The 55,631-nt window shown below is 63.3% G+C and carries 48 protein-coding genes (1 of these 48 running past the window's edge); 22 read left to right on the top strand and 26 right to left on the bottom strand.

Annotated elements, in window-relative coordinates:
• Positions 1-137, bottom strand: a 137-nt coding sequence (locus HMPREF3173_RS24840) for a biotin/lipoyl-containing protein (RefSeq protein ID WP_256544141.1), incomplete at its 3' end; no start/stop codon positions are given.
• 13 nt (positions 138-150) lie between these two features.
• Positions 151-2,796, bottom strand: coding sequence for a pyruvate dehydrogenase (acetyl-transferring), homodimeric type (gene aceE / locus HMPREF3173_RS06540; RefSeq protein ID WP_070571978.1), 2,646 nt, complete (start codon positions 2,794-2,796; stop codon positions 151-153).
• Between the two features lie 384 nt (positions 2,797-3,180).
• On the opposite strand from aceE, the gene glnE reads away from it, so the two are divergent.
• From glnE to HMPREF3173_RS06500, 8 genes are all read left to right on the top strand, one after another.
• Positions 3,181-6,114 (top strand): bifunctional [glutamate--ammonia ligase]-adenylyl-L-tyrosine phosphorylase/[glutamate--ammonia-ligase] adenylyltransferase, encoded by a 2,934-nt coding sequence (gene glnE / locus HMPREF3173_RS06535; protein WP_070571977.1) that lies wholly within the window; start codon positions 3,181-3,183, stop codon positions 6,112-6,114.
• Between the two features lie 133 nt (positions 6,115-6,247).
• Entirely contained in the window at positions 6,248-7,297 is a 1,050-nt protein-coding gene (gene waaF / locus HMPREF3173_RS06530) for a lipopolysaccharide heptosyltransferase II (protein WP_070571976.1), read from the top strand.
• Positions 7,298-8,356 carry a lipopolysaccharide heptosyltransferase I gene (gene waaC, locus HMPREF3173_RS06525; RefSeq protein WP_070090716.1) on the top strand — a complete coding sequence of 353 codons (1,059 nt, stop codon included), beginning with the start codon at positions 7,298-7,300 and terminating at the stop codon, positions 8,354-8,356. It abuts the gene before it with no gap.
• On the top strand, positions 8,356-9,480 hold the full coding sequence (locus HMPREF3173_RS06520) for a glycosyltransferase family 4 protein (RefSeq protein WP_043212619.1): 1,125 nt from the start codon (positions 8,356-8,358) through the stop codon (positions 9,478-9,480). The genes waaC and HMPREF3173_RS06520 overlap by 1 nt, the downstream gene beginning before the upstream one ends.
• Positions 9,477-10,283, top strand: a complete 807-nt coding sequence (rfaP, locus tag HMPREF3173_RS06515) for a lipopolysaccharide core heptose(I) kinase RfaP (protein ID WP_043212621.1) — start codon at positions 9,477-9,479, stop codon at positions 10,281-10,283. The genes HMPREF3173_RS06520 and rfaP overlap by 4 nt, the downstream gene beginning before the upstream one ends.
• Positions 10,283-11,026, top strand: a complete 744-nt coding sequence (locus HMPREF3173_RS06510; protein ID WP_070571975.1) for a lipopolysaccharide kinase InaA family protein — start codon at positions 10,283-10,285, stop codon at positions 11,024-11,026. Before rfaP ends, HMPREF3173_RS06510 begins: the two co-directional genes overlap by 1 nt.
• Positions 11,023-11,775 carry a lipopolysaccharide kinase InaA family protein gene (locus HMPREF3173_RS06505; RefSeq protein WP_070571974.1) on the top strand — a complete coding sequence of 251 codons (753 nt, stop codon included), beginning with the start codon at positions 11,023-11,025 and terminating at the stop codon, positions 11,773-11,775. The genes HMPREF3173_RS06510 and HMPREF3173_RS06505 overlap by 4 nt, the downstream gene beginning before the upstream one ends.
• Complete coding sequence (locus tag HMPREF3173_RS06500; RefSeq protein ID WP_070571973.1) at positions 11,775-13,217, top strand: lipopolysaccharide kinase InaA family protein; 1,443 nt, start codon at positions 11,775-11,777, stop codon at positions 13,215-13,217. The genes HMPREF3173_RS06505 and HMPREF3173_RS06500 overlap by 1 nt, the downstream gene beginning before the upstream one ends.
• Before the next feature lie 90 nt (positions 13,218-13,307).
• Here the strand turns inward: HMPREF3173_RS06500 and HMPREF3173_RS06495 are convergent, their stop codons facing one another.
• From HMPREF3173_RS06495 to HMPREF3173_RS06465, 7 genes are all read right to left on the bottom strand, one after another.
• The gene (locus tag HMPREF3173_RS06495; protein WP_043212628.1) at positions 13,308-13,487 is read right to left on the bottom strand and encodes a hypothetical protein; all 180 of its coding nucleotides are present in this window, start codon (positions 13,485-13,487) and stop codon (positions 13,308-13,310) included.
• Positions 13,484-14,596: a PepSY-associated TM helix domain-containing protein gene (locus tag HMPREF3173_RS06490; protein ID WP_070571972.1), complete on the bottom strand. Its 1,113-nt coding sequence runs from the start codon at positions 14,594-14,596 to the stop codon at positions 13,484-13,486. Before HMPREF3173_RS06490 ends, HMPREF3173_RS06495 begins: the two co-directional genes overlap by 4 nt.
• A gap of 83 nt (positions 14,597-14,679) precedes the next feature.
• Entirely contained in the window at positions 14,680-17,112 is a 2,433-nt protein-coding gene (locus tag HMPREF3173_RS06485; RefSeq protein ID WP_070571971.1) for a TonB-dependent siderophore receptor, read from the bottom strand.
• A 161-nt stretch (positions 17,113-17,273) separates the two neighbouring features.
• Positions 17,274-18,230: a FecR domain-containing protein gene (locus tag HMPREF3173_RS06480; protein ID WP_070571970.1), complete on the bottom strand. Its 957-nt coding sequence runs from the start codon at positions 18,228-18,230 to the stop codon at positions 17,274-17,276.
• Positions 18,227-18,745, bottom strand: a complete 519-nt coding sequence (locus HMPREF3173_RS06475) for an RNA polymerase sigma factor (protein WP_070571969.1) — start codon at positions 18,743-18,745, stop codon at positions 18,227-18,229. The genes HMPREF3173_RS06480 and HMPREF3173_RS06475 overlap by 4 nt, the downstream gene beginning before the upstream one ends.
• A 198-nt stretch (positions 18,746-18,943) precedes the next feature.
• Entirely contained in the window at positions 18,944-19,657 is a 714-nt protein-coding gene (locus HMPREF3173_RS06470; RefSeq protein ID WP_043212639.1) for a 3'-5' exonuclease, read from the bottom strand.
• Positions 19,654-21,591 (bottom strand): DUF294 nucleotidyltransferase-like domain-containing protein, encoded by a 1,938-nt coding sequence (locus tag HMPREF3173_RS06465; protein ID WP_070571968.1) that lies wholly within the window; start codon positions 21,589-21,591, stop codon positions 19,654-19,656. Before HMPREF3173_RS06465 ends, HMPREF3173_RS06470 begins: the two co-directional genes overlap by 4 nt.
• Before the next feature lie 214 nt (positions 21,592-21,805).
• On the opposite strand from HMPREF3173_RS06465, the gene HMPREF3173_RS06460 reads away from it, so the two are divergent.
• On the top strand, positions 21,806-22,255 hold the full coding sequence (locus tag HMPREF3173_RS06460; protein ID WP_232095199.1) for a response regulator: 450 nt from the start codon (positions 21,806-21,808) through the stop codon (positions 22,253-22,255).
• A 33-nt stretch (positions 22,256-22,288) separates the two neighbouring features.
• Here HMPREF3173_RS06460 and HMPREF3173_RS06455 read toward each other — a convergent pair whose 3' ends face one another.
• Positions 22,289-24,466 (bottom strand): malate synthase G, encoded by a 2,178-nt coding sequence (locus tag HMPREF3173_RS06455; RefSeq protein ID WP_070571967.1) that lies wholly within the window; start codon positions 24,464-24,466, stop codon positions 22,289-22,291.
• Positions 24,467-24,926: 460 nt separating this feature from the next.
• Between HMPREF3173_RS06455 and HMPREF3173_RS06450 the strand changes: the two genes are divergently transcribed.
• Entirely contained in the window at positions 24,927-25,445 is a 519-nt protein-coding gene (locus HMPREF3173_RS06450) for a glycine cleavage system transcriptional repressor (protein WP_043212645.1), read from the top strand.
• A 238-nt stretch (positions 25,446-25,683) separates the two neighbouring features.
• Here HMPREF3173_RS06450 and rarD read toward each other — a convergent pair whose 3' ends face one another.
• The 4 genes from rarD to HMPREF3173_RS06430 form a co-directional block, all read right to left on the bottom strand.
• Complete coding sequence (gene rarD, locus HMPREF3173_RS06445; RefSeq protein WP_070571966.1) at positions 25,684-26,571, bottom strand: EamA family transporter RarD; 888 nt, start codon at positions 26,569-26,571, stop codon at positions 25,684-25,686.
• A gap of 63 nt (positions 26,572-26,634) precedes the next feature.
• Positions 26,635-27,609, bottom strand: coding sequence for a serine/threonine protein kinase (locus HMPREF3173_RS06440; protein WP_070571965.1), 975 nt, complete (start codon positions 27,607-27,609; stop codon positions 26,635-26,637).
• Between the two features lie 72 nt (positions 27,610-27,681).
• Entirely contained in the window at positions 27,682-28,446 is a 765-nt protein-coding gene (locus HMPREF3173_RS06435) for a TOBE domain-containing protein (RefSeq protein WP_070571964.1), read from the bottom strand.
• 96 nt (positions 28,447-28,542) lie between these two features.
• Positions 28,543-29,280 carry a ComF family protein gene (locus HMPREF3173_RS06430; protein WP_070571963.1) on the bottom strand — a complete coding sequence of 246 codons (738 nt, stop codon included), beginning with the start codon at positions 29,278-29,280 and terminating at the stop codon, positions 28,543-28,545.
• An 89-nt stretch (positions 29,281-29,369) separates the two neighbouring features.
• Here HMPREF3173_RS06430 and bioB point away from each other — a divergent pair, with 89 nt between their 5' ends.
• From bioB to HMPREF3173_RS06385, 9 genes are all read left to right on the top strand, one after another.
• Complete coding sequence (gene bioB, locus HMPREF3173_RS06425; protein WP_070571962.1) at positions 29,370-30,428, top strand: biotin synthase BioB; 1,059 nt, start codon at positions 29,370-29,372, stop codon at positions 30,426-30,428.
• Position 30,429: 1 nt separating this feature from the next.
• Positions 30,430-31,602, top strand: a complete 1,173-nt coding sequence (gene bioF / locus HMPREF3173_RS06420; RefSeq protein WP_070571961.1) for an 8-amino-7-oxononanoate synthase — start codon at positions 30,430-30,432, stop codon at positions 31,600-31,602.
• The gene (locus HMPREF3173_RS06415; RefSeq protein WP_070571960.1) at positions 31,595-32,326 is read left to right on the top strand and encodes an alpha/beta fold hydrolase; all 732 of its coding nucleotides are present in this window, start codon (positions 31,595-31,597) and stop codon (positions 32,324-32,326) included. The genes bioF and HMPREF3173_RS06415 overlap by 8 nt, the downstream gene beginning before the upstream one ends.
• The gene (gene bioC / locus HMPREF3173_RS06410; protein ID WP_070571959.1) at positions 32,319-33,143 is read left to right on the top strand and encodes a malonyl-ACP O-methyltransferase BioC; all 825 of its coding nucleotides are present in this window, start codon (positions 32,319-32,321) and stop codon (positions 33,141-33,143) included. The genes HMPREF3173_RS06415 and bioC overlap by 8 nt, the downstream gene beginning before the upstream one ends.
• A 1-nt stretch (position 33,144) precedes the next feature.
• Entirely contained in the window at positions 33,145-33,825 is a 681-nt protein-coding gene (gene bioD / locus HMPREF3173_RS06405) for a dethiobiotin synthase (RefSeq protein WP_070571958.1), read from the top strand.
• Between the two features lie 117 nt (positions 33,826-33,942).
• Positions 33,943-34,239 (top strand): pyrroloquinoline quinone biosynthesis protein PqqE, encoded by a 297-nt coding sequence (locus tag HMPREF3173_RS06400; RefSeq protein ID WP_070571957.1) that lies wholly within the window; start codon positions 33,943-33,945, stop codon positions 34,237-34,239.
• Between the two features lie 314 nt (positions 34,240-34,553).
• On the top strand, positions 34,554-36,359 hold the full coding sequence (locus tag HMPREF3173_RS06395; protein WP_043215854.1) for a phenylacyl-CoA dehydrogenase: 1,806 nt from the start codon (positions 34,554-34,556) through the stop codon (positions 36,357-36,359).
• A gap of 180 nt (positions 36,360-36,539) precedes the next feature.
• Positions 36,540-37,826, top strand: coding sequence for a GGDEF domain-containing protein (locus HMPREF3173_RS06390; protein WP_070571956.1), 1,287 nt, complete (start codon positions 36,540-36,542; stop codon positions 37,824-37,826).
• A gap of 131 nt (positions 37,827-37,957) precedes the next feature.
• Positions 37,958-39,736 carry an acyl-CoA dehydrogenase C-terminal domain-containing protein gene (locus HMPREF3173_RS06385; RefSeq protein WP_070571955.1) on the top strand — a complete coding sequence of 593 codons (1,779 nt, stop codon included), beginning with the start codon at positions 37,958-37,960 and terminating at the stop codon, positions 39,734-39,736.
• Between the two features lie 318 nt (positions 39,737-40,054).
• Here the strand turns inward: HMPREF3173_RS06385 and HMPREF3173_RS06380 are convergent, their stop codons facing one another.
• Positions 40,055-40,978 carry a LysR family transcriptional regulator gene (locus tag HMPREF3173_RS06380; RefSeq protein ID WP_043210345.1) on the bottom strand — a complete coding sequence of 308 codons (924 nt, stop codon included), beginning with the start codon at positions 40,976-40,978 and terminating at the stop codon, positions 40,055-40,057.
• A 187-nt stretch (positions 40,979-41,165) separates the two neighbouring features.
• Between HMPREF3173_RS06380 and HMPREF3173_RS06375 the strand changes: the two genes are divergently transcribed.
• Positions 41,166-42,443, top strand: a complete 1,278-nt coding sequence (locus tag HMPREF3173_RS06375) for an aspartate aminotransferase family protein (protein WP_070571954.1) — start codon at positions 41,166-41,168, stop codon at positions 42,441-42,443.
• 166 nt (positions 42,444-42,609) lie between these two features.
• Positions 42,610-42,768, top strand: coding sequence for a YqaE/Pmp3 family membrane protein (locus tag HMPREF3173_RS06370; protein WP_009681539.1), 159 nt, complete (start codon positions 42,610-42,612; stop codon positions 42,766-42,768).
• A gap of 81 nt (positions 42,769-42,849) precedes the next feature.
• Here the strand turns inward: HMPREF3173_RS06370 and HMPREF3173_RS06365 are convergent, their stop codons facing one another.
• The 11 genes from HMPREF3173_RS06365 to HMPREF3173_RS06320 all read right to left on the bottom strand — a co-directional run bounded on the left by HMPREF3173_RS06365 (position 42,850) and on the right by HMPREF3173_RS06320 (position 54,512).
• A complete protein-coding gene (locus HMPREF3173_RS06365) occupies positions 42,850-44,682 on the bottom strand; it encodes a S9 family peptidase (RefSeq protein ID WP_070571953.1) in 1,833 nt (610 codons plus the stop codon).
• Entirely contained in the window at positions 44,648-45,808 is a 1,161-nt protein-coding gene (gene pqqE, locus HMPREF3173_RS06360) for a pyrroloquinoline quinone biosynthesis protein PqqE (protein ID WP_070571952.1), read from the bottom strand. The genes HMPREF3173_RS06365 and pqqE overlap by 35 nt, the downstream gene beginning before the upstream one ends.
• Entirely contained in the window at positions 45,780-46,055 is a 276-nt protein-coding gene (gene pqqD, locus HMPREF3173_RS06355) for a pyrroloquinoline quinone biosynthesis peptide chaperone PqqD (protein WP_070571951.1), read from the bottom strand. Before pqqD ends, pqqE begins: the two co-directional genes overlap by 29 nt.
• Complete coding sequence (gene pqqC, locus HMPREF3173_RS06350) at positions 46,052-46,807, bottom strand: pyrroloquinoline-quinone synthase PqqC (RefSeq protein ID WP_070571950.1); 756 nt, start codon at positions 46,805-46,807, stop codon at positions 46,052-46,054. The genes pqqD and pqqC overlap by 4 nt, the downstream gene beginning before the upstream one ends.
• An 88-nt stretch (positions 46,808-46,895) precedes the next feature.
• Positions 46,896-47,807 (bottom strand): pyrroloquinoline quinone biosynthesis protein PqqB, encoded by a 912-nt coding sequence (gene pqqB / locus HMPREF3173_RS06345; protein ID WP_043210355.1) that lies wholly within the window; start codon positions 47,805-47,807, stop codon positions 46,896-46,898.
• A 78-nt stretch (positions 47,808-47,885) separates the two neighbouring features.
• Positions 47,886-47,957: a pyrroloquinoline quinone precursor peptide PqqA gene (gene pqqA, locus HMPREF3173_RS23835; protein ID WP_003243383.1), complete on the bottom strand. Its 72-nt coding sequence runs from the start codon at positions 47,955-47,957 to the stop codon at positions 47,886-47,888.
• 168 nt (positions 47,958-48,125) lie between these two features.
• On the bottom strand, positions 48,126-50,444 hold the full coding sequence (gene pqqF, locus HMPREF3173_RS06340) for a pyrroloquinoline quinone biosynthesis protein PqqF (protein WP_070571949.1): 2,319 nt from the start codon (positions 50,442-50,444) through the stop codon (positions 48,126-48,128).
• A gap of 84 nt (positions 50,445-50,528) precedes the next feature.
• Positions 50,529-51,323 carry a carbon-nitrogen hydrolase family protein gene (locus HMPREF3173_RS06335; protein WP_070571948.1) on the bottom strand — a complete coding sequence of 265 codons (795 nt, stop codon included), beginning with the start codon at positions 51,321-51,323 and terminating at the stop codon, positions 50,529-50,531.
• 14 nt (positions 51,324-51,337) lie between these two features.
• The gene (locus HMPREF3173_RS06330) at positions 51,338-53,020 is read right to left on the bottom strand and encodes a flavin monoamine oxidase family protein (RefSeq protein ID WP_043210361.1); all 1,683 of its coding nucleotides are present in this window, start codon (positions 53,018-53,020) and stop codon (positions 51,338-51,340) included.
• A gap of 208 nt (positions 53,021-53,228) precedes the next feature.
• Complete coding sequence (locus HMPREF3173_RS06325; protein WP_070571947.1) at positions 53,229-53,690, bottom strand: Lrp/AsnC family transcriptional regulator; 462 nt, start codon at positions 53,688-53,690, stop codon at positions 53,229-53,231.
• 9 nt (positions 53,691-53,699) lie between these two features.
• On the bottom strand, positions 53,700-54,512 hold the full coding sequence (locus HMPREF3173_RS06320) for a hypothetical protein (RefSeq protein WP_070572265.1): 813 nt from the start codon (positions 54,510-54,512) through the stop codon (positions 53,700-53,702).
• Between the two features lie 211 nt (positions 54,513-54,723).
• Between HMPREF3173_RS06320 and HMPREF3173_RS06315 the strand changes: the two genes are divergently transcribed.
• A protein-coding gene (locus HMPREF3173_RS06315) for a WaaS/CpsH family glycosyltransferase (RefSeq protein WP_139146823.1) crosses the window boundary here: on the top strand, positions 54,724-55,631 show its 5' portion. The gene runs 7 nt beyond the window's last position; 908 of the gene's 915 nt are visible here — the first part of the coding sequence; the start codon lies at positions 54,724-54,726; its stop codon lies beyond the right edge, outside the window.

The following is a 55,631-nucleotide window of genomic DNA, read 5'->3' as shown; positions in this document are numbered from 1 at the left end:
ATCTCCATGGAGGCCTTGTCGGACTCCAGGGTCAGCAGGCTCTGGTCAGCCTCGATACGGTCACCGACCTTGACGAACAGCTCGATGATTTCACCTTCACCGCTGCCGATGTCAGGTACGCGAATGAGTTCGCTCACTTAAAAATACTCCTCAGCAGTCCAGTGGGTTGCGCTTGTCCGGATCGATGCCGAACTTGACGATGGCGTCGGCCACCACCTTCGGTTCGATCTCGCCACGGTCAGCAAGGGCTTCCAGGGCAGCCAGCACGACGAAGTGACGGTCGACTTCGAAGAAGTGACGCAGCTTCTTGCGGCTGTCGCTGCGACCGAAGCCATCGGTACCCAGGACCTTGTACTCCTTGCTCGGGACCCACTGACGGATCTGTTCGGCGAAGAGCTTCATGTAGTCGGTGGACGCTACAACCGGGCCTTTGCGGCCGGCCAGGCACTGCTCGACGTAGGTCTGCTGTGGCTTCTGGCCAGGCTTGAGGCGGTTGGCGCGTTCCACGGCCAGGCCGTCACGGCGCAGTTCGTTGAAGCTGGTGACGCTCCAGACGTCGGCACCGACGTTGTATTCCTCGCGCAGGATCTTGGCCGCTTCGCGGACTTCGCGCAGGATAGTGCCCGAACCCAGCAGCTGCACGTGGTGCGCGGCCTCGCGGGTGTCTTCCTCGAGCAGGTACATGCCCTTGATGATGCCTTCCTCGGCGCCGGCCGGGATGGCTGGCTGGGTGTAGGCTTCGTTCATCACGGTGATGTAGTAGAAGACGTCCTGTTGCTCTTCGGTCATCTTCTTCATGCCGTCCTGGATGATCACCGCCAGCTCGTAGCCGTAGGTCGGATCATAGGTGCGGCAGTTCGGGATGGTGGCAGCCATCAGGTGGCTGTGACCGTCTTCGTGCTGCAGGCCTTCACCGTTGAGGGTGGTACGGCCGGCGGTACCGCCGATCAGGAAGCCACGGGTGCGGCTGTCGCCAGCGGCCCATGCCAGGTCACCGATACGCTGGAAGCCGAACATCGAATAGAAGATGTAGAACGGCAGCATCGGCTGGTTGTGGTTGCTGTACGAGGTACCGGCGGCGATGAACGACGACATGGCGCCGGCTTCGTTGATGCCTTCCTCGAGGATCTGGCCTTTCTTGTCCTCGCGGTAGAACATCACCTGGTCCTTGTCGACCGGCTCGTAGAGCTGACCCACGGACGAGTAGATGCCCAGCTGGCGGAACATGCCTTCCATACCGAAGGTACGGGCTTCGTCCGGGATGATCGGAACGATGCGCTGGCCGATCTCCTTGTCCTTGACCAGCTGCGCCAGGATGCGCACGAAGGCCATGGTGGTGGAGATTTCGCGGTCGCCCGAACCGTCCAGGATCGCCTTCAGGGTTTCCAGCGGCGGAGTCGGGATGCTGAAGCTCTTTGCACGGCGCTGCGGTACGAAGCCACCCAGGGCTGCGCGGCGCTCGGCCAGGTACTTGGCTTCGGCGCTGCCTTCTTCCGGACGGAAGAACGGCAGGTTTTCCAGGTCGGCATCCTTGACCGGGATGTCGAAGCGGTCACGGAAGTGACGCAGGCTGTCGACGTCGACCTTCTTGGTGTTGTGCGCGGTGTTCTTGGCTTCGCCGGCACCGGTACCGTAACCCTTGATGGTCTTGGCCAGGATGACGGTCGGCTGACCTTGATGGTTGACCGCCTGGTGGTAGGCCGCATAGACCTTGTACGGGTCGTGGCCGCCACGGTTGAGCTTCCAGATCTCGTCGTCGGACAGGTCTTCGACCATGGCCTTGAGTTCTGGGGTGTTGAAGAAGTGCTCACGGACGTACGCACCGTCCTTGGCCTTGTAGTTCTGGTACTCGCCGTCGATGACTTCGTCCATGCGGCGCTGCAGGGCACCGTTGGTGTCCTTGGCGAACAGCGGATCCCAGAAGCGGCCCCAGACGACCTTGTTGACGTTCCAGCCACCGCCACGGAACACGCCTTCGAGTTCCTGGATGATCTTGCCGTTGCCGCGGACCGGGCCGTCGAGGCGCTGCAGGTTGCAGTTGATGACGAAGATCAGGTTGTCCAGCTTCTCGCGGCCAGCCAGGGCGATCGCGCCCAGGGATTCCGGCTCGTCGCACTCGCCGTCGCCCATGAAGCACCAGACCTTCTGCTTGCCGGCCGGGATGAAGCCACGGGCTTCCAGGTACTTCATGAAGCGTGCCTGGTAGATCGCCTGGATCGGACCCAGACCCATGGAAACGGTCGGGAACTGCCAGAAGTCAGGCATCAGCCATGGGTGCGGGTAGGAGGACAGGCCCTTGCCGTCCACTTCCTGACGGAAGTTGTTCATCTGGTCTTCGTTGATGCGACCTTCGAGGAAGGCGCGGGCATAGATGCCTGGGGAGGCGTGGCCCTGGAAGAAGATCAGGTCGCCACCGTGCTCCTCGGTAGGAGCCTGGAAGAAGTAGTTGAAGCCGATGTCGTACAGGGTGGCGCTGGAGGCGAAGCTCGAGATGTGGCCGCCCAGGTCCGAATCCCGCAGGTTGGTACGCATGACCATGGCCAGAGCGTTCCAACGTACCATCGAGCGGATGCGGCGTTCCATGAACAGGTCGCCAGGCATGCGTGCTTCGTGGGTAACAGGGATGGTGTTGCGGTATGGCGTGGTGATTGCGTACGGCAGCTGAGAGCCACTACGGGTGGCCAGCTCGCCCATACGGGTCATCAGGTAGTGAGCGCGGTCTTCGCCTTCTTTGTCGAGGACCGACTCCAAGGCATCCAGCCATTCCTGGGTTTCGACGGGATCGAGGTCTTGCATGGCTTGCTCCAGGGCGGAAAGGCCACCAGAATCGGGGGCCTGAGTTTGCGACTGGCCTTTTGGGCAGACGTCGTGAATTCTTGGATTAGCCGGACAGTCATCCGGCGCCGTGTAGTTTTACTACAAATGGTTTGGCATTTCATGCTTTTGAACAGCCGGGGTAGTAGTAAAACTACAGAAAAGCGGCATTTTGTCGCATGCCGGGTTGTGGGGAAAAACGTTCCCGTAGGTTTGGACTGGGCTTTGATTGGGTGAATCTTGATGTTTTTTACCAATGATTCGTTTATTTCAGCTATTTCCAACTTTTGTATGACAGTCCAACCGTCATTCGGCATCCCCTCGGCCGCCTCTACCCCTCCCACTCACGCCGATCAAGGATAGACCATGCGCCTGCCTTTGCCGCTCGATCTGCCCGCCGTCCTGCAACCGCTGGTCGTCCGTAACCAACAATCCCTGCGTGAGGCCATCGCGGGTATCGAGGGGCTGGACTTCGATGCCTGGAGCCCCGCCCAGCGCCATGCGTTCGACCAAGTGGCCGCAGTCAGCGACTTCGTTTTGGAAGTGGCCCTGCGCGAGCCGGCCATGCTCTTTACGCTGCAGGCCAGCGGTGAACTGGAGCGGCCTTTCGCCCCTGGCGAGCTGCGCGCGCGCATCGCTGCCGCCGCCGAAGCGGCGCAGAGCGAGGAGGAGCTTGCGCGCAACCTGCGTCGCGAGCGCAACCGCCAGCAGGTGCGCATCATCTGGCGCGACATTACCCGCCAGGCCGCGCTGGGAGAAACCTGTCGCGACCTTTCCGACCTGGCCGACGCCTCCATCGACCAGGCTTACCAATGGTTGTATCCGCGCCATTGCCAGCAGTTCGGTACGCCCATCGGCAACCGCAGCGGCCAGGCGCAGCACATGGTGGTGCTGGGCATGGGCAAGCTGGGCGCGGTGGAGCTGAACCTGTCTTCGGACATCGATCTGATCTTCGCCTTTCCCGAGGGCGGCGAGACCGAAGGGGTCAAGCGCTCACTGGATAACCAGGAGTTCTTCACCCGTCTGGGCCAGCGTCTGATCAAGGCGCTGGACCCAGTGACCGTCGATGGTTTCGTGTTCCGTGTCGACATGCGCCTGCGCCCCTACGGCTCGGCCGGTGCCCTGACGTTGTCGTTCAATGCCTTGGAGCAGTACTACCAGGACCAAGGCCGCGACTGGGAGCGCTACGCCATGATCAAGGCGCGGGTCGTGGCCGGCGACCAAGTCGCCGGCGCCCAGTTGCAGAATATGCTGCGCCCGTTCGTCTACCGCCGTTACCTGGATTTCTCGGCCATCGAGGCGCTGCGCACCATGAAGCAGCTGATCCAGCAGGAAGTGCGGCGCAAGGGCATGTCGGAGAACATCAAGCTCGGCGCGGGCGGTATCCGCGAAGTGGAGTTCATCGCCCAGGCGTTCCAGTTGATCCACGGCGGGCGCGACCTGAGCCTGCAGCAGCGGCCACTGCTAAAGGTGCTGGCGACCCTCGAAGGCCAGGGCTACCTGCCGCCGGCGGTGGTGGCCGAGTTGCGTGAGGGTTATGAGTTCCTGCGTTATACCGAGCATGCGATCCAGGCCATCGCCGACCGCCAGACCCAGATGTTGCCGGAGGACGAAAAGGATCGCGAGCGCGTGGCGTTTATCCTGGGCTATGCCGACTGGCAGAGCTTCCATGACCAGCTCATGCACTGGCGTGGCCGGATCGACTGGCATTTCCGCCAGGTGATCGCCGACCCCGACGACGAGGAAGGCGAGGGCGAGCTGGTCGTCGGTGGCGAATGGTCGCCGCTGTGGGAGCAGGCCCAGGATGAAGAGGCCGCCTGCCGTCAGTTGGAGGAAGCCGGCTTCAAGCAGCCCGCCGAGGCCTTGCGCCGCCTGGCGTTGCTGCGCTCCAGTCCGTCGCTGCGCTCCATGCAGCGTATCGGTCGCGAGCGCCTGGACGCCTTCATCCCGCGCCTGCTCGCCCAGGCTGTGGAGCACGATGACCCGGACCTGGTCCTGGAGCGCGTGTTGCCGCTGGTCGAGGCGGTGGCGCGACGTTCGGCCTACCTGGTGCTGCTGACCGAGAACCCAGGTGCTTTGCGCCGGTTGCTGACGCTGTGCGCGGCTAGCCCGTGGATCGCCGAACAGATTTCCCGCTACCCGTTGCTGCTCGACGAACTGCTCAATGAAGGCCGGCTGTTCAGCCCGCCCCTGGCGCCGGAGTTGGCCTGCGAGCTGCGCGAGCGCCTGACGCGCATTCCCGAGGACGATCTGGAGCAGCAAATGGAGGCTTTGCGTCACTTCAAGCTGGCCCACAGTCTGCGGGTAGCCGCCTCGGAGATCACCGGCAACCTGCCCCTGATGAAAGTCAGCGACTACCTGACCTGGCTGGCCGAGGCGATCCTCGATCAGGTGCTGGCCCTGGCCTGGCGCCAGACGGTGGCCCGTCACGGCCAGCCCAAGCGCAGCGATGGCAGCCTATGCGATCCAGGTTTCATCATCGTCGGCTACGGCAAGGTCGGCGGCATCGAGCTGGGGCATGGCTCGGACCTGGACCTGGTGTTCATCCACGATGGCGATCCCCAGGGCGAAACCGACGGCGCCAAACCCATCGACGGCGCGCAATTCTTCACTCGGTTGGGGCAACGCATCATTCATATGCTGACTACCCAGACCAACTCCGGTCAGCTCTATGACGTGGACATGCGCCTGCGTCCGTCCGGCGCCTCGGGGTTGCTGGTCAGTTCCGTGGGGGCCTTCGAGCGCTACCAGCAGGGCGAGGCCTGGACCTGGGAGCACCAGGCTCTGGTGCGGGCGCGGGTGCTGGTGGGCTGCAAGCAGGTCGCGGCGGCGTTCGAGGACGTGCGCGCCCGGGTGCTGGGCAAGCCGCGCGAGCTGGACAAACTGCGCCAGGAAGTGAGCGAGATGCGCGCCAAGATGCGCGACAACCTTGGCACCAAGAGCACCGCCGCCGGCACTGCCGCCAATGCCTTCGAGGCCGGCATGCCCTTCGATATCAAGCAGGATGCCGGCGGTATCGTGGATATCGAATTTATGGTGCAATACGCCGCTTTGGCCTGGTCCCACGACCACCCGGCCCTGCTGCGCTGGACCGACAACATCCGCATTCTCGAGGAGCTGGAGCAGGCAGGGCTGATGCCGGCCGACGATGCGGTGCTGCTGCGCGAGGTGTACAAGGCGTTCCGCTCGGCCTCGCACCGCCAGGCCCTGCAGAAGCAAGCCGGGGTCGTCGATGCCGGGCAGTTTGCCGATCAGCGTCGCGAGGTGCGGCGGATCTGGAGCGAGCTCGGGCTGACCTGAGGCCCTCCGCCAGCCCTGTAGGGGCGATCAGCGGTAGAAATGCCTGGGTGTTACACTGTCCGCCACATAGCCTGAATATAAAGAGGGGAGGCCAGGCCGACGCTGAGCCTCCCCGAGCGTTTCTGGACTAAGCATGAGAATACTGATCATTGGGCCCAGCTGGGTCGGCGACATGGTGATGGCGCAGACCTTGTTCCAGTGCCTGAAACAGCAGTACCCCGAATGCGTGATCGACGTGCTGGCGCCCGAGTGGAGCCGGCCGATCCTCGAGCGCATGCCCGAGGTGCGCCAAGCCCTGAGCTTCCCGCTCGGCCATGGCGCGCTGGAGCTGGCCACGCGCCGGCGCATCGGCAAATCCCTGGCGGGTCAGTATGACCAGGCGATCCTCCTGCCTAACTCGCTGAAATCGGCATTGGTGCCGTTTTTCGCTGGCATCCCCAAACGCACCGGCTGGCGCGGCGAGATGCGCTTCGGCCTGCTCAACGATGTGCGCAAGCTGGACAAAACCCGCTATCCGCTGATGATCGAGCGCTTCATGGCCCTGGCCTATGCACCAGGGGCCGAGCTGCCACAGCCCTATCCACGCCCAAGCTTGCGGATCGAAGCGCAGAGCCGCGACGCCGCGCTGGCCAAGTTCGGCCTGGCGCTTGATCGACCGGTGCTGGCGCTGTGCCCTGGCGCCGAGTTCGGCGAGGCCAAGCGCTGGCCGGCCGAGCACTACGCCGAGGTCGCTGACGCGATGATCCGTCAGGGCTGGCAGGTGTGGCTGTTCGGTTCGAAGAACGACCACCCGGTGGGTGAGGCGATCCGTGATCGGCTGATTCCAGGGTTGCGCGAGGAGTCCTACAACCTCGCAGGGGAAACCTCTCTCGCCGAAGCCATCGACCTGTTGTCCTGCGCCGATGCCGTGGTGTCCAACGACTCCGGGCTGATGCACGTGGCCGCTGCCCTGAACCGCCCGCTGGTGGCGGTCTACGGCTCTACCTCGCCGGGCTTCACCCCGCCTTTGGCCGAACACGTGGAGATCGTGCGCCTGGGCATCGAATGCAGCCCCTGCTTCGACCGCACCTGCCGTTTTGGCCACTACAACTGCCTGCGTCTGCTCGAGCCCGGCAAAGTGATCGCCGCGCTCACGCACCTGGGCGGGCCGAACCTGATCGATGTCCTGGCCGAGGTCGACTAAGTGCGGGTCCTGATCATCAAGACATCTTCGCTGGGCGACGTGATCCACACGCTGCCGGCGGTCACCGATGCCGCCCACGCTATCCCCGGTATCCGCTTCGATTGGGTGGTGGAGGAAGGTTTCGCCGAGATCCCCAGTTGGCACCCGGCAGTCGACCAGGTCATTCCGGTGGCCATCCGGCGTTGGCGCAAGAATCTTTGGCAGACGATCAAGAGCGGCGAATGGAAGGCGTTCAAGCAACGTCTGCGCGCGCGCAAGTACGACCTGGTGATCGATGCCCAGGGCCTGGTTAAGTCGGCCTGGCTGACGCGCTATGTGAAAGCGCCGGTGGCGGGGCTCGATCGCTACTCCGCCCGTGAAGGCTGGGCCAGCCGCTTCTATGACCGACGCCTGTCGGTCGCTGTCGGCCAGCATGCCGTGGAGCGGGTCCGCCAGCTGTTCGCCCTGGCCCTGGCCTACGACCTGCCCGAAGGCATCGGTCGCTATGGCCTGGACCTGGATCGCCTGCAACTGCCGCCTGCCGCGCCATACGTGGTGTTCCTGCATGGCACCACCTGGGCCACCAAGCACTGGCCTGAGGCCTACTGGCGCGAACTGGCCGAGCGCCTTGGGCGGCGCAACCTGCAGGTTCGCCTGCCGTGGGGTAACCCGGCCGAGAAAGCCCGCGCCGAGCGTATCGCCCAGGGCTTGAAGAATTGCGAAGTCCTGCCCAAGTTGAACCTGGCAGGTGTCGCCCGCGTCCTGGCGGCGGCAAAGGCCTGCGTGGCAGTGGATACCGGCCTGGGCCATTTGGCGGCGGCACTGGATGTGCCGACCATCTCCCTGTTCGGCCCAACCAACCCTGGCCTGACCGGCGCCTACGGGCGTGTGCAGGTCCATCAGGCCAGCGACTTCCCCTGCGCGCCCTGCCTGCAGAAGAAGTGCACCTACAAACCGAGCGCCGAGGACCTGCGCCGGTTCGATCTCAAACGCGAGTGGCCACTGTGCTTCACTCGCCTGAATCCCGAGCATGTGGCGAGCCGCTTGAGCGCGCTGCTGCTGGCTGAGGATGTTCGTTGATGCAACTGGCTTTCGTGCTTTACAAGTATTTCCCCTTCGGCGGGCTGCAGCGCGATTTCATGCGCATTGCCTTGGAGTGCCAGAAGAGGGGCCACCAGATCCGTGTCTACACGTTGATCTGGGAAGGTGACATTCCGCCGGGCTTCGAGGTGCTGGTGGCGCCGGTCAAGGCACTGTTCAATCATCGCCGCAACGAGAAGCTCAGTGCCTGGATGGCCGCGGACTTGGCCAAGCGCCCGGTCGATCGCCTGATCGGTTTCAACAAGATGCCTGGGCTGGACGTCTACTACGCCGCCGACGGCTGCTTCGAGGACAAGGCCCAGACCCTGCGCGGCGGCCTGTACCGCCGCTGGGGCCGCTACCGGCATTTTGCCGAGTACGAGCGCGCCGTGTTCGCCAAGGACGCCCGCACCGAGGTGCTGATGATCTCCGAGGTGCAGCAGCCGCTGTTCATCAAGCACTACGGCACCCCGCTTGAGCGCTTCCACCTGTTGCCGCCGGGGATTTCCCAGGACCGCCGCCGCCCGGCCGACGCCGAGGCGATCCGCGCGCAGTTTCGCAAGGAGTTCGGGCTGGGCGAGGACGATCTGCTGTTGGTGCAGATCGGCTCGGGCTTCAAGACCAAGGGCGTGGACCGCAGCCTCAAGGCGCTGGCGGCGTTGCCCTCGGCGCTGCGCAAGCGCACCCGGCTGATGGTCATCGGCCAGGACGATCCGAAGGTGTTCCAGTTGCAGAGCGCCACGCTGGGCCTGGGCGAGCAGGTGCAGTTCCTCAAGGGGCGCAGCGATATCCCGCGATTCCTGCTCGGGGCCGATTTGCTGATTCACCCTGCCTACAATGAAAACACCGGCACCGTGCTGCTGGAGGCCCTGGTGGCCGGCCTGCCGGTGCTGGTTTCCCAAGTGTGCGGCTATGCCCATTACATTGCCGAGGCCGACAGCGGCCTGGTGCTGGACGAGCCGTTCGAGCAGGAGCAGCTCAACCGTTACCTGCAACGCATGCTCGAAGACGGCCAGGCGCGTGCCGCCTGGGCGCGCAACGGGCTGGCCTTCGCCGATACCGCGGACCTTTACAGCATGCCGCAGCACGCCGCCGACGTGATCCTCGGGCAGGAGCAGGCATGAAGCTGATACTGGCCGAGCCGTTCAAGCGCCTGTGGGCCGGGCGCGATCCCTTCGAGGCCGTGGAGGCCCTGCAGGGCGAGGTGTTCCGTGAACTGGAAGGCCGCCGCACGCTGCGCACCGAGGTCGAGGGCGAGGGGTACTTCGTCAAAATCCACCGCGGCATTGGCTGGGGCGAGATCTTCAAGAACCTGTTCAGCGCCAAGCTGCCTGTCCTCGGCGCCGGCCAGGAGTGGCGCGCTATCCAGCGTCTACACCAAGCCGGCGTGCCGACCATGACCGCTGTGGCCTACGGCGAGCGCGGCAGCAACCCGGCGAGTCAGCATTCGTTCATCGTCACCGAAGAGCTGGCACCGACCATCAGCCTGGAAGATTTCAGCATCGACTGGGTCAAGCAGCCGCCCCAGGCGCGCCTGAAATGGGCGCTGATCGCCGAGGTGGCGAAGATGACCGGCGGCATGCACCGTGCCGGGGTCAACCACCGGGACTGCTACATCTGCCACTTCCTGCTGCACACCGATCGACCGGTGACGCCGGAAGATTTCAAGCTGTCGGTAATCGACCTGCACCGGGCCCAGACCCGTGACAAGATCACCCGCCGCTGGCGCGACAAGGACCTGGCTGCCCTGTATTTCTCGGCCCTGGACATCGGCCTGACGCGCCGCGACAAGCTGCGCTTCTTGCGCGGATACTTCCAGCGCCCGTTGCGCCAGGTGTTGGCCGATGAGGCCGCGCTGCTCGCCTGGCTCGAGCGCAAGGCGCAGAAACTCTACGATCGCAAGCAACGCTATGGGGATGCGCTCTGATGGCGGGTTGGACACTGGCACCAGGCTACGAAGGCCTGGCGGCGGATTTCGGCAGTCTCGATGCGGTGTTCGCCCTTCAAGGTGAACGCCTCACCCGTGACCCGCTCAGCGAAGTGGTGCGCATCGAGCGGGATGGGGTCAACTATTACGTCAAGCGCTACACCGGTGCCGGCAAGGCCCTGCGTCGCTACGTGGGGCGGCCGCGCATCAAGGCCGAGTGGCAGAACCTCAAGCAATTTGCCAAATGGGGGATCCCCACCGCCGAAGTGGTGGCCTGGGGCCTGGAACGCAACGGCCTGGGTTTTGGCCGCGGTGCGATGATCACCCGCGAACTGCCCAATACCGAGGATCTGTCCGCCCTGGCTGAACGCAAGGACTCGCGTCTGGCCGACCGCACCTGGGTCGACCATGTCAGCCGTCAACTGGCCAGGCATACCCGGGTCATGCACGATCACAACTTCGCCCACAACGATCTGAAGTGGCGCAACCTGCTGGTGGACGACAAGGCGACGCTGTTCTTCATTGACTGCCCGACCGGCGACTTCTGGCGCGGTTGCCGTGCCCTGATGTTGCGCCACCGCCTGATCAAGGACCTGGCGTGCCTGGACAAGGTCGCCAAATACCACCTGTCGGCAACCCAACGCCTGCGCTTTTACCTGCAGTATCGCGGTCACCAGCGCCTGGATTCCAGGGACAAGCGACGGATCCGTGAGGTGGTGAGCTTCTTCGAGGGAAGGGAATGACCGATTACCTGGCCAGTGCCGACGAGGCGCTGCTGCAACGTCACGGGCTAAATGACTTCGAGGCGCTGTGGGCGCTGCAGCTCGACGCCGTGGACGAGCCCAACACCGGCCGTGGCGGTTGGAGCAGCGTGTTTCGCCTGGAGCTCGAGGGCAAGGGCTTCTACCTCAAGCGCCAGAGCAACTACCTCACGCGGACCCTGCACCGGCCGTTTGGCGAGCCGACCTTCGCCCGTGAGTTCCGCAATATCAGCCGTTACCAAAAGCTCAGGATTCCCGCCTTGCAGGCGGTGTTCTATGGTGAACGCAAGGGCAACGGCCAGCACCGCGCCATTCTCATGACCCGAGCACTGGATGACTGGCGCGATCTGGATAGCCTGCTGGCCCAGTGGCCGCAACTGGCAGCCGGGCAGCGCGAGGGTATCCTCAAGGCTTGCGGCCAGCTGGCCCGCACCCTGCACGCGGCAGGCCAGGTGCACGGCTGTTTCTACCCCAAGCACATCTTCCTGCGTGAGCGTCGCGAAGGCTGGCAGGCCCAGTTGATCGACCTGGAGAAGACCCGCCCGCTGTTAATGGGCATGCGTGACCGGCTCAAGGACCTGGAACCCTTGCTGCGCCGTGCCCGCGTCTGGGGCGAGGCGGACGTACGCAGCCTGCTGGCGGCCTACCTCGAGCAGCCTGGCGACAGCAGCCTGGTCGATACTTGGTTGCAACGCCTGGTGCGTCGTCGCCGTGAAAAGGAGGCGCGTTGATGCGTTTGTCTGAACTCAAAAGCGCCGGGCGCAGCCCGTCGTTACCGCTGAGCGTGACGCTGGCCGATGCGGCCGGCAGCGCGGACCTGCAATTGCTGAGTCTGCTGCGCGTGCTGCCGGGGCAACGCTATGTCGGCGCCGGCATCTGGCGTGGCACGCCGGTGTTGGCCAAGCTGTTGGTCGGTGGCAATGCCGCCCGACACTTCCAGCGCGAACTCGAAGGTGTGAAGTTGCTTGCCGCACAAGGCCTGACGACACCCCAGCTGTTGGCAGATGGCCTGAAGGAAGGCGAAGGCGGCTGGTTGCTGTTCGAGTTACTCGAAGGCGCCCAGAGCTTGGGCGACGCCTGGGCGGCGGTGGAGAACCTGCCGGTGCTGGCCGACGAGCAGCAGCAGGTGCTGGGCGAAGCGCTCGCCACCGTGGCACACATGCACGCCAAGGGCCTGTGGCAAGAAGACCTGCACCTGGACAACCTGCTGCGTCATGGGGGTCAGCTGTACTTGATCGACGGGGGCGGCATCAAGGCCGAGACCCCGGGCCAGCAACTGTCGCGCCAGCGGGTGCTGGAAAACCTCGGCGTGTTCTTCGCCCAGTTGCCCAAGCGCCTGGAGCCTTTCATCGAAGAGCTGCTGGTCCATTACTTGTTGGCCAATGCCGAACATGCCCTGCCGTTGGAAGCCTTGCAGAAGCAGATCGACAAGGTGCGCAACTGGCGCTTGAAGGATTACCTGGAAAAGGCCGGGCGCGAGTGCACGCTGTTCAGCGTCGAGCGCAGCCTCTCGGGCCTGCGCGCGATTCGTCGCGCCGAAGTGCCGGCCATGCTGTCGGTGCTGCAGAACGCCGATGCGTTGATCGATGCCGGGCATCTGTACAAGACCGGCGGTGCAGCCAGCGTGGCGCGTATCGAGGTCGATGGCCGCACGTTGGTGCTCAAGCGCTACAACATCAAGAACACCGCTCACTGGTTCAAGCGCTTCTGGCGCCCCAGCCGCGCTTGGCACTCCTGGATCGAAGGGCACCGTCTCGCATTTCTCGACATCGCCACGCCGCGGCCGCTGGCAGTGCTGGAGGAGCGGATCATGGGCCTACGCAGCCGAGCCTTTTTGGTCACCGAGTATGCCAACGGGCCGGACCTGATCGAGTGTTTCCAGCCTTACGTCGAGAGCGGCGAGGCGCCTGAGGAACAGGTGCAGGCATTGGTGCACCTGATGCAGCAACTGATTCACGAGCGCATCAGCCATGGCGATTTAAAGGGGCATAATCTGTTCTGGCAGGACGGTAAGTGGTCGCTGATCGACCTGGATGCCATGTGCCAGCACGCCACCCAGCTCAGCTTCGCACCAGCCTATGCCCGTGACCGGGCGCGGATGTTGCGCAACTGGCCAAGCGGCAGCGGGTTGCACCAGCGGCTGGATGCGCTGTTGCCGCGCATCGATCAGTAGGCCCGGACACCGCGCGGCCGATAGGCACGACAGGGCTTTGGGTGGCGACTCAGGCCCTGTCGGGGGACGACGGTGCCCATCCCACGGTATTCAGGCGCGGCCGATCAGCCCTCGCAGCCCCAGCACCGCGGGCACGCCCAATCCCACCCAGGACAACACGTCCCACCCGCCATCCCCCAATAACGCGGCAAACAGCCCTGCCGCGCCCAGAACGGCGATGAGCGCCGGCCAGGCGAAGATTCGCCGGGTCGATTGCGACCTGTGGCTCATGCCGTCACCTCCCGGCCCTTGCGCTGCTTGGCCCACCACAGGTAAAGGCCGCTGCCCAGGACGATAATTGTCAGCACGTCGAGCACCGCCCAGAGGATCTGCATGGGACGCCCGCCGTAGTCGCCGAAATGCAGTGGCTGCGACAGCCCCATGGCATCCATGTACCAAGGCCGCTCACCGATGGCGGTGACTGACAGTGTGCGAGCGTCGATCAGCACCGGGGTCCACGTGTGGGAGGTCAGGTGGGTGGCGCCTTTCATGAACACCGCGTAGTGGTGCTCACTGGAAAAGCGTGTGCCGGGGAAGGCGATGAAGTCCGCCCGCATGCCAGGCGTCGCCTCGGCGGCGATGTCCAGCAGACGGCTGGCCGGTGCGCGCTCGGTGAGCGGTGGTGCGTCCCGGTAAGGGGCGACCATCGCTGCCAGGCTGTCGTTGCGCCAGGCAGCGATGACCACATCGGAGAGGGCGCTGATCACCCCGGTGACGCCGACCACCAAGGCCCAGGTCAGGGTGACGATGCCGATCAGGTTGTGCAGGTCGAGCCAGCGAAGGCGGCGCGAGCGATCATGGCGCACCGTGGCGAACCCCAGGCGGCGCATGAAGGGGGCGTAGAGCACGGTGCCGGAGATGATCGCCACCACGAACAACACCCCCATGAACGCCAGCAGCAGCTTGCCGGGCAGGCCGGCGAACATGTCTACATGCAGGCGTAGCAGGGTCATCATCAACCCGCCGTTGGCCGCAGGCATCGCCACCGCTTCACCTGTGCGGGCGTCGAGCATGAAGGTGTGCGAGGCATCGGGTTCGGTGCCAGCGGTGGCAGCCGTGATGGCAACCACGCCGTCAGGTTCGTCCTCGTCGTAGCCGAAGTATTGCACCACCTCGCCAGGACGATGGGCCTGGGCCTTGAGCACCAGATGCTGCAGGTCCAGGTGCGGCGTGCCCTCGGGCATCTGGCGCAGTTCGGGGGCATCGCCGAGCAAGTGTTCGAGTTCGTGGTGGAAGATCAGTGGCAGGCCGGTGAGGGCCAGCAGCATCAGGAACAGGGTGCAGACCAGGCTGGTCCAGGTGTGGATGAAGGACCAGCGGCGGATGGTTGAGCTTTTCATTTCATGTTGTTTCTCTGCGTCCGGAAAGACCAAAAGCCGTCTTCCGGGGACGGCTTGATCGATGAGCGAATGACGTCAGGCCATCACCATTTGTAGGTGGCACTGGCGACGACGCTGCGTTGGTCTCCGAAATAGCAGTAGTACGCATCGCAGGTGGAGATGTAGTCCTTGTTCAACAGGTTGGTGGCGTTGATGGCCACCGATGCGCCCTTCAGGCTGTTGTCGAGACGTCCCAGGTCGTAGTGCACGGCGGCATCGAACACGGTGTAGGCGTCGGCCTTGCCCAGGTAGGTGTTGGCCTGGTCGCCATAGGTATTGCCGGTGTAGCGCGCACCGGCACCGATACCGAAGCCATCGAGCACGCCGGTGTGCCAGGTGTAGTCGGCCCACAGCGAGGCTTGCTGGTTCGGCATCCGCTGCAGGCGATTGCCTTTGTAGAGGCCGTCCTGCACTTCGGATTTGGCCAGGGTATAGGCGGCGATCACCTTCAGGTTTTCGTTGACGTCGGAGACGGCCTCAAGCTCCAGACCACGGACTTTCACTTCGCCGGTCTGGCTGGTGACGGTCACGTTTGCGACAGTGTCGGTGACCGAGACGTTCTTCTGGGTCAGGTCATAGATCGCGGCGGAGAGCAGGGTGTTGGAACCAGGAGGTTGGTACTTGATGCCAAGTTCCCACTGCTGGCCTTCAGTCGGCTTGAACGACTCCGTGGCTTTAGGGCTTGGATCACTGGTCGGCTGGAAGGATTCGGCGTAGGACAGGTAGGGAACAAAGCCTGAGTCGAACACGTAGCTGATGGCGGCGTTGCCACTGAATTTCTTGTCGCGCTGGGTAGTGGTCGCGTCATTGTCGTTGAAGTACTTAGTGCCGGTGTGCACCCAGTCCTCACGCCCGCCAATGGTCAGGCGCCAGTTGTCCAGGGCCATCTGGTCCTGGACATACAGGCCCGTCTGGCGGGTTTTCTGGTTGTAGTCGTAATAGGCGTCGGCGCGTGGCGGGCGGGTGATCGGCAGCCCATACACCGGGTTGTTGACGTTGGTGTCGGGCACGTTGAAGCCGTAGATCGCCAGGTAGTTGGTGTTGGTGCGCTGGTGATCCAGGCCGATCAACAGGGTATGGCTGATGTCGCCGGTGTCGAAGTTGCCCTGGAAGTTGTTGTCGACGGCGAACTGGCTGATGTCCTCATCGACATTGGTGGACATGCGGCTGGTGTTGCCTTGGTTGTCCACCGGTGGGTTGGTGGGGTTGTAGCTGCTGACCGTAATCGTTTGGAAAGCCAGGTCCGACTTGGTGTAGCGCAGGTTCTGTCGGAACTGCCAGACATCGTTGAAGCGGTGCTCGAAGGCATAACCCAAGGCGTAATAGGTGCGGTCGTAGAACTCGTAGTTTGGGTCGCCTAGGTTCTTGTGATGCGAGATCTTGCCGAACGGCATGTCGATCTTGGTGCCCTGGATCGGGCGGAACTGGCTCGTGACGCCGGTATCGTCGCGGGTGAACTGAGACAGAAAAGTCAGCGAAGTGTCTTCGTCGATGTTCCAGGTCAGGCTGGGGGCAATGTTGTAGCGCTTGTCGTCGATGTGGTCGATCTGGGTGCCGCCGTCGCGCACCACCCCGCTCAGGCTGTACAAGAACTGACCCTGGTCATCGATCTTGCCGGTGCTGGCGAAGTTGATCTGTCGGTGGTTATCGCTGCCGTACTGCAGTTCGATTTCATGGGCGCTTTCGGCCTGCGGGCGGCGGCTGACCATGTCCAAGAGGCCGCCGGGTGGAGTCTGCCCGTAGATCGAAGAGGACGGGCCGCGTAGCAGCGCCAGACGGTCCAGGTTCCAGGTCTCGGCTTTGGGGTTGGCGTAGACGCCACGGGGCAGTGGCAGGCCGTCGAGGAACTGGGTCGGCTCGAAGCCGCGCACGAGCATCCAGTCGTACCGTGTATCACTGCCGAAACTCGCCGAAACGATCCCTGGCATGTAGCGCACGGCATCATCGAGGCTGTGCACGCTCCGGTCACTCATCTGCTGACGGGTCGCGACGGAGATGGAGCGGGGGACTTCGACAAGTGCCGTATCGGTCTTGGTGCCTGCGGCGGTGCGGGTGGCGGTATAGCCTTCTACCGGGCCCCAGGCCGTCTCCAAGTCGCCGCTGGCATGGATGGCGGTTTCCGGAAGTGCCAGGGTGCCGTCGGGGGTGGCCACCAGGCTGTAGCTGCCGACGCTGCTTTGCTGCAGTTGCAGGCCTGTGCCGCGCAGCGCTGCGTGCAGGGCGCCCAAGGCGTCGTACTGGCCGCTGACCCGGGCCGAGGTGCGGCCATCGACCAGCGCCGGATCCAACGCCAGAGCGATACCGGCCTGGCTGGCGATCTGGTTCAGGGTGCTGGCCAGCGCTGCGCTGGGCAGATCGTAGGTACGCAGAGCCGTCTGCTCGGCGGCCTGCACGGCAGTGCTGCCCAGCGGGATGGCCAGAGCAATGGCCAGGGCCATCAGGCTAGGGCGCAGGAAAGAATCTACGGCACGGGACATGCAGCGGCTCCTCGACGAATAAGTGCTGATTGCTTCCTTGCCGAGCGAGATGTGAAAAGTGACAGAGGGTGATGGAAAAAATGTGCAAGGGGACTGGGGCTGTTTCGCAGCCCCTCGCAGGCTTGGCCAGTTCCCACGCAGGGAGACTGGGTGTCGTGAGTCTATTTGGCGGTGACGGTCACCCACCACGGCGTATGCAGCTCGATCTTCACCGGTAACGCCGGGGTGAGCGATGCCAGGGCCAGGTCGGTGTCGGTCAGCGGGAAGCTGCCGCTCACACGCAGATCGGCCACTTCGGCGGCAACCCCCAGGTGGCCGTTGCGGTAGTGGGCGAGCGTGGCGACCAGATCGGCCAGGCGTACGTTGTCCACGACCAGCATGCCGCGGGTCCAGGCATCGGCACCGACCGCGACGGGGTCGACCTGGCCAAGACCGTCGGCGGTCATCAGTACCTGCTGGCCTTCGCGCAGGACCTGCTCATCGCTGCTGTTCAGTGGCCTGGCCGCTACCTGGGACTTGAGCACCTCCAGGCGGGTGCCGTCGCCTTCGCGCTTGACCAGAAAGCGCGTGCCCAGCGGTCGCAGGCGGCCATCATCGGTACGCACCAGCAACGGACGGGCATCCCTATGGCCGGTTTCGACGGAAATCTCGCCTTGGTGCAGGACGATGACCCGCTGCGTGCCGGTAAAGTCGATGTCTACCGCAGTGCTGGTATTGAGGCTCAGCACGGTGCCGTCTTCGAGGCGCAGGGTGCGCAGCTCGCCGGTGCCGGTGCGCTGGTCGGCCAGCCAGTAGCCCGGCGACAACGAAGGTGCACCAACACCGATCAGCAGTGCGCCTACCAGCAGCAAACCAGCCAGGCCGCCACCGAACCTGCCCAGCCGCTGGCGCAAACCCACTCGCGATTGCACCAGGGCTTTGCGTGCCGGGCCTGCCGCGGCACTGACGCGCTGATCGAGCATGCCCAGTTGCTGCCAGGCACGGGCATGTTCCTCACTGGCGGCATGCCAGCGCATGAACTCGATGCGTTCATCCGCGGTGCCGTCGCCGTCATCGAGGCTCAGTTTCCAGGCAATGGCGGCGTCCAGCACTTTGGCCGATACGGGCTTGGTGTTCACGTCGGCTCTCCATAGAGCGCCACGTAGCACTGGCGCATGCCTTGGGCGATGTACTGGCGCACCCGTGAGACCGACACGCCCAAGCGCTCGGCGATTTCGGCATGGCCCATGCCATCGAGGCGATTGTGCAGGAAGGCCGCCCGCGCCTTGCTCGACAGCTTGCCCAGGAGCCGGTCGATGGCCTTGAGGTCTTCGAGGATCAGGTGCTGGATTTCTGGGGAAGGCTGCTCGGCCTCGGGCCGGCTGGCCAGCTCGGTCAGGTAGGTCTGCTCCAGAGCCGCACGGCGGAAGTGGTCGAACAGCAGGCCCTTGGCCACGGCGACCAGAAAGGCACGGGGCTCGCGCGGAACGTCGAGCTGCTCGCGGCCGAGCAGGCGCACGAAGGTGTCCTGGCTCAGGTCTTCGGCGCGCTGGCGGCAGGCTGTGCTGCGTTGCAGCCAGGCCAGCAGCCAGGTGCGATGGTCGCGGTACAGCGTACCGACCAGCTGGGCATGTGGGCTCTGCGCAGACGACAAGAAGCGTCCCCCGAAAAGAATGCGTTAACTAACGATAATTATTCGCGATTGTGGCAGAGCGGAGGTGCCCGGTGCAATTGGCGCTGATCGGATTGTGAAGGCGGGTTTGCCTCCACACAGGAGGTCAGGCTCCCCTGGGGCCTGCGAGCCAAGGGAGCGGGTCCATCCGCGAACGAGCAGACGCGAGCGATGTAGGGGCTACAAGCTGTATTGCTGGGTCTTGCGCCGGCGCCACTGCTGCAGACGCAGGTTCAACTGCAGGGGGCTGTCGAGCTGCTGGCGGCGGGCCTGGCTGAGCAGGATGAGGGCCAGTTCGGCTGTGACCAGGGCATCGGCGCTGGCGTGATGGCGTTCTTCTGCCTGCAGGCCGAAGCGGGCGATCCAATCGTCGAGGCTGGCTTCGCGCAGCACGGTATCGGGGTTGAGCATCGGGGCCATGTCGGCCACATCGAAGAAGTGATGCTGCAGACGATAGCCGAGGCTGTCCTTCAGGGCTCGAGCCAGCATGCGCTGGTCGAAGGGCGCGTGGAACGCCAGCACGGGACTGTCGCCAATGAATTCCAGCAAGTCGAGCAGTGCAGTGGCCGGGTCGCAGCCAGCGGCCAGGGCGCTGGGGCCCAGGCCATGAATCAGGACGCTTGGGTTGGTCTTCTGCGCCGGGCGGTGCAGGGTGCGCTCGAACTGTTGGCGGAAATCGATGGCGCCATCCTCGATAGCGACCGCGCCGATCGACAGCACCTGGTCTCGGTTGACGTTCAGCCCGCTGGTCTCCAAGTCCAGCACCACCCAGCGCTGTTCGCGCAACGACAGCACGCCCAGTGTCGGCGCGGTCTTGGGCAGGCGCGCAATGCGCTGGCACAAGTCGGCGTCCAGCGACGGCTGGGTCGGTCGCAGCCAGGCGAACAGGCTCATAACTGGTACCGCAGGGCCAGGCTGCTTTGCAGGCGCTGAGCCTGGCGCAGGGACTCACGCAGGATGCGTCGGTCCAAGTGGTTAAGGCTGTCCGGGTCGAGCCGGTTGGAGTAGGGCAGGTTGTCGCGGCTCTGGCGCTGGTGCTGCTGCATGCGGGTCTGCTGGATGAAGTGGTAGGCCTCCTCGTAGGCGGCGCCATCCAGCGGCTCGATGATGCCCCGGGCTACCAGGTGGCGCAGACGTTCCAGGGTATTGCAGGCCTTGATGCCATTGGCCAGCGCCAGCAGGCGTGCGCCATCGACGAAGGGTGTCAGACCTTGGACCTTGAGGTCGAGGGTCGCGGCCTTGTCGTTGCCCTGACGAGTCAGCACGAACTCGCGCAGGCGCCCTACCGGCGGGCGTTGGCGCAGGGCGTTGTCGGCCATCATGCGCTGGAAGATGCGGTTGTCGGCGACCTGCTCGAGAATACCGCGGCGCAGTTGTTCGCAGCCCTGTTCGTCGCCCCAGACCACCCGCAGGTCGAAGTAGATGCTCGAACCCAGCAGGTTCTCGGGGCTGGCCTCACGGATGAAACCGGCGAAGCGGCGCGCCCATTCGCTGCGCGACAGGCACAACTCGGGGTTGCCGGCCATGACATTGCCTTTGCACAGGGTGAAGCCGCACTGGGCCAGGCACTGGTTGATGTACTGGGCAAGCGGCAGCAGTCGGGCGCGAATCGCCTCGGCCTCGGCGGCGTCATTGGCTTCGAAGAGAATGCCGTTGTCCTGGTCGGTGTGCAGGGTCTGCTCGCGGCGGCCTTCGCTGCCAAAGCACAGCCAGCTGAACGGCACGCCCGGATCGCCGCGCTCGGCCAGGGCCAGCTCGATTACCCGGCACACGGTATGGTCGTTGAGCAGGGTAATGATCTGGGTGATCTGCGTCGAAGAGGCGCCGTGGGCAAGCATGCGTTCGACCAGTTGGCCGATCTCGCCGCGCAGCGATACCAAGTTCTCCAGGCGTGGGGCGTGGCGAATGGTGCGGGCCAGGTGCACCAGGTCGACCCGTTGCAAGGAGAACAGGTCCCGCTCGGACACTACGCCGCACAGGCGTTGGTTATCCACCAGGCAGACGTGGGCGATATGCCGTTCGGTCATGGCCATGGCGGCGTCGAAGGCGCTGGCCTGGGGGCTGAGGTAGAACGGCTGGGCGGTCATGTAGCGCTCGATCGGCGCGGTCAGTTCGGCGCTGGCGTCGGCCACCACCTGGCGCAGGTCGCGCAGGGTGAAGATGCCGAGGGGGAAGCGCTGTGGATCGACGATGACGATGCTGCCGACCTGCTGTTCGTGCATCAGCCCCACGGCTTCGCGCAAAGGGGTGTCCGGCGTGCACACCACCGGATGACGCATGGCCAGCTCGCCTAGCGGCGTGTTGAGGGAATACTGGGTCCCCAGGGTTTCCACGGCGCGCTGGCGTACTTGCTGGTTGACCTGGTCGAGCAGGCTGCTGACGCCACGCAAGGCGAAATCGCGAAACGGCTCGGATAACGAGAACACGCGGATGAACGCGCTCTTGTTCAGTTGCAGGCAGAAGGTGTCCTCACCGGCCAGGTGCTCGGTGCGTGTGGCCCGCTCGCCCAGCAGCGCTGCCAGGGGAAAGCACTCGCCGCTGGCGATCTCGAAGGTGGTTTCCATGCCCGGCTTGGTGACGTGCTGGCGCTCGCCGACCACTCGGCCTTGCTTGACGATGTAGAAGTGTTCGACCGGGCCGTCGGCCGGTTTGATGATGCTCTCGCCGCTGGCGTAGAAGCGCAGCTGGCATTGCTCCACCAGGTAAGCCAGGTGGCTGGGCTCCATCTGATTGAACGGCGGGAAGCGCTGCAGGAACTGCAGGGTACCCTGGATGTTCTGCAGCACTGCCGTTCTGCCGGCCTGGCTGTAGGCGTCCTTCTTGCTCATGGAACTGACCGCATTTAGGGGGCACTAGGCGCAGGCCCTGTTGTTCTAAGGCTCCATGGTCGGCCGCTGGCCGTGCGGTGCCCATTGGACGTAAGTCTATAAGGCACGGCACGCCCCGCCTGGCAGGCGCCTGGGTGTCAAATAGACGACGAAAGGTGCCTTGCATAGCGTTGTTTTGCGGTCTGAACTCTTAGAACGGGATTTTTTTGACGAGATGAACATGGCCGAGCATGACGACATCCTCAGTGACGACGAGCGCGAGGCATTGGCCACGCTGACCGCTCCGGCTGCGCCGGCGCAACGGGTGCTGGTCGTGGACGATGATGTCGCGAACCGTGAAGCGTTGTGTCTTTACCTCAAGTCCAAGGGAATCGACTGCATCACTGCTGACGGTGCCCAGGCGGCGCTGAGCCTGCTCAAGCGCAGGGCCAACATCGGCCTGATGATCACCGACCTGCGCATGGAGCCCAAGGACGGGCTGGAACTGATTCGGCAGGTGCGTGAATCGCAGTGTGCGGCACTTTCGATCATCGTGGTGTCGGGCGACACCGATGTAAAGGAGGCGGTGGACGTGATGCACCTTGGGGTGGTGGATTTCCTGCTCAAGCCAGTGGACCTGGACAGGTTGCTGGAGCTGGTGAGAAAGGAACTGGGAATCGAATAAAGCATTGGGGCCGCAGAGCGGCCCCAAAAGGTTTTACAGCCCGTTGCGTGCCTTGAACTCGCGGCGACGACGGTGCAGCACAGGCTCGGTGTAGCCGTTCGGCTGCTTGGCGCCTTCGATGACCAGCTCGATAGCGGCCTGGAACGCGATGTTGTCATCGAAGTTCGGTGCCATCGGGCGGTACAGGGCGTCACCGGCGTTCTGCTTGTCGACCACCGCTGCCATGCGCTTGAGGCTTTCCAGAATCTGCGCCTGGCTGACGATGCCATGGCGCAGCCAGTTGGCCAGCAGCTGGGCGGAGATACGCAGGGTGGCGCGGTCTTCCATCAGACCGACATCGTTGATGTCCGGCACCTTGGAGCAGCCTACGCCCTGGTCGATCCAGCGGACCACGTAACCCAGGATGCCCTGGGCATTGTTGTCCAGCTCGTTGCGGATTTCTTCTTCCGACCAGTTGGTGTCGGTCGCCAGCGGAATGGTCAGGATGTCGTCCACCGAAGCCGGTGCACGCTTGGCCAGCTCGCGCTGACGCTCCTGCACGTTGACCTTGTGGTAGTGCAGGGCGTGCAGGGTGGCGGCGGTCGGCGACGGTACCCAGGCGGTGTTGGCGCCGGCCAGTGGGTGAGCGATCTTCTGCTCGAGCATGGCGGCCATCAGGTCCGGCATGGCCCACATGCCCTTGCCGATCTGGGCGCGACCTTGCAAACCGGTGGCCAAGCCGATGTCGACGTTGTTGTTCTCGTAGGCGCCGATCCACTTCTCGTTCTTCATGGCGCCTTTGCGCACCACGGCACCGGCTTCCATGGAGGTGTGGATTTCATCACCGGTACGGTCGAGGAAGCCGGTGTTGATGAAGACCACGCGCTCGGCGGCGGCCTTGATGCAGGATTTGAGGTTGACCGTGGTACGGCGCTCCTCGTCCATGATGCCGACTTTGACGGTGTTGCGCTTCATGCCCAGCAGGTCTTCGACGCGGCTGAAGATCTCGGCGGCGAAGGCCACTTCCTCCGGACCGTGCATCTTCGGCTTGACGATGTAGACGCTGCCGGTGCGGGTGTTCTTGCGGGTGGTGTTGCCCTTGAGGTTGTGCAGGGCGATCAGGTTGGTGAACAGACCGTCCTGGATACCTTCGGGAATCTCGTTGCCTTGGGCATCGAGAATCGCCGGGTTGGTCATCAAGTGGCCGACGTTGCGCACGAACAGCAGCGAACGACCGTGCAGGGTGACGGTGCCACCGGCGGGCGCGGTGTACTCGCGGTCAGGGTTCATGGTGCGGGTGAAGGTCTTGCCGCCTTTGGTCACGCTCTCGGACAGGTCGCCTTTCATCAGGCCCAGCCAGTTGCGATAGACCACGACCTTGTCGTCGGCATCGACCGCGGCGACGGAGTCTTCGCAGTCCATGATGGTGGTCAGAGCCGATTCCATCAGGATGTCCTTCACGCCGGCTGCGTCGGTGCTGCCGACCGGGGTGCTGGCATCGAACTGGATTTCGAAGTGCAGGCCGTTGTGCTTGAGCAAGATGGCGGTCGGGGCGCTGGCATCACCACGGAAACCGATCAGCTGAGCGTCATCGCGTAGGCCGCTGTTGCTGCCGCCCTTGAGGGCGACGATCAGCTTGCCACCGTCGATGCGATAGCCGGTGGAGTCGACGTGGGAGCCGGCCGCCAGGGGTGCGGCTTCGTCGAGGAAGGCGCGACCGAAGGCAATGACCTTGTTGCCGCGGACCGGGTTGTAGCCTTGGCCTTTCTCGGCACCGCCTTCGTCGCTGATGGCGTCGGTGCCATAGAGCGCGTCGTACAACGAACCCCAACGAGCGTTGGCGGCGTTGAGGGCGAAGCGGGCATTCATTACCGGCACGACCAGCTGTGGGCCGGCCATGTGGGCGATTTCTTCGTCCACGTTCTCGGTGGTGGCCTGGAAATCGTCGGCTTGTGGCAGCAGGTAGCCGATTTCCTGGAGGAAGCTCTTGTAGGCCACGGCGTCGTGGGCCTGGCCTTTGCGTGCCTGGTGCCAGGCATCGATCTTGGCTTGCAGTTCGTCGCGCTTGGCGAGCAGGGCTTTGTTCTTTGGAGCGAGGTCATTGATGATCTTTTCCGCACCGGCCCAGAACTGCTCGGCGACGATGCCGGTCCCTGGAATGGCTTCGTCGTTGACGAAGTCGTACAGGACCTTGGCGACCTGAAGGCCACCGACTTGAACGTATCCAGTCATTGCTTGCCTCACTCTGCTCAGCTATTTCGCTCTTCTGTATTAAGCCTGTAGCGCTTCTCTAAACACGGCACCAGTACTTGCCCTCGTCTGAGCGCGGCTGGGTGCGGCTCGCCAGACGGGCTGGCGGGCGGGTTGCGTATTTTCACAGGCGCCTTGGCAGACATCCAATCGACGTTTTGTAGTCCGCACCGAGGCATACTACATGAGGCAGTAGGCTGGTGAACATCAGACTAAAAGCGTCGTTGTGCGACCAATCGGTCGCGTATGGTCACGCTGGGAGAGGATATGTTCGCAAAAAACAGGTGGATTGTTCCAGATAAATCTTGAAACAGTACACGATTCGTTGTGCGAACCGCCCTGCGGCAGGTTGCCGCGCCTTGCCTATACTGAGGCGATGCCCCCGTATTTCGCCGCGCGCAGCGGTGTCCTAGACCTAACAGCAGAGCTCAGGAGCGGCCCCGTGGACCATCTCGTACTGACAGTGATCGCCCCCGATAAAGCCGGGCAGGTCGAGCGTATCGCTCAATGCATCGCCGAGCATAACGGTAACTGGCTGGAGAGTCGCATGTCGCGGATGGCCGGGCAGTTTGCCGGGATCTTGCGTGTGGCGGTGCCGGCCGAGTCCTATGACGACTTGGTGGAGGCCCTGCAAAAGCTTTCCAGCCACGACATTCGCGTGCTGATCGCCGAGAGTGGTATCGAGCCTTCCTGCACCTGGAAACCGATCGCCATGGAGCTGGTGGGCAACGACCGGCCCGGGATCGTGCGCGATATCACCCGGTTGCTTGCCGAGCAGGGCGTGAATCTGGAGCGCTTTACGACTGAGGTGCGCCCGGCGCCAATGAGCAGCGAACCGCTATTTTGTGCCGATGCATTGTTGGCGCTGCCGCTGACGTTATCCCTGGATGACCTGCAACGGCGGCTGGAGAGCCTGGCGGATGATCTGATGGTCGAGCTGAAGTTGCGGCCCGAAGAGTGAATACTGGCGGGTAATCCCGTGGAAGGGTTATCCCAGATTCATGGGGGCTGCGCTGTGGATAACCTGGGGGTGCACCGCTGTAGCTCAAGCCTGTCAGGGCTTCCGGCGCTTTGAGCAAAAAATGTCCAGATTTCAGTGCGTTGTGCACAAAGCGCGGGGACGAGGGTGTGGATAACCTTTGGAGACATCGCTGCAGGCCACGCCATACGTGGCTTGCAGCGGTTTGTTCGTTTTTTGATCAGGTGCGTTTGCGCAGGCTCAGCCAGGCATCCACGCTGTAGAGGGCCAGGCCTGCCCAGATGAAGACGAACGCCAGCAGGGTGCTGGACGACAGGTGTTCACCGAACAGCAGTACCGCCTGCAGCAGAACCAGGGTCGGCGCCAGGTACTGCAGGAAGCCCAGGGTGGTGTAGGGCAGGTGGCGCGCGGCGGCATTGAAGCATACCAGCGGAACCAGGGTGACCGGCCCGGCTGCCATCAGCCAGAGGGCTTCGCTGCTGGTGTAGAAGCTGGCATGGGCGCTGGTCGCCTCTGGGTTGAGGAGCAACCAACCGGCAGCCAGGGGCACCAGCATCCAGGTTTCCACCACCAGGCCAGGCAGGGCTGCGACCGGTGCCTGCTTGCGGATCAAGCCATAGAAGCCGAACGACAACGCCAGCACCAGCGACACCCACGGCAGGCTGCCGACCTGCCACACCTGCTGGGCCACTCCGACCGCCGCCAGGCCCACTGCCAGCCATTGCAGGCGACGCAGGCGCTCGCCGAGCAACAACATGCCCAGCAGGACGTTCACCAAGGGGTTGATGTAATAACCCAGGCTGGCTTCGAGCATACGGCCGTTGTTCACCGACCACACGTAGGTCAGCCAGTTGCCGGCGATCAACGCCCCACTCAGGGCCAGGATGCCCAGGCGGCGAGGGTTTTCACGCAATTCTCGCCACCAGCCCGGGTGCTTCCAGACCAGCAGCAGAAGCGAGCCGAACAGCGCCGACCAGAGCACGCGGTGGACGATGATTTCCACCGCCGGGACGCTCTGGATGGCTTTGAAGTACAGGGGGAACAGGCCCCAGATGATGTAGGCGCTCAGGCCCAGGATGTACCCGCGGCGCGGGTTGGCGGCGTGCATGGAGAGTCCTTGCTTAGGTAACTAAATACTGCACGCCTATTGTAGACAGACCACCTGTCGCTTCTAAAACAATTTCAGTGGTTCTTCATCGAGCGCTGCGATCTGTTCGCGCAGGGCGAGGATCTGATCGCCCCAGTAGCGCGGCTGGCCGAACCAGGGGAAGCTCGGCGGGAATGCCGGGTCGTCCCAGCGCCGGGCCAGCCAGGCGCTGTAGTGCAGCTGGCGCAGGGCACGCAGCGGTTCGATCAAGGCCAGTTGGCGCGGGTCGAAGTCGTGGAATTCGTTGTAGCCGTCGATCAGCTCCGCCAACTGGCCCATGCGCTCCTCGCGGCTGCCGGCGAGCATCATCCACAGGTCCTGGACCGCAGGCCCCATGCGGCAGTCATCCAGGTCGACGATATGGAAGGCCTCATCGCGGAACATCAGGTTGCCTGGGTGGCAGTCGCCGTGCAGGCGAATCACTTCATGCGGGGTGCGGGCGTAGAGGCGTTCGACCCGTTGCAGCAGGTCCCGGGCAACGGATTCGAAAGCCGGTCGCAGTTCGTTGGGGACGAAGTCGCCTTCGAGCAAGGTGTGCAGCGAGGCATGACCGAAGTTATCCACCGCCAGCGCTTCTCGGTGCTCGAAGGGGCGGGCAGCGCCTACCGCGTGCAAGCGCCCGAGCAGTTGGCCCAGGCGGTAGAGCTGATCGAGATTGCCCGGCTCCGGGGCGTGGCCGCCTCGGCGAGGAAATAGCGTGAAACGAAAGCCCTGGTGTTCGAACAGGCTGCGGCCTTCGTGCAGCAGGGGAGCCACCACCGGTACGTCGCATTCGGCCAGCTCGGCGCTGAAGCGGTGTTCCTCGAGGATCGCATCGTCCGTCCAGCGTCCGGGGCGGTAGAACTTGGCGATCAGCGGTTGCGCGCCTTCGATGCCCACTTGGTAGACCCGGTTCTCGTAGCTGTTGAGGGCCAGCACCCGGGCATCGCTGAGAAAGCCCAGGCTTTCCACGGCGTCCAGGACCAGGTCGGGGGTGAGGGTGTCGAAGGGGTGGGACATGAAGGCTCCGGGCACGGCGGCAGGATAAGGTGCCATGGTAGCGCAGGTTGACCAGAGGCCGCCCTGGCCCTGTTACACCGGAACCCCCAGCAATACATAAGAGGGATGAAACTGCACACGCACTTGGCTACCGGCATCCAGCTCATGCTGTGTAAGCCAGTGCTCATCGGCAAAGGCGCACAGGGTCTGCCCGTTACCCAGCACCAGCCGCACCTCGCTTGGCCCGTCTTCATCGGTCAGTACCTGTTCGACGGTGGCCATAAGGCAATTGCTGCCCGCTTCGACGTGATCGCCCTCGAGGAGCAACTGCACCCAGCCGGCCTTGAGCAGCGCGACCACGGTGGCATCGAGCGTCAGCTCCAGACGCTCGGTGCTGCCTCGGGTGATCAGCGCCTCGATCTGCAACCCGCCGCCAAGATCGAGGCTGACCCGGTCGTGCCGCCCTTCGCGGCGCAATCCGCTGATGCGTCCTTGCAGCTGGTTGCGGGCACTGGTGCGCAGCATCAGGCGGCTGAGCAGATCGAGGTCACTGCTTTCTTCGGCGGCGTCCAGCAACTGGGCCTGCAGGGTTTGCAAACGTTGATACAGGCGCAACACCCGCTCGCCTTCGGCCGACAGACGCGCACCGCCACCCCCACGTCCGCCCGTGCTGCGCTCCACCAAGGGTTGGGTGGCCAGGTTGTTGAGCTCATCGATGGCGTCCCAGGCAGCTTTGTAGCTGATGCCGGCCGCCTTGGCAGCGCGGGTGATCGAACCTTGTTCGGCGACATGTTGCAGCAAGGCGATGCGCTGAGGGCGACGGGCGATGTGCTGGGTGAGCAGGGCAGGTAGTGACATGACGGACGTCGGTCTTGGTGAAGATGCTGTGACGGTGCCGGTGGCCTGCTGGCAAGTCAAGACAAGGTGTCCTCCCTGCGATGGTGCCAGCACTGCTCACACCTGCCCTGGTTTGGGCGTGCGCGCCAGGCAATACACGTCGACCCGCCGGGCACCGGCTTTGCGCAGCAGTGTGGCGATGGCCTGGGCGGTGGCGCCAGTGGTCAATACGTCATCGACGATGGCCAGGTGAAGGCCATCGAGGCGGGCATCGGGTGCAAGCCCGAACGCCTGGCGCAGGTTGCGCTGCCGTGCCTTGGCGCCGAGGGTCTGTTGGGCAGGGGTGTCGCGGGTCCGGCGCAGCAATTGCTCGTTGCACGGGATGTTCACCTGCGCGGATAGCCAGCGCGCCAGCAAGGCAGCCTGGTTGAACCCTCGTCGGCGCAGTCGACGAGCGGCCAGGGGTACGGGTAACAACTGGTCAGGTTTTGCCTGCCCCTCGGCGAAGCGATGCGACAGCGCCTGGCCCAGCAAACGGGCCATCAATCGGCCAAGCGGCCACTGGCTGTGATGCTTGAAACGGCTCACCAGCTTGTCGATGGGAAATCCGAAGTACCAGGGCGCCACGACCTGGTCGAAGGCCGGCAGATAGCGGCTGCAATGGCCGCAGGTCAAACCGGCCATCGGCAGGGGTAGGGCGCATCGGGTGCAGTGATCGTCCAGCCAGGGCAGTGCGTGCTCGCATTCGGTACACAGGGGATAGGCCTGGTCGGCGGGCTCGTCACAGAGTAAACAGTGCTGGCTAATATTTATACACTTGTAAACCAAGTGTTTTGCGAGTGGTTGACAGTGCATGGGCCTTCCATGAGTATGCGAGCTATCCGTGATGCGCTGGCGGGCTTTCCTGTCCCGGCGCCAGCAAGAGCCTAAACAAGGAAACACCGATGAGCGCCAGCACAACTGCAACAACACGTCACGACTGGTCCCTGGCTGAGGTCAAGGCCCTGTTCCAGCAGCCGTTCAACGACCTGCTGTTCCAGGCGCAGACCGTGCATCGCGCGCACTTCGACCCAAACCGCGTGCAGGTTTCCACGCTGCTGTCGATCAAGACCGGTGCCTGCCCGGAAGATTGCAAATATTGTCCGCAGTCCGGCCACTACAACACCGGCCTGGAAAAACAGAAGCTGATGGAAGTGCAGAAGGTGCTGGAAGAAGCCGCTCGGGCCAAGACCATCGGCTCCACCCGCTTCTGCATGGGTGCGGCCTGGAAGCACCCGTCGGCCAAGGACATGCCCTACGTCCTGGAGATGGTCAAAGGCGTCAAGGCCATGGGCCTGGAAACCTGCATGACCCTCGGTAAGCTCGATCAAGAGCAGACCAAAGCCCTGGCCGACGCCGGCCTGGACTACTACAACCACAACCTGGATACCTCGCCGGAGTTCTACGGCAGCATCATTACCACCCGCACCTATGCCGAGCGTCTGCAGACCTTGGCCTATGTGCGCGATGCGGGGATGAAGATCTGCTCCGGTGGCATCCTTGGCATGGGCGAGTCGCTCGATGACCGCGCCGGCCTGCTGATCCAGCTGGCCAACCTGCCGGAGCATCCGGAGTCGGTACCGATCAACATGCTGGTCAAGGTCGCTGGTACACCGCTGGCCGAAGAGGAAGACGTCGACCCGTTCGATTTCATCCGCATGCTCGCGGTAGCGCGCATCCTCATGCCCAAGTCTCACGTGCGTCTCTCCGCTGGCCGCGAGCAGATGAACGAACAGATGCAGGCCCTGGCCTTCATGGCTGGCGCCAACTCGATCTTCTATGGCGAGAAGCTGTTGACCACCGCCAACCCGCAAGCTGACAAGGACATGCAACTGTTCGCCCGTCTCGGTATCCAGCCCGAAGCGCGCGAAGAGCACGCCGATGAGGTGCACCAAGCGGCCATCGAGCAGGCACTGGTCGAACAACGCAGCAGCGAGCTGTTCTACGACGCAGCACAGGCCTGACATGGCGTTCGACCTGGCGGCGCGCCTGGCCGAACGACGCGCCGCGGATCTGTACCGGCAGCGGCCATTGCTTGAAAGCCCCCAAGGACCGGAGGTGGTGGTCGATGGCCAGCCGCTCTTGGCCTTTTGCAGCAACGATTACCTAGGGCTGGCCAACCACCCGGAAGTGATCGCCGCCTGGCGTGCAGGCGCCGAGCGCTGGGGTGTGGGGGGCGGTGCCTCGCATCTGGTGGTCGGTCACAGCACGCCTCATCACCAGGTGGAAGAAGCCCTGGCCGAACTGACCGGACGCCCACGCGCGCTGCTGTTTTCCACCGGCTACATGGCCAACCTGGGCGCCATCACCGCCTTGGTGGGGCAAGGCGACACGGTGCTGCAGGATCGTCTCAATCATGCATCGCTTCTCGATGGCGGCCTGCTCAGCGGTGCGCGTTTCAGCCGCTACCTGCACAACGACCCCGTCAGCCTGGCCAACCGCCTGGAGAAGGCGACCGGCAATACGCTTGTGGTCACCGATGGCGTGTTCAGCATGGACGGCGACCTGGCCGACCTGCCTGCGCTGGCCAAGGCCGCCCGCACTCATGACGCCTGGCTGATGGTCGATGACGCCCATGGACTGGGCACGCTCGGTGCCCAGGGTGGCGGCATCGTCGAGCATTTCGGCCTGGGCGTTGAGGATGTTCCGGTGTTGATTGGCACCCTGGGCAAGGCGTGCGGCACCGCTGGTGCTTTCGTGGCCGGCAGCGAGGAGTTGATCGAGGCGTTGGTGCAATTCGCCCGTCCGTACATCTACACCACCAGCCAGCCGCCAGCGCTGGCCTGCGCCACGCTCAAGAGCCTCGAGCTGCTGCGCCGCGAGACCTGGCGCCGCGAGCACCTGGCGGCGTTGATCCGCCAGTTCCGCGCGGGCACCGAGCAGATCGGGCTGGCGCTGATGGACAGCCCGACCGCGATCCAGCCGATCCTGATCGGCGACAGCGCACGCGCCCTGCAGTTGTCCCGGATGCTGCGCGAGCGGGGCTTGCTGGTGACGGCGATCCGCCCACCGACCGTCCCCGCCGGCAGTGCACGCCTGCGCGTGACCCTGAGCGCGGCCCACAGCGAGGCGCAGGTCCAGCTATTGTTGAATGCATTGGCCGAGTGTTACCCACTGCTGGAGTCCGCCGATGCGTAACCGACTGATCCTCTTGCCCGGCTGGGGCCTGGGCACTGCTGCACTTGAACCCCTGGCTGCAAGTCTCAGGGCCCAGGATTCACGTCTGCAGGTCGAGCTGATGCCGCTGCCGGAGCTCGCCGATGCCGATGTCCAGGCCTGGGTCGATTACCTGGACCGCAAGCTGCCCACCGACAGTTGGCTGGGCGGCTGGTCGTTCGGTGGCATGCTCGCCAGTGCCCTGGCGCACACGCGTGGCGATCACTGCTGTGGTCTGGTGACGCTCGGCAGCAACCCGAGCTTCGTCCAGCGCGCTAATTGGCCCCATGGCATGGCGGTGGACACCTTCGGTACGTTCCTCGACGGCTGTCGCAGCCATCCGCAGGTGACCCTCAAGCGTTTTCGCAGCTTGTGCAGCGATGGCGCGCAGATGCCGCGCACGCTACTGCGCCAGTTGGGTGTCGGCGTGCCGGACACCGATCCGCTCTACCTGGCCACAGGGTTGGAAGTCCTGGCCAAGCTGGACACCCGCAATGCCCTGGAGCAGTACGGCGGGCCGCAATTGCATCTGTTCGCCGGCAGCGATGCGCTGGTGCCGGCGGAGGCAGCCAAGGCCTTGAGCGAGTTGTTGCCGGATGTGGAAGTCGGCCTGGTTGAAGACAGTTCCCACGCCTTCCTGCTGGAGTATCCACAGGAGCTGGCGGCGGGCATCAAGAGTTTCTTGCATGAGAGTGGTGATGACTGACCTTTCCCGTCCGACCCTGCCCGGCACTCTGCCGGACAAGCGCCAGGTGGCGGCCTCGTTCTCCCGCGCTGCAGCCAGCTACGACAGCGTAGCGGCCCTGCAACGGGCGGTGGGCCTGGCGCTGCTCGGCCAGCTCCCTGCTGACCTGCAGCCTGAGCGCTGGCTTGACCTGGGCAGCGGCACGGGGCATTTCAGCCGCGCCCTGGCCGAGCGCTTCAGCGCTGCGGCGGGTGTGGCAGTGGACATCGCCGAAGGCATGTTGCGCCATGCCCGTGAACAGGGCGGGGCGCATCATCATGTGGCGGGCGATGCCGAGCGGCTGCCGTTGCGCGATGACAGTGTTGACCTGGTGTTCTCCAGCTTGGCGGTGCAATGGTGCGACCAGTTCGGCAGCGTGCTGAGCGAAGCCCGCCGTGTGCTGCGGCCGGGCGGGGTGCTGGCATTCAGCAGCCTGTGCGTCGGCACCCTCGATGAGCTGCGTGCCAGTTGGCAGGCGGTGGACGGCCTGGTCCACGTCAATCGTTTCCGACGCTTGGAGGACTATCAGCGGCTGTGTGGCCAGAGTGGCCTGCAGGTGCTTGGCCTGGAGCGTCGCCCGCATGTCCTGCATTACCCAGACGTGCGCAGCCTGACCCACGAGCTCAAGGCCCTGGGGGCGCACAATCTCAACCCTGGACGGCCTTCGGGTCTGACCGGGCGGGCGCGGATGCAGGGCCTGTTGCAGGCCTATGAAGGCTTCCGCCAACCCGAGGGCCTGCCGGCCACCTACCAGGTGGTCTATGGCGTACTGCGCAAACCCTTGGCAGACGAGGCGTGACATGAGCCAGGCCTATTTCATCGCGGGCACCGACACCGATGTCGGCAAGACCACCATCGCGGCCGGGCTGCTGCATGCGGCGCGGTTGGAGGGCTTGAGCACCCTGGGCGCCAAACCGGTGGCATCCGGCTGCACGTCAGGCGCCAAGGGCCTGCGCAACGCCGATGCCCTGGCCTTGATCGCCGAAAGCTCGGTGAAGCTGCCTTACGAGCAGGTCAATCCGTTCGCATTCGAGCCGGCCATCGCTCCACATGTTGCGGCGCGTGAGGCAGGGGTCAGCCTGGACGTGCCGGTGCTGCTGCAGGCGATGCAACATGTACTGGCCCAGGGGGCCGACTTCACGCTGGTGGAGGGGGCGGGGGGCTGGCGGGTGCCGTTGTCCGCCCATGCCCATCTGTCGGACTTGGCTATCGCCTTGAGGCTGCCGGTGATCCTGGTGGTGGGCGTGCGCCTGGGCTGTATCAACCACGCTTTGCTGAGCGCCGAAGCCATCGCCCGTGATGGGCTGCAACTGGCAGGGTGGGTGGCCAATATCGTCGACCCGCGGACGTCGCGCCTGGAAGAAAACCTCGCCAGCCTCGCCGAGCGATTGCCGGCGCCTTGCCTGGGACGGGTACCAAGGCTCAAGCAGGCCACGGCCGAGGCCGTGGCGGAGCACCTGCACCTGGATCTTCTGGATTGACGCGCTCAGCATTGTCTATTAAGTGGCACAAGGCTATTAGGTATTTAAACGGGCCTTTTACGCTTTTGGCTGCTTTAATAAGCCTGACCTTGCATCCTGCGTCTTTGGAGTCCTGACATGGAAATCACCGGTAGCACTGCCTATTACGCTGGCCTTGGCGCCATCCAGGCCGGGCAGAACCGAGTCGACCAAGCCGCCAGTCAAATCGCCAGCAGCACCGTCGAGCGTGCTGCCACCAGCCAGTCCAGCGACTATCAGGCCGAACGCCTGCAGGCGGTCGATCGCAGCCAGCAGATGGACCTGGCCACCAGTACCGTCGAGTTGGCGCTGGGCAAGCATGAAGTCGCATTGGGCGTGAAAGTCGCCAAAGCCTCGGACGAGATGCTTGGCCGGTTCATCGATACATACGTCTGATCCAACCCCCCATCCACCGCCTAGACTCCTTGTAGAGCGGCGGTTCTACACGCTGATTTTCTGACCTCAACCAGACGGCTCCGTTGTCTGTCGTCCTGTTCGCGGTTAAACCTGCGAACAGGCTGCGGCATCCAGGGTCGCTTCGGAGCTTATGGCGTTTATGTCGTGTTTCGCGGCGTAAATGGCACCATAGTCCATCCTTGACATTGGGCGGGGCTAAACGTAAGTTTCAAACAACTGTTTGACCGAAAGCCGCCAAGAGCTGGTTGGTACCTGCGGTCTCTCCACTGGACTCATCACAGAGGTTCATCGCTATGCCTGATTACAAAGCCCCCTTGCGTGATATTCGCTTCGTCCGTGACGAGCTGCTCGGCTACGAGGCGCATTATCAGAGCCTGCCGGGTTGCCAGGACGCCACGCCGGACATGGTCGACGCGATCCTCGAGGAAGGCGCGAAGTTCTGTGAGCAGGTGCTGGCGCCCCTGAACCGTGTCGGTGACCTGGAAGGCTGCACTTGGAGCGAGTCGGGCGTTAAGACCCCGACCGGTTTCAAGGAGGCCTACCAGCAGTTCGTCGAAGGCGGCTGGCCGAGCCTTGCGCATGACGTGGAACATGGCGGCCAAGGTCTGCCTGAGTCCCTGGGCCTTGCCATCAGCGAAATGGTCGGTGAGTCCAACTGGTCCTGGGGCATGTACCCAGGCCTGTCTCATGGCGCCATGAACACCCTGTCTGCCCACGGCACCGCCGAGCAGCAGCACACCTACCTGACCAAGCTGGTGACCGGTGAATGGACCGGCACCATGTGCCTGACCGAACCGCACTGCGGTACTGACCTGGGCATGCTGCGCACCAAGGCCGAGCCCCAGGCGGATGGTACCTACAAGGTGTCCGGCACCAAGATCTTCATTTCCGCTGGCGAGCACGACATGGCCGACAACATCGTCCATATCGTCCTGGCCCGCCTGCCCGATGCCCCGGCTGGCACCAAGGGCATCTCGCTGTTCATCGTGCCGAAGTTCCTGCCCAACGCCGAAGGCGGTGTTGGCGAGCGCAACGCCGTGAGCTGTGGCTCCATCGAGCACAAGATGGGTATTCACGGCAACGCCACCTGCGTGATGAACTTCGACGGCGCCACCGGCTTCCTGATCGGCCCTGCCAACAAGGGCCTGAACTGCATGTTCACCTTCATGAACACCGCTCGCCTGGGCACCGCGCTGCAGGGCTTGGCCCACGCCGAAGTGGCTTTCCAGGGTGGCCTTAAGTATGCCCGCGAGCGTCTGCAGATGCGTTCGCTGACCGGCCCGAAAGCGCCAGACAAAGCAGCCGACCCGATCATCGTCCACCCGGACGTGCGCCGCATGCTGCTGACCATGAAGGCCTTCGCCGAAGGCAACCGCGCCATGGTCTACTTCACCGCCAAACAAGTGGACATCGTCAAGTACAGCCAGGACGAGGAAGAGCGCAAGAAAGCCGACGCCCTGCTGGCCTTCATGACCCCGATCGCCAAGGCCTTCATGACCGAGGTTGGCTTCGAGGCTGCCAACCACGGTGTGCAGATCTACGGTGGCCACGGCTTCATCGCCGAGTGGGGCATGGAGCAGAACGTGCGCGACAGCCGCATCTCCATGCTGTACGAGGGCACCACCGGTATCCAGGCCCTGGACCTGCTCGGTCGTAAGGTGCTGATGACCCAGGGCGAGGCGCTCAAAGGCTTCACCAAGATCGTGCACAAGTTCTGCCAGGCCCAGGAAGGCAACGAAGCCGTCAAGGAATTCGTCGAGCCGCTGGCCGCGCTGAACAAGGAATGGGGCGAGCTGACCATGAAGGTGGGCATGGCCGCGATGAAAGACCGCGAAGAAGTCGGTGCTGCCTCGGTGGACTACCTGATGTATTCCGGCTACGCCTGCCTGGCGTACTTCTGGGCCGACATCGCCCGCCTGGCTGCCGAGAAGCTGGCTGCCGGCACCAGCGAAGAGGCGTTCTACACTGCCAAGCTGCAAACCGCACGTTTCTACTTCCAGCGTATCCTGCCGCGTACCCGTGCGCATGTGGCGGCCATGCTGTCCGGCGCGGGCAACCTGATGGCCATGAAGGAAGAAGACTTCGGTCTGTCCTGCTGAGCCAAGCGGTAACCTGGAAAAACCGCCTGCCTTCACCGGCAGGCGGTTTTTTTATGCCTGTCGCTGCAAGCACACATCCAGCAATCGTTTAAACGTTCCGTGTATTCATCTATTCATGTGCGCTGCCGATGAACTAGAGGCACAATGCTATTATTGATCTGCCGGGTCGGAGATTGCCTTTTGTTTCGTCTATCCGCTGTACGCGCGAGCCATTTCCTGCCTTCGTTGTTCCTGTTGCTGTCGGGGCTGGCGGCAGCTTATGTGAGGGACCTCAGCGTCTTCTTCACCTCCCTGTTCAATGTATTGCCGACATTGGTGCTGTTGCTCGGCGGTGCCTATTGCGCGGTGTACCGTCGTCAGCGCGAGCTGTTCTTGATGGTCACGGTGTACATCGCCTATTTCCTGCTCGACACGCAGACCGATTTCTACCGCGACAATGGCCGTGTCCGAGAGGACGCGGCGGTCGTGTTCCACCTGGTCTGCCTGCTGTTACCCATTCTGTTCGGGCTGTTCGCGGCGTGGCAGGAGCGCACCCACCTGGCCCAGGACCTGCTCGCCCGCTTCGCCGTGCTGTTCGCCGTCGGCAGCGTGGCGGTGGCGTTGGAGCAAAGTTTTCCGCAGGCACTGCTGAGCTGGTTGGCGGAGATACGCTGGCCATCGCTGCATGGTCAATGGATGAGCCTCATCCAGCTGGCCTACCCGCTGTTCCTGGGGATGTTCGTTCTTTTGGTGGTGCAGTACCTGCGCCAGCCGCGACCCTTGCATGCGGCGCAGATCATCGGTCTGATCGGCATCTTCTGGATGCTGCCCAAAACATTCATCCTGCCGTTCACCCTCAACATCATGTGCAGTCAGGTCATGCTGATGATTGCGGCGGCGGTGTCTCATGAGGCCTATCAAATGGCCTTTCGCGATGAGCTGACCGGCCTGCCGGGGCGCCGCGCTCTGAATGAGCGTATGCAGCGTCTGGGTCGCAACTATGTGATCGCGATGACCGACGTGGACCACTTCAAGAAATTCAACGATACCCATGGCCATGATGTCGGTGACCAGGTGTTGCGTCTGGTCGCCAGTCGCTTGGGGCGTGTCACCGGCGGTGGGCGTGCCTATCGCTACGGTGGCGAGGAGTTCGCGCTGGTCTTTGCCGGCAAGACGGTCGAGGAGTGCACGCCCCACCTGGAAGCGGTGCGGGAAATGATCGCCAACTATGCGATCCAGCTGCGTGACCAGAACAGCCGCCCACAGGACGATTCGACCGGACGTCAGCGCCGCGCAGGCGGCGCAGGCAGTACGGTTTCGGTGACCATCAGCATTGGGGTTGCGGAACGCCAGGTGGATCATCGTTCACCGGACGAGGTGCTCAAGTCCGCCGACGAGGCGCTCTACAGCGCCAAGGGAGCCGGCCGTAACTGCGTCATGGTTTTCGGGCAGCATTCCCGGCGCGGGGCGGTTCGCATGGCGTCGTGATCGTGGTGACTGAAACTGACCTGTCAGTCGCATGATGACCCTATGTCTCGTAAAAGTTGTTCGGTTACACTGGCTCCAACCTAGTGTCGCGATCCTGAGGGATCGCCCCGACCTGATAGCGAGAGGTTGTCATGGCTGAGTACAAAGCGCCGCTGCGCGACATGCGTTTCGTTCTGAATGAAGTCTTCGAGGTGGCCAAGCTCTGGTCCCAACTGCCGGCCCTGGCCGAGGCGGTCGATCAAGATACCGCCATGGCTGTGCTGGAAGAGGCGGGCAAGGTCACCGGCAAGACCATCGCTGGGCTAAGCCGTAGCGGCGACGAAGAAGGCTGCCATTGGGACAACGGCACCGTGCGCACCCCGGCTGGCTTCATCGAGGCCTACAAGACCTACGCCGAAGGCGGCTGGGTGGGCGTGGGCGGTGACCCGCTGTTTGGCGGCATGGGCATGCCCAAAGCCATTTCGGCGCAGGTCGAAGAGATGGTCAACGCCTCCAGCCTTGCCTTTGGCCTGTACCCGATGCTGACCGCAGGTGCTTGCCTGTCGATCAACGCCCACGCCAGCGAGGCGCTGAAGGAAAAGTACCTGCCCAACATGTACGCCGGTGTCTGGGCCGGCTCCATGTGCCTGACCGAGCCCCATGCCGGTACCGACCTGGGGATCATCCGTACCAAGGCCGAGCCCCAGGCTGACGGCAGTTACAAGGTCAGCGGCACCAAGATCTTCATCACCGGCGGCGAACACGACCTGACCGAGAACATCATCCACTTGGTGCTGGCCAAGCTGCCGGATGCGCCGGCGGGTCCCAAAGGCATCTCGCTGTTCCTGGTGCCCAAGTTCCTGGTCAACGAAGATGGCAGCCTGGGCGCACGCAACCCGGTCACCTGCGGCTCGATCGAGCACAAGATGGGCATTCAGGCCTCGGCCACCTGCGTGATGAACTTCGATGACGCCACCGGTTACCTGGTGGGTGAGCCGAACAAAGGCCTGGCGGCCATGTTCACCATGATGAACTACGAGCGCCTGGGCGTTGGCATCCAGGGCCTGGCTTCGGCCGAGCGCTCCTACCAGAACGCCGTCGAGTATGCTCGCGAGCGCTTGCAGAGCCGGGCACCGACCGGCCCGCAAGCCAAAGACAAGGCCGCTGACCCGATCATCGTCCATCCGGACGTGCGTCGCATGCTGCTGACCATGAAGGCGCTGATCGAAGGCGGGCGTGCCTTCTCCACCTATGTCGCCCTGCAACTGGACAGCGCCAAGTACAGCGAAGATGCCGCCACGCGCAAGCGCAGCGAAGAGTTGGTGGCGTTGCTGACCCCCGTGGCCAAGGCCTTCCTCACCGACCTGGGCCTTGAGTGCACCGTTCACGGCCAGCAGGTGTTCGGCGGTCACGGATATATCCGCGAGTGGGGGCAGGAGCAACTGGTCCGCGATGTACGCATCACCCAGATCTACGAAGGCACCAACGGCATCCAGGCCCTGGACCTCATGGGACGCAAGGTGGTCGGCAGTGGCGGCGCGTTCTACCGCCTGTTCTCCGATGAGATCCGTCAGTTCATTGCCAGCGCCGGTGCCGAGCTGGATGAGTTCACCCAGCCACTGGCCACCGCGCTCGACGAGCTGGACGGGTTGACCGAATGGGTACTGGCGCAGGCCAAGGGTAACCCCAACGAGATCGGTGCGGCCTCGGTGGAGTACCTGCAGGCGTTCGGTTACGTGGCTTATGGCTACATGTGGGCCTTGATGGCGCGCGCTGCTCGGGCCGGCAAGGACGACGAGGCGTTCTATGGTGCCAAGCTTGGCACCGCGCGCTTCTACTTTGCCCGTCTGCTGCCGCGCGTGAATTCGCTGGTGGCATCGGTGAAAGCCGGTAGCGAGACGTTATACCTGCTCGACGCCGCACAGTTCTGATATCGCCCATGTAAGCCCGCTCCTACACGGTCATCACGGCCAGGTAGGAGTGGGCTTTTTTTCGAGTGCGAATCCACAGCATGTCGTCTTTTGAGACTTTTGTGTAAGTGATTTCTTACACGACGCGGTGGCTTTTTTCCTCTTTTCTGAAATTGGATCCAGGGCTAATCTTCACTCCATGGACGTAGCGCAGGATGCGCAATGGACAGAACAGGGACAACGTAGGATTTCCTGCCAGGGTGGCGGGGCGATAAGGATGTCAAGGGAAACAGTCTGGAAAACCCCGCTTCGGCGGGGTTTTCTTTGTCCGCTCGTTTTTCAGCCAAGCACGTCCAACGGCGAAACGCCTGGCAGGCGGGCGTCGGTCTCTTCCTCCAGCAGTGTACGCAGCAGTTCCACCGAGGCCTGCTGGCGCTGGGCATCGCGGAACACCAGGCCGACCTTCAGCGGCACCCTCGGTTCGCTCAAAGGCTTCCACAGCAAGTCCTGGTCATCTTCGGTGGCATCCTTCGCCCGACCGGGCAGGATGGTTGCCAAGGCGGTATGGGCCAGGCTGTCGAGAATCCCCGCCATGTTGTTCATCTCCGCCTGCACCTGCGGCCTGCGCCCCAGGCTAGCCAGTTGCGCCTGCCAGATCTGCCGGATCTGGAACTCTTCGCCGAGCATCAGCATCGGCAACTCAGCCGCCTGGCGCAACGAGACTTTCTTGAAGTCCTTCAAGGGGTGGGTATTGGGGATGACCAATTGAAGTTCATCTTCGTACAACAGCAATCCATGCAAGCCCGGTTGGCGTGGCGGCAGGTAGCTGATGCCGATATCCAGGCTGCCATTAAGCAGGCGCCGCTCGATTTCTAACCCTGACAACTCATAGATCTGCACCACCAGGTGCGGTTGAGCCCGGCGCACGCGCTCCAGCAATTGCGGTACCAAACTCGGGCGCACAGTCTGCAGTACGCCGATGGCCAGCGTACGCAGAGACTGGCCTTTGAAGTTGCGCATCGCTTCATGGGCTCGCTGCAGGCCGTCAAGCAAGGGCAGGGCGTGGTTGTACAAGGTGTGGGCGGCGAGGGTCGGCAGCAGGCGTTTGTTGCTGCGCTCGAACAGGCTCAGGTCGAGGCTGTGTTCAAGTTGGCGAATCTGCTGCGACAACGCCGGCTGTGACAGCGACAGGCGCTCGGCGGCCCTGCCCACATGGCCTTCTTCATACACCGCGACGAAATAGCGCAGTTGTCGAAAATCCATAAGATCTACTTATCGAAAAAGCTGGAAAAACGGAATGGCCGAATGTCGGCTTGAAGCCTAGTCTATCGCCGTATTCCAAAGGGTTACAGCGCTCGCCGAGCCGATTGTTACCTGCAGGGAGAAACACTTTTGATAGGTAAGGCAAAATAAACCGCTGCCGACCCTGACCCAGATGGCTGGAGCCCCGATGAACCTGTTCAACCTGCGCCGTTCGGCCCCTGCCGCTGCCGAGCCCAAGCCTGCTCCGGTGAGCGCGCCAGCGGCGTCGGAGCCGACCCGCGAACGGCTGATGCCAAGCGCCGAGCGGGCGCCGCAGGTGTTCGTACGAGGCCAGGGCTCTTGGCTGTGGGACAACCAGGGCCATGCCTACCTGGACTTCACCCAGGGCTGCGCCGTCAACAGTCTCGGCCACAGCCCAAGCGTGCTGGTCAAGGCCCTGGGCAACCAGGCCCAGGCGCTGATCAACCCTGGCGCGGGGTTCCACAGCCGTGGCTTGCTGAGTCTGGTCGATCGCCTCTGCCAGAGTACCGGCAGCGATCAAGCCTACCTGCTCAACAGCGGTGCCGAGGCCTGCGAGGGCGCCATCAAGCTGGCACGCAAATGGGGGCAGCTGCATCGCAACGGCGCTTATCACATCATCACCGCCAACCAGGCCTGCCATGGGCGCAGCCTGGGGGCGCTGTCGGCTTCCGACCCGTTGCCCTGCAATCGCTGCGAGCCTGGCCTGCCAGGATTCAGCAAGGTGCCCTTCAACGACCTCGCGGCCCTGCACGCCGCCGTGGACTCGCGCACCGTGGCGATCATGCTCGAGCCGATCCAGGGCGAAGCGGGGGTGATCCCGGCGACTCGCGAGTATCTGCAAGGGGTCGAGCGTCTGTGTCGCGAGCTGGGCATCCTGCTGATTCTCGACGAAGTGCAGACGGGCATCGGCCGTTGTGGCGCTTTGCTCGCCGAGCAGACCTACGGTGTGCGCGCCGACATCATTACCTTGGGCAAAGGCCTGGGTGGTGGTGTCCCGCTGGCGGCCTTGCTGGCCCGCGGCAGCGCATGCTGCGCCGAGCCGGGCGAGCTGGAGGGCAGCCATCATGGCAACGCGCTGATGAGCGCGGCCGGCCTTGCGGTACTGGAGACCGTACTCGAGCCAGGCTTCTTCGAACACGTGCAGGACAGCGGTCGCCATCTGCGTGACGGCCTCAGCCGCCTGGCCGGTCGCTATGGCCAGGGCGAAGTGCGTGGCCAAGGGCTGCTTTGGGCGCTGCAGCTGCACGAGGACCTGGCCCGTGAGCTGGTCGAGGCGGCGCTGCACGAGGGGCTGCTGCTCAACGCACCGCAGGCCGATGTGGTGCGCTTCTCTCCAGCGCTGACCGTGAGCAAGGGCAACATCGACGAGATGCTCCTGCGCTTGGCCCGCGCCTTCGCCCGCCTGCATGCCCAGCAACACAGTCGCCGCGAGGTGTCGGCCTGACCGGCCCCGGGCGTCACGAATTTCACCGAACCGTCTCGCGTTCCTGCGCATCGCCCTTAGCCAGCAGTACTTGGCTCGGGGCGTTTTTTTTTGCCTGGCGCTTGGTCATGGAACCCTGGCGTGACCCGGCTAGTCTCTTTTGAAACCCTTCCAAGGAGAGACGAACATGGATTTCATCCGCATCATCATCGCTATCATCCTGCCGCCACTGGGCGTATTCCTCCAGGTCGGGTTCGGCGGCGCGTTCTGGCTGAACATTCTGCTGACATTGCTGGGTTACATTCCGGGCATCGTGCACGCGGTGTATATCATCGCCAAGCGCTAACTCTTCGCGGGTAACCTGCTCCACCACGGCTTATTGCCCGTCTTGTGGGAGCGGGTTTACCCGCGAAAAGGCCTCCGATGTCTATCGCCCCAGCACTCGGCAATAGAACTTCCATTCTTCCTCCAACGCGTGCGCCAGGTTCTGCGCCTTGCGCAGCCCGTGCCGCTCACCGGCATAGAAGTGCCCTTCGGCTTCGATGCCATTGGCCTTGAGTGCGGCCAGCATGGCGCGGGTCTGTTCGGGCACTACCACGGCGTCCAGCTCGCCCTGGAAAAAGATCACCGGCACCTTGATCTGGCCAGCGTGTAGCAACGGCGTGCGTTGGCGATAGCTTTCGTGGTCGAGCTGCGGATCACCGATCAGCCAGCCCAGGTAATCGCCTTCGAACTTGTGGGTGGCCTGGTCGAGGGCGACCGGGTCGCTGACCCCATAGAGGCTCGCCCCCCCGCGGAACACATCATGGAAGGCCAAGGCACACAGCGTGGTGTAGCCCCCGGCACTGCCGCCGCGGATGAAGGCTTGACGCGGGTCGACCAGGCCGAGTTTGGCCAGATGGTCGACGGCGGCGCAGGCATCCTGCACATCGAGCTCGCCCCAGTTGAGGTGCAGGGCCTGGCGATAGGCACGGCCATAGCCGGTACTGCCCCGGTAGTTGAGGTCGGCTACGGCGAAACCGCGCTGGGTCCAGTACTGGATACGTGCATCGAACACCGGGTAGCAGGCCGAGGTCGGTCCGCCATGGATGAACACCACCAGTGGCGAAGGGGTTTCGGCGCCGACGGCAGGATAGAAGAAGCCATGGGCCTGGCCATCGCCACTGGGGTAGTGGATGGGGCGCGGGCGGCTGACCCGGTCGGCGGGTAACGCAAGCCCACCGCCGGCAAGTACCCTGCTTCGGCCGGTGTGCCGATCGAATGCGATGACCGCAGGCGGGGTCAGGGGCGAGGCGGCGATGGCATAGACATGCCCGGCATCCGCGGCGAGGCTGCGAAAACGCGTGTATTCACGGCCCAGGCGCTGAACCTGACGATCTTCGCCGTACAGCCCCAGCAGCCCGAACCCATCCTCGAACCAGCTGGCCAGGTACGCCTGCGGCCCGATCGGCAGCCAGGTGCTGGCGCCCAGTTGCCAAGGTGCGGCGGCATGGTCGGCGGCGGCGGCAGGCAAGGCTTGCCAGGTGCCACCCAGCTCTCCCCAGGGTTGCCAGAAACCGTTTTGGTCAGAGAGACAATAGAGCTGGCCTTGGGCATCGAAGCGCGGTTGTTGCAGTGAAACCTCCCGCGTCCCATGCCCTGCCAGGCAGTACACCGTGCCCCAATGACCGTCATGGTTGCGCGCCCGGCACATCAGGCGGGTGCGAGTCCAGGGCTGCGCGGGGCGGTCCCACTCGATCCAGGCCAGGCGCTGTCCATCGTCGCTGAGGGTGGGTGAGGCATAGAAATCAGCCCCTTCTGCCAACACCTCGCGCCCCTCGGACCCGATGGCCACGAGCCGGTGCTCGACCGATTCGCCATGGCGCTCCTCGACTGCCAGTACCCGTCCCGCATGCCACAGCACATCGCCGTAGCGGCACTGCGCGTCCTGGGTCAGCGGGCGCGGTGAGGAGCCGTCGAGGGCCTGGGTATAGAGCTGCTGGTCGGCTTCATTGACGAACACCACGCCGTCGCCGCCAAGGCAGAAGCTGCCGCCGCCGTATTCATAAACGCGGCTGCGTGCGCTGAAGCCGTCCGGCGTCAGGCAATGGGCCTGCTCGTTGCGCCAATGCCAGAGGCGGCAGGCGCCATCGGCGGGACGGAATTCGTTCCAGAACACACCGTTGGCACCGACCTTGAGTTCGGCAAAATCGGTGCTGGCCGCGACCGCCTGGGCGGCGCTGAAATCAACCGCGGGTGATGATTCGTGAGTTGCGCTCATTGCGGAAGGTCATCTCTTCGATGGTCAACTGGGCGGTTTGCGCTTCTTCACGGGCCTTGAGAATGATGCCGTGATCAGGGGATTTGGCGCACACCGGATCGGCGTTGCTGGCATCGCCTGTGAGCATGAAGGCCTGGCAGCGGCAGCCGCCGAAGTCCTTTTCCTTCTCGTCGCACGAGCGGCAGGGCTCGGGCATCCAGTCGTAGCCACGGAAGCGGTTGAAACCGAAGGAGTCGTACCAGATATGCCGCAGATCGTGGTCGCGCACATTGGGGAACTGCACTGGCAGTTGGCGTGCGCCGTGGCAGGGCAGGGCGGTGCCATCGGGCGTGATGGTCAAGAACAGGCTGCCCCAGCCGTTCATGCAGGCCTTGGGGCGTTCCTCGTAGTAATCCGGGGTGACGAAGATGAGCTTGCAGGGGTTGCCCGCGACCTTGAGTTGCTCGCGGTATTCGTTGGTGATGCGCTCGGCCCGTTCCAGTTGGGCGCGGGTCGGCAACAGCCCCAGGCGATTGAGGTGCGCCCAACCGTAGAACTGGCAGGTGGCGAGTTCTACGAAATCCGCCTCCAGGGCGATGCACAGCTCGATGATGCGGTCGATCTTGTCGATGTTGTGCCGGTGGGTGACGAAGTTGAGCACCATGGGATAGCCATGGGCTTTCACTGCGCGGGCCATCTCCAGCTTCTGGGCGAAGGCCTTCCGCGAGCCTGCCAGCAGGTTGTTCACCTGCTCGTCGCTGGCCTGGAAGCTGATCTGGATGTGGTCCAGCCCGGCCTGCTTGAAGGCGGCGATCTTCTGCTCGGTCAGGCCGATGCCGGAGGTGATCAGGTTCGTGTAGTAGCCCAGGCGGCGGGCTTCGCCGATGAGCTCGGGCAGGTCCGGGCGTACCAGCGGCTCGCCGCCGGAGAAGCCCAGTTGGGCCGCTCCCAGCTCGCGGGCCTCGGCCATCACCCGGAACCACTGTTCGGTGCTGAGCTCCTGACCCTGTTGGGCGAAATCCAGTGGATTGGAGCAGTACGGGCATTGCAAAGGGCAGCGGTAGGTAAGCTCGGCGAGCAGCCACAGCGGCAGGCCGACTTCGGGCTTGGCTGGCACTTCAGGCGAGGACGATCCAGTGTTCGGCACGGGCCACCTCCATGAACTGCTCGATGTCGTCGGCGACTTGCGGGACATCCGGGAACTGACGCTCGAGCTCGGCGATGATCGCCGCCACATCGCGCTCACCGTCGATCAGCGCGCCGATCAGGCCAGCGCTTTCATTGAGCTTGATCATGCCCTCGGGGTATAGCAGGACATGGCCTTTTTGGGCAGGCTCGTACTGGAAACGATAGCCCGGGCGCCAGGCGGGGACTTGCTTGCGGTCGAAACTCATAGGGCGATCCCCTTGTGCCAGACCCGCTCAGCCGTGACGGTGTGGTAGGGCGGGCGGTTCAGTTCATAGGCCATGCTCATGGCGTCGAGCATGCTCCAGAGGATATCCAGCTTGAATTGCAGGATTTCCAGCATGCGCTCCTGCCCCTCGCGGGTCGTGTAGTGCTGCAGGGTGATCGCCAGGCCGTGCTCCACGTCGCGCCGGGCTTGGCCCAGGCGGGTGCGGAAATAGTCGTACCCGGCCGGGTCGATCCAGGGGTAGTGCGTGGGCCAGCTGTCCAGGCGCGACTGGTGGATCTGCGGGGCGAACAGCTCGGTCAGCGAACTGCTGGCGGCCTCCTGCCAACTGGCGCGGCGGGCGAAGTTGACGTACGCGTCCACGGCAAAGCGCACGCCCGGCAGTACCAACGCCTGGGAGCGCAATTGGTCTGGGTCCAGGCCCACGGCTTGGCCCAGGCGCAGCCACGCCTCGATGCCGCCGTCCTCGCCCGGTGCGCCATCGTGGTCGAGCAGGCGCTGGATCCACTCGCGGCGTACTTCGCGGTCGGGGCAGTTGGCCAGGATTGCCGCATCCTTCATCGGGATGTTGACCTGGTAATAGAAGCGGTTGGCCACCCAGCCCTGGATCTGTTCACGGGTGGCGCGGCCTTCGTACATCGCCACGTGGTAGGGGTGGTGGATGTGGTAATAGGCGCCCTTGGCGCGCAGGGCCTGCTCGAATTCGGCAGGGGACATGGGTCGTGCATCGTTCATCAATTGACTCCCATAGAACGCACTATCGGCTGACTTCGCCGCCTGTGGGAGCGGGTGAACCCGTTCCCACAAGGGCCGAGCAGCCCCGTTACAGCTCGATGCTCATGCCGTCGTAGGCGACTTCCACGCCGCGGCGTTGCACTTCGGCCCGCTCGGGTGAGTCCTCATCGAGAATCGGGTTGGTGTTGTTGATGTGGATGAGCACCTTGCGCTGACGCGAGAAGCCGTCCAGCACCTCGAGCATGCCACCCGGACCGTTCTGCGCCAGGTGGCCCATCTCGCGGCCGGTACGGGTGCCGACACCGCGGCGTTGCATTTCATCATCCTCCCACAGGGTGCCATCGACCAGCAGGCAATCGGCGCCTTGCATCATCTGCAGCAATTTGTCGTCGACCTGGCCCAGGCCCGGGGCGTAGAACAGCTTGCCGCCGGTGCGGGTGTCTTCCACCAGCAGGCCGAGGTTGTCTCCCGGGTGTGGATCGAAGCGGTGAGGCGAATAAGGCGGCGCGGCGCTGCGCAGGGGGAAGGGGGTGAACCGGAGGTTCGGGCAGGCTGGGATGACGAAGCTGCCTTCGAGCTCGATGCGGTTCCACACCAGACCGCCATTCCAGTGGCTGAGCATGGTGAACAGCGGGAAGCCGGTGGTCAGGTCTTGGTGGACCATCTCGGTGCACCAGACCTGGTGCGGGCAGCCTTCGCGCAGGCTGAGCAGGCCGGTGGTGTGGTCGATCTGGCTGTCGAGCAGGACGATCGCGTCGATACCGGTATCGCGCAGGGCGCGGGCTGGCTGCATTGGCGCGAAGGCCTGGAGCTGGGCACGGATGTCCGGCGAGGCGTTGCACAGGACCCAGTGCTCGCCATCGTCCGACAGTGCAATGGAGGACTGGGTACGCGCTGTGGCGCGCAAGGTGCCATCGCGGTAGCCCTTGCAGTTGGCGCAATTGCAGTTCCACTGAGGAAACCCGCCACCGGCGGCGGAACCGAGAATCTGGATGTACATGGCTGCTCTCTATCCGAAAAACCGTTGCCAAAAAACGCAAACGCCCCGGCGGACCGAGGCGTCTGATCGCAGCGATGCTTAGCGGTTGGCGAAGTACATGGTCACTTCGAAGCCGATACGCAGGTCAGTGTAAGCAGGTTTGGTCCACATGGGCGTTCTCCTTCCGGATGGGGTTGGGTGGTCAGTTACTTTGTTTGGCGCCGCCTTGGGGAGGAGGTTCCATTGACTGAGATTGCGCTATCTTACAAGAAAAATTTGTACCGAAAGGTTAATTATTCGAAAAGTGCCGTTGCAGTCTCCGTAACAATCCGGCTGGGTTCAGTGCCAACTGGCATCCGGCGCCGGGGCGTTGGCCAGGCACACCCAGCCATGCTCGGCTGTCAGCAGGGCCTGCCTGAGCCGATCCAGATGCGTTTGCTCTGTCGTCAGGATAGACCGCCTTAGCGCAGCAAGATCGTCGGCTTCTATAGCCAAGTGTGTCTGCCATGCCCATTGCGCGACATCGCCATTGTTCATGGCATTTTCCTCTAATTGAGCGGCGAGGTCCTCGCGGGCTTGCACGTCGAGCGGCAGGTTCTGCCCGAGCAAATGCAGGATATGGTCGAGGATCTGTGCATGGCTGGCCTTGGGCGACTGCACGCCGAAGAGCAGCCCGCAGACACCTTCGATCTGACGAAAGGTACTGAACACGGCGTAGCCCAACTGCAATTCGACTCGCAGACGCTGATAGTACGGGCCTTGCAGCAAGTGGGCGAGCAGACGGCCAGCGGCTTGCTGGTGCGCGGGCAGTGGGCAGAACAGCAACAGCGCCGGTTCGCTGCCTGGGGGCTGGAGCGCATGCCAACGGCGACCCGCGAGTGATGGAGGGGCATGGCGCGTTTCAGGCGTGCCCATCACACCCTGAAGTGCCGCCGCCAGCGCTGACTGCTCGGCCGTGGCGAACCCCACCGCCAAGCCCTGCCAGCGAGCGGTTTGCCAGAGTGCGTCAAGTGAGGCTTGGTTCAGTACACAGTCATTGGGCTGTGGAGGTGGGTCATGCCGGATCGCATCGGGCAGTGCCTGGAGCAAGGCGCGGATCGGAACCAGCGCAGGCTTGGGCGTCGGTGGCGATTGCCAATCGTCCACGCCAGGTTGGCGTAGCAGCGGGAGGGCTTCGTAGAGCGTGCGTATCACCGCTTCCGGTGCGCCTGCACAGCGCAACTGCCAGGCATTGCCGCTCGCCGTGAAGTCCAACTGCAGCGACGCCCTCTCGGCGCGTTCGACCAACGGCTGTAGCGAATGCTCGAGCAGGGGTTGGAAGCGCTGGCCCAAGGGAGAGCTGACGTGCCAGCGCAGGTAGAGCGCGGCAAAGCGGCGTGAAGCGGGCAAGGCATCGCTGATCGCGAGGCTCGCGGGCAGGGCTACGCGCGCATGGCGAGGCAGGGTTGCCAGCAAAAGGGGGTCGGCGGGCGCAAGTTGCCAGTGGCCATGGTCGCGGTGCGGCAGGCTGTCCAGCAGCGCGCGCAAGGCGTCGAGGCCTTGCTCGTCAAGGGGGCGAAAGGGCTGGCCTGTGCTATCCCGGCGCGCCAGTTCCAGAGCGCTGGCCGTGTATGCGCGACGTTGCTGCAACTGGGCATGTGTGCGGTTCAGTGCGTTGTGATCGGCCTGGCGCAGAAAGCCCAGCCAGCCTTGGAGCGAGGCCAGGATCTCATCTTGCGAGGCGTCTTCGCTTACCTGGAGCTGGGCGCTCCACAGCAACTGGCCGGCATGAACATAAAGGGGCTCGGCCTTGAAGCTGCGCAGCCAGCCGCGCTGGCGCAGATAGGCCAGCCAGCCGCCAGGGCGATTGTCGCCCAGACAGGCGAGCAGCAACTCCAAGGCGGCTTCGGCGCCTTCGGGCAGATGCTCGTGGGCAAACAGCAGGTCCAGATGATCATCGGCCCTTACAGCGGTTGGCTGCGCGCGCTGCAAGAGCCTCGGCGGCAGGGCTTGCGCGGTGGGATCGCCAGCGGCCAGCAACAGGCCAAAGCGAGTGCCCAACGTTTGAAGGTCATCCAACGACTGGGGCCCGCACAGGCTGAGCACCATTTGCCCACCGTGGTAGGAGCATCGATGGAAGTCGCGTAGCGCCAACTGGAATGCTGGCGCCTGTATGGCCAGGGTGTATCGATTGCCAGCGTGAAAACCGCCCAGCGGATGCGCAGGGGCTGCGCTCTGCAGCAGGGCAAATTGCCGTTGGGCTTGTGGGTTGCGCGACCAGGCGATGAACTCCGCGTGGATCACTTCCCGCTCACGACGTTGGCGCTCGATGCTCAGGTCAGGTTCCGCCAGCATCTGGCACAGTCGCTCCAGGCCACCTGCCAGCGCGTGTGGCGGGACTTCGAAGAAAAAATCGGTGGTGCGTTCGCGGGTGCTGGCATTGACCTGACCGCCCAGGCTCTGCACGTAGCGCATCAGGCCATCTGCCAGGGGAAAGCGCTCGGTGCCGAGAAAGAACAAATGCTCGAGAAAGTGCGCCAGCCCAGGCCATTGGGCTGGGGCGTCATGGCTTCCAGCATGCACCCGGATGGCCCCGGCAGCGCGTTTGAGGCGCGGGGCGTGGCGCAGGGTGAGCTGCAGGCCATTGGAGAGGGTGAGGTGGCGGGTGGCGTCAGGCATGGCGTAATCCTAACGCATTGGCCGGCCCTGATCTGCAGGTGTGGGCCTGCTTAGTGCCAGGGCCGCAGCCGGCCCTCGCAGGTTTCAGGTGCTACGAAGATGCAGCTCGCAGCGCAGGTCGGTCAAATAAGGAAATGCCTTGCGCCCTTGCTCCACGCATTCGTGGTCAAGGTCCGCCACCAACTGGCATTCCTCCTGGCCGGCCATCGCCAGAACGCTGCCGTCCGGCCCGATGATGCTGCTTTGGCCGCAGTAGTGGATCTCATCCTCGGCCCCGCAATAATTGGCATAGACGAGGAAGCACTGGTTTTCCTGTGCCCGCGAGCGCACGGTGACCTGGCAAGTGAAGTCGTACGGCTGCATGTTGGCCGTCGGCACCACGATCAGTTCGGCGCCGCCCAGCGCCAGGCGCCGGGCGTTTTCCGGAAACTCGATGTCGTAGCAGATCAACATACCCAGCCTCCAGCCCTCCAGCTCGACCACCGGGAAGTGATCAGGGCCTGGGCTGAACATCGAACGGTCCAGTTCGCCGAACAGGTGCGTCTTGCGGTAGTTGCACAGGCTGCGACCGTGGCTGTCGATCAACTGCACACTGTTATACAGCGCGCCATCCTCGCCTCGCTCTGGATAGCCATAGGCGATGGCGATGCGATGGGCCTGTGCGATATCGACCACGCTCATGGCCGACGGGCCATCGTTGGGCTCAGCCAGGCGCTGTACGGCGCCCAGGCCGATGTTGTAGCCGGTCAGGAACATCTCCGGGCATACCAGCAACTGCGCGCCGCCAGCGGCGGCCAGTTGCGCCTGCTGTTGCAGGCGCTCGAGGTTGCCGGGTACGTCCAGTGGCCTTGGCGCGCCTTGGTACAGGGCGATGCGCATGGTGCGTCCTCGTGTCAGTCCGGCAGGGCGATCGGGCCGAGGTCATGGAAGACATCGCCTGGGCCCGGGTTTTCAGGATGGGTCTTGCCGCCGAAGTGGTTCATGATACCCCACACCGCATTCAGCGATGTCTGCACCGCGCCTTCCACCCAGGCTGGGGTCCACGACACATCGTCGCCAGCAATGAAGATGCCGCGCTGCTCGGCAGGCATGTCCTGCTGCATGAAGTGCGCGTACATGCGCTGGTTGTAGCGGTAGTGCCCTGGCAGCGCGCCTTTGAAGGCGCCGAGGAAGTAAGGGTCGGCTTCCCAGGAAATGGTGATCGGATCGCCGATGATGTGCCCCGCAATATCGGTTTTCGGGTAGATCTTCTTCAGAGCATCGAGGGCCAGCTGCACACGTTTTTCGGTCGGGTGCGGCAGCATCTTCAGGGCATCGCTCATCCACGCGTAGGACAGGCAGATCACCCCCGGCTTGTCGTCGCCGTTATCGAACAGGTAGGTCCCACGGGTCAGGCGGTCGGTGAGCGTCATGCTCATCAGGTCGCGCCCGGTTTCCGGGTCCTTGTCCTTCCAGAACGGCCGGTCGACCATGACGAAGGTTTTCGACGACTGCATGTAGCGGGTGCGGTCCAGGGCCATCCACATCTTTTGCGAGAACAGCGACTCCTCGCAGTCGATCTGGGTGGTCAGCAGCCAGGTCTGGCAGGTCGCGAGCACTGCGGCGTAATTGCGGGTATCGCCCCAGGTGTCAGTGACCGCCAGGCTGCCATCGGCCGCGCGGTGGATGCGCTTGACCCCGCCGCGTGGCGCGCCGCCATGCAGCGAGCTCAGGCTGGTGCCGGCTGGCCAGTGGGCGCAACGCTCGGGTACGTGACGCCAGATGCCCTGAGGCACTTGCTCGACGCCGCCGACCACCAGATGCTGATGGTCGTCGCAGTTGGTCATGACCACGCGGAAGATTTCCAGCATCGAGTTGGGGAAGTCCGAGTCCCAGCCGCCGGTGCCGAAGCCGACCTGACCGAAGACTTCGCGGTGCTGGAAGCTTAGTTTGGCGAAGGAGCGCGAGGTGGCGACGAAATCATAGAAGGTGCGGTCGTCCCACAGCGGAACCAGGGTGTTCCACAGCTCTTTGAGGCGCGGTACATCGCGGTCACGAATGGCTTGCTGGATCTCGCTGAACTGGGCGCCGCTTTCCAGGGCATCGGCCCAGGCATCGGCCACTTCCTGGAACAATGCCGGCAGGTCGGAAATCTTCTCGGCGTAATAGGTCTGGCCTTCAAGGTCGATGACCGTGCTGCCGGAGGCTGGGGTCAGCGGGTTGGGGAAAGGTTTGGTTTCCAGGCCCAGTTTGTCGACATAGTGATAGAACGCAGTGGACGAGACCGGGAAGCGCATGCCGCCCAGTTCGGCGACGATGCCGTCAGTGCCGTTGAAGGCCTGCGAGCGCAGACGCCCACCCAGTTTCGAGGCTTCGTACACCACCGGCTTGAGGCCCAGCTTCATCAACTCGTAGGCCGCCACCAGACCTGCGATGCCACCACCGACGATCGCCACTTCTTCGCCATGACGCTCGGCTGGAATGCTGCCCAAGCCGGCCGGGTGTTCCAGCCAGTCGTCAAAGCCGAAGGGGAAGTCCGGGCCGAAGATGGTGACAGGTTTCTTGCCGTCGACGGGGTGGCGGTTTTTCTTGTTCATGTGATGACCTTGCCAGGGAGGCTACGCAGAAGGCGGAGCCTGAGTATAGAAAATGTCTGGAGGCCATTTTATGAAGCGGGACGTTCGTAATTAAGGTGCAGAGTGGCGTCGTTATGTGAAATTTGTCGTCTTAATGACGGCTTAGGTATGCAGAGTGACGAGTACTGATCGCTAGGGGCAAGCTCGCCTTGGTTACGAGGCTGAATGATCAGCCCGGTTGGCCTCGGTCGACCTTGCTGCTGAGAATGATGGAAGTCGTGGTTTTCTCGACCCCTTCGAGACTGCCGATCTGATCGAGCAGCTGGTCCAGTTGTTCCGGCGAGTCGCTGCTCAGCCAGGCCACGTAGTCGAATTCGCCACTGACCGCGCACAGCTGCTGAACCTGGCCCATGGCGCTGAGGCGGCGCACGATGTCCTTTCCCGAACGCGGCTGCGCCTTGATGCCCACATAGGCCTGCAACCCCCCTCCACGCATCCGCTGGCCCAGACGCACACCGTAGCCGGTGATGATCTTGCCCTTCTCCAGCCGCTCCAGGCGGGAATTGACGGTAGTACGGGCAATACCCAAGTGCCGAGCGAGGGTGGCGACGCTTTCCCGGGCGTTGATCTGCAGCAGGGAGATTAACTGGCGGTCGATTTCGTCGAGGGTGATGGAGCGAGCGTCGGGCATGGCGCGACCTTAGGCGGTTTTCTTGTTGCCGGGCGATTGACTTTCAATCATGGCTTTAAATGTTTTGAGATCAATTCTCGGAATGATCGCATCGGGGATCTTGGATATCGCTGAAAGATTGAAGATCGCGAAGCGATCGTCCACGACACGCTCCGTTGTGAGCCTGAGTGATGGAAAGATTCTGGTTTCGGTATATTCGTCGAGACCACAGGGCGACCTATACCCGTGATCTTTTTCATAAAAGCGGCCGCCTGCCTGGTTCAGGTCCACGCCGACCAAGAAGGCGCGAGTGAAGCCTGCATGGTAGGCAATCTGCAACGCAAGGTACGCAACCGTTCGGGCGTCAAAAAAGCCGTACTGTAGATCTCGACTGAATCCTAGCGAGCGACGTCGTTTGTCGAAGCTAAAACGATGTCGCACATGGTGGGCGCTCGCGCTGCAAAAAAGCGCTTTCCAGAAAGGGATGTTCTCCGCTTTCTTCAGAAAGTAGACTTCACCAGCCGTTGGATCCTTATGGGCTCTGAATTGATCTTCCCAGAGTGCCAAGCGTTCGCTATTGGCCAAGGCATAGGAAAATAGCTCAGGCTGCTGTCTCGCAAAGCCCCTATCGCTGCAGGCATAGAAAAATGGTCGGATACCCGCATCCCTGAGCATCGCAATAGATCCATTCATGGCGATGACAGGAACATGGGAAAATGTGCCCAGGGGGAAATCCTTGGCAGACATACCGGATGCCAGGATGATGACCGCCCCGTCAGCTATGTTACGGCAATCTTTGAATTCTCTGATGCTCGCTGAGCTAGAAGGGATAAGCATGGTCATGGGGTAGCTGTCACTCCGACACAGTCCCAGATGAACGGGCATCAAGTTTACTACAGAATCCTGAATAGAATTCCATCATGAGCGCGGACAGGCCAAGGACAGGAATGACATCACTGTCAAGGTCAGATGCGTAGGTTTTTAGCGACTTCGAAGATGTAACTGAATGGCAATTTACTTTTTGGGATGGACGGCTCAGTACGAGCAGAGGTTCGTGAGCTATCTCGCAGAACGTTACGATGTAGGTCGAACCCCGGACCGCAAGGGCTTGGTGCGATTGCATCGCATCGTCAAAAAAATCTTGGGAGCTCGCTGTGCAGGGCTGCTGGGGCGCCTGTATTGCAAGCTAGCAGGCTTCTCTGGAAGTGACATGTTGATTTGTAACGAGGGGCAGATTCATCGAAAGCTCAATCCGGCCATTCTCGAAGCATTTCCCGGCATCCGTATTCTGGTGGTCCGAGACTTGGTGGACAGCGCTTTTCTTACGCGCTGGCGCTCCCATTTCGACGCGATCTACAGCTTTGACCAGTTTCAATGCGCTCGTTTGGGCATGCAGGTAATGAACCAGTTCTTGCCAATCGGGTACGATGAAAAGCGGATGGTGCCAGTTTGCGCTGATGGTAGTCCTACCGCGTTGTTCATTGGACGCGACAAACACCGCAGTCGTTCCTTGCTTGCACTGGCAGAGCTATTGAAAGCCTGTGATTACGAGGTGGACTTTAGAATTCTTGTGGATGACTCCACCCAAGAACGCTCGGCCTATCACATAACATCCTTGGTCAGTTATGCCCAATCCTTGGCGTCTACGCTCTCCGCTCACGTCTTGGTGGAGATGAATCAGCCAGGCCAAGCAGGTTTCACGTTAAGGCCTTTGGAGGCCGCTTATTTTTCCAAGAAGCTCATCACGACCAATCCGGCGATTTTACAGTCTTCGCTTTATCATCCGAACAATGTATATGTTCTGGATGGGCCTGAAACATGGGATGCAGAACGGCTGAGGGCATTTCTTGAAAGCGATTTTTACCCTCTATCGAAGGAAACGATTTTCGAGTATTCCCCTGACTATATGCTGGAATTTTTGATTAGCAGGCATGGCGCGGCAGTCCGCGAGCCTGCACCAAG

It is taken from the genome of Pseudomonas sp. HMSC08G10, from assembly GCF_001808425.1.
GTDB lineage: Bacteria > Pseudomonadota > Gammaproteobacteria > Pseudomonadales > Pseudomonadaceae > Aquipseudomonas > Aquipseudomonas guariconensis.
Note: the sequence above shows the minus strand (reverse complement) of the source record. Positions and strands in the feature narration are given on the sequence as shown.

What these genes read in the sequence shown, in the direction of transcription:
- glnE (WP_070571977.1), top strand. Translation starts at nt 3,181, where the DNA reads ATGCGCCTGCCTTTGCCGCTCGATCTGCCCGCCGTCCTGCAACCGCTG.
- rfaP (WP_043212621.1), top strand. Translation starts at nt 9,477, where the DNA reads ATGAAGCTGATACTGGCCGAGCCGTTCAAGCGCCTGTGGGCCGGGCGC.
- HMPREF3173_RS06375 (WP_070571954.1), top strand. Translation starts at nt 41,166, where the DNA reads ATGAACCTGTTCAACCTGCGCCGTTCGGCCCCTGCCGCTGCCGAGCCC.
- pqqD (WP_070571951.1), bottom strand. Translation starts at nt 46,055, where the DNA reads ATGAGTTTCGACCGCAAGCAAGTCCCCGCCTGGCGCCCGGGCTATCGT.
- HMPREF3173_RS06440 (WP_070571965.1), bottom strand. Translation starts at nt 27,609, where the DNA reads ATGTCCCACCCCTTCGACACCCTCACCCCCGACCTGGTCCTGGACGCC.
- HMPREF3173_RS06385 (WP_070571955.1), top strand. Translation starts at nt 37,958, where the DNA reads ATGGCTGAGTACAAAGCGCCGCTGCGCGACATGCGTTTCGTTCTGAAT.
- HMPREF3173_RS06490 (WP_070571972.1), bottom strand. Translation starts at nt 14,596, where the DNA reads ATGAAAAGCTCAACCATCCGCCGCTGGTCCTTCATCCACACCTGGACC.
- HMPREF3173_RS06495 (WP_043212628.1), bottom strand. Translation starts at nt 13,487, where the DNA reads ATGAGCCACAGGTCGCAATCGACCCGGCGAATCTTCGCCTGGCCGGCG.
- pqqB (WP_043210355.1), bottom strand. Translation starts at nt 47,807, where the DNA reads ATGTACATCCAGATTCTCGGTTCCGCCGCCGGTGGCGGGTTTCCTCAG.
- waaF (WP_070571976.1), top strand. Translation starts at nt 6,248, where the DNA reads ATGAGAATACTGATCATTGGGCCCAGCTGGGTCGGCGACATGGTGATG.
- HMPREF3173_RS06365 (WP_070571953.1), bottom strand. Translation starts at nt 44,682, where the DNA reads ATGAGCGCAACTCACGAATCATCACCCGCGGTTGATTTCAGCGCCGCC.
- HMPREF3173_RS06470 (WP_043212639.1), bottom strand. Translation starts at nt 19,657, where the DNA reads ATGAGCCTGTTCGCCTGGCTGCGACCGACCCAGCCGTCGCTGGACGCC.
- HMPREF3173_RS06435 (WP_070571964.1), bottom strand. Translation starts at nt 28,446, where the DNA reads ATGTCACTACCTGCCCTGCTCACCCAGCACATCGCCCGTCGCCCTCAG.
- HMPREF3173_RS06460 (WP_232095199.1), top strand. Translation starts at nt 21,806, where the DNA reads ATGAACATGGCCGAGCATGACGACATCCTCAGTGACGACGAGCGCGAG.
- aceE (WP_070571978.1), bottom strand. Translation starts at nt 2,796, where the DNA reads ATGCAAGACCTCGATCCCGTCGAAACCCAGGAATGGCTGGATGCCTTG.
- HMPREF3173_RS06455 (WP_070571967.1), bottom strand. Translation starts at nt 24,466, where the DNA reads ATGACTGGATACGTTCAAGTCGGTGGCCTTCAGGTCGCCAAGGTCCTG.
- HMPREF3173_RS06400 (WP_070571957.1), top strand. Translation starts at nt 33,943, where the DNA reads ATGGAAATCACCGGTAGCACTGCCTATTACGCTGGCCTTGGCGCCATC.
- HMPREF3173_RS06370 (WP_009681539.1), top strand. Translation starts at nt 42,610, where the DNA reads ATGGATTTCATCCGCATCATCATCGCTATCATCCTGCCGCCACTGGGC.
- HMPREF3173_RS06335 (WP_070571948.1), bottom strand. Translation starts at nt 51,323, where the DNA reads ATGCGCATCGCCCTGTACCAAGGCGCGCCAAGGCCACTGGACGTACCC.
- HMPREF3173_RS06465 (WP_070571968.1), bottom strand. Translation starts at nt 21,591, where the DNA reads ATGAGCAAGAAGGACGCCTACAGCCAGGCCGGCAGAACGGCAGTGCTG.
- bioD (WP_070571958.1), top strand. Translation starts at nt 33,145, where the DNA reads ATGAGCCAGGCCTATTTCATCGCGGGCACCGACACCGATGTCGGCAAG.
- HMPREF3173_RS06430 (WP_070571963.1), bottom strand. Translation starts at nt 29,280, where the DNA reads ATGCACTGTCAACCACTCGCAAAACACTTGGTTTACAAGTGTATAAAT.
- bioB (WP_070571962.1), top strand. Translation starts at nt 29,370, where the DNA reads ATGAGCGCCAGCACAACTGCAACAACACGTCACGACTGGTCCCTGGCT.
- pqqC (WP_070571950.1), bottom strand. Translation starts at nt 46,807, where the DNA reads ATGAACGATGCACGACCCATGTCCCCTGCCGAATTCGAGCAGGCCCTG.
- HMPREF3173_RS06520 (WP_043212619.1), top strand. Translation starts at nt 8,356, where the DNA reads ATGCAACTGGCTTTCGTGCTTTACAAGTATTTCCCCTTCGGCGGGCTG.
- HMPREF3173_RS06505 (WP_070571974.1), top strand. Translation starts at nt 11,023, where the DNA reads ATGACCGATTACCTGGCCAGTGCCGACGAGGCGCTGCTGCAACGTCAC.
- HMPREF3173_RS06510 (WP_070571975.1), top strand. Translation starts at nt 10,283, where the DNA reads ATGGCGGGTTGGACACTGGCACCAGGCTACGAAGGCCTGGCGGCGGAT.
- pqqF (WP_070571949.1), bottom strand. Translation starts at nt 50,444, where the DNA reads ATGCCTGACGCCACCCGCCACCTCACCCTCTCCAATGGCCTGCAGCTC.
- HMPREF3173_RS06320 (WP_070572265.1), bottom strand. Translation starts at nt 54,512, where the DNA reads ATGACCATGCTTATCCCTTCTAGCTCAGCGAGCATCAGAGAATTCAAA.
- HMPREF3173_RS06415 (WP_070571960.1), top strand. Translation starts at nt 31,595, where the DNA reads ATGCGTAACCGACTGATCCTCTTGCCCGGCTGGGGCCTGGGCACTGCT.
- HMPREF3173_RS06380 (WP_043210345.1), bottom strand. Translation starts at nt 40,978, where the DNA reads ATGGATTTTCGACAACTGCGCTATTTCGTCGCGGTGTATGAAGAAGGC.
- HMPREF3173_RS06485 (WP_070571971.1), bottom strand. Translation starts at nt 17,112, where the DNA reads ATGTCCCGTGCCGTAGATTCTTTCCTGCGCCCTAGCCTGATGGCCCTG.
- HMPREF3173_RS06500 (WP_070571973.1), top strand. Translation starts at nt 11,775, where the DNA reads ATGCGTTTGTCTGAACTCAAAAGCGCCGGGCGCAGCCCGTCGTTACCG.
- HMPREF3173_RS06325 (WP_070571947.1), bottom strand. Translation starts at nt 53,690, where the DNA reads ATGCCCGACGCTCGCTCCATCACCCTCGACGAAATCGACCGCCAGTTA.
- bioF (WP_070571961.1), top strand. Translation starts at nt 30,430, where the DNA reads ATGGCGTTCGACCTGGCGGCGCGCCTGGCCGAACGACGCGCCGCGGAT.
- rarD (WP_070571966.1), bottom strand. Translation starts at nt 26,571, where the DNA reads ATGCACGCCGCCAACCCGCGCCGCGGGTACATCCTGGGCCTGAGCGCC.
- HMPREF3173_RS06395 (WP_043215854.1), top strand. Translation starts at nt 34,554, where the DNA reads ATGCCTGATTACAAAGCCCCCTTGCGTGATATTCGCTTCGTCCGTGAC.
- HMPREF3173_RS06330 (WP_043210361.1), bottom strand. Translation starts at nt 53,020, where the DNA reads ATGAACAAGAAAAACCGCCACCCCGTCGACGGCAAGAAACCTGTCACC.
- bioC (WP_070571959.1), top strand. Translation starts at nt 32,319, where the DNA reads ATGACTGACCTTTCCCGTCCGACCCTGCCCGGCACTCTGCCGGACAAG.